We start from the raw sequence: 45,399 nt of genomic DNA on the forward strand, positions 1-45,399 counted from the left end.
TCGTCGGACACCCCGGCGGTGGCGTCGGCGATCTTCTGCACGCGGGCAACATCCAACTCACCGCGGGAGAACGCGTCCCACACGTTCGGCAGGCGCCGGGACAGGGTCACGCCGAGGCTGATCAACGAGGACGCGTGGTACGGGGTGATGACCAACGCAGGTCCGAGTTCGGCTTCGAGCGCGTCCCAGGGGTCGATCGAGCTGTACTCATCGTTGAGTGCGGCGATGTCCTCGAAGCGCGAGAACAGTTCCGAAACATAGGCATGCTTGCGTGCCGAGACGGCGGACTCGAATCGGTGCAGGGTGGCGACGGTGCCAACGAGATGGTCGGTGGATAGGTAGGGGTCGGGCAGGGCTGCAACAAGCTCGCCTATCAAACGGTCGAACATGACTCGATCATATGTTCGACCTCTGACAAGTTACGTCCCTGACCAGCGCCGATGCTTGAAACTGTGCACTTTCTGGCCCGGGAGTGGTGTCATCAAATGATGGCGAAGCTGCAGCCGATTGGCCCGACGTTCTTCGTGAACGCCCCCATTCTCATGACCGAGACCTTCGAGGTTCCGCGTCCCGCTGACGACGTGTGGGCCGAGCTTGTGGTTGAGCATCCGATGGAGTTCTTGGGCATTATCAAGCGGATCGACTGGACCTCACCGCGCCCGTTCGGCGTCGGAACCACGCGCACCGCGCATGCGTATTTGGGTGCGCTCGTGCTCAATGAACGGTTCATCGTCTGGGATGAGGGCCGACGCATGGCCTTCGGTGTCGAATCGTCGAACCTCCCGGTGTTCCGCCGATTCGGCGAGGACTACCGGATCGAACCGACGTCGCCGGAATCGTGCACGCTCACCTGGACGATCGCGAGTGATCCACAGCCGTATTTGAAGCCCTTCAAGCGGCCAGTAATCCGAGTCTCGGAGTGGAGCATGTTCGGGGATGCGCGCATACACTTCGAGTCGACATGAATACAAACGTATTGTAAACAGCACGCACGTATTGCTTCTTGTATATCCGGTTACGATGGACGTCATGGTCAACCCGCGTGCGACGAACAGCGACCTCACGGCAAAGGCGCGAATTCGCAATGCGGCAATGGACCTCTACGCCGAACACGGCGAGGAACGGGTGTCGCTGCGGGCCGTCGCGGCGGAAGCCGGCGTGACTCTGGGGCTCGTTCAGCACCATTTCAAGACGAAGGCCGGCTTGCGGGATGCGGTCGACCAACTCGTCATCGAGTACTTCGCGGCGGCGCTGGCATCGGCGGAACCGAGCGATGATCCACGCCAGAACGCGGCTGCTCGAGATGCCGCCGTTCAGAAGATGCTCGAAGAAACCCCGACGGTGGTGAACTACCTCAGGCGAGCGGTGCTGGATCCGGCGAATGCTCCGACGCATCTCCTCGGTGTGTTCATCGAGTTCACGCGCAGCGAAATCAGATCACTGCGCGATGCCGGACTGGCTTCCACGAAACGATCCGAGGCGCTGCAAGTCATGGCGCTCATGGTTCGACTGGTTGGAGAACTCATGTTGCTGCCGATGGTCGACAGCGTGTGGGAGCTGGTTGCCGAGCCTGCCGACGGGGAAAAGCCGCGACTCGTCATCGAAGTAAAAGGGTAAAACGGACCGATCGGTCTGTTTGGGTGGCGAGCTTCAGCTAACGATCTTAAAGTCGTTCGGCATGGAGGATTTATTGCCCGGCGTCCTGCCGACTAAACCTTCGTCTCGACGCCTCGATGCGTCCGAGGCCTACTACCTACTGCTGGAGCGTCGGTGGGCGGTCAACCCCCTCTGCGCCGTCGAGATTGCCGCGGACGCGGCAACCGTGAGTGCCGCGTGGGCGGCCACTGTCGAGCGTCTGCCGGTGCTGGGCGCGCGATTACGGACCGTCGACGGCAGAGCTGAGGTTGTTTTCGGTGGCCGCGGCGCCGCTGAGGTCTGGAAGACCTTCCCGACCGTCGAGGAGGCGATGGCCGCTCAAGCCTCGACACCATTTGATGCTGAGCAGCCGATTGGGCGGTGCGCTCTCGTGGAAGGCGACGGCGTCACGACGGCAGTGATGGCGGCCCATCATTCCCAGGTCGACGGCCGGGCATTCGCGCAGATTGCGCTGGTTCTCGGCGCATTCGCGGCGGGCGAAGAGCCCGCGGAACAGCCGTTGATGCGCATGACGGTGAGTGTCGAGTCGCTCACCGCAAACGAGGTCGACGGCCGACGCCGGCGTCGCCAGCTGTTGGCCTTGGCCCGCGAGGTCCGGGGTGAAGAGGCCTACGTCGACCACGCCGATCGGCTCAGCTGGCACGACCCGGCGGTGGACAAGCCGCGCGATCTCGCGTGTGCGCTGTTCCGCCTCGACGCCGATTCAACCGCGGGTCTGCTCAAGCAGGCGCGGGCCATTGGCGCGACGGTCTACGGACTGGTCGTTGCCGCTGTACTCGGCAGTTGTGCCGAGCTGTCGCCGGATGCGGAGCGCCTTGCGCTCGCGACGCCGGTGGATCTGCGTGTCGTCAAGGGAACCCCCGGGGACGCGCCGGTCGGTCAGGCCGCGACGCTGATCCTCGGCTCGTACGACGTGACCAAGTCTGACGACGACCTGGCGCGCGCCGTGTCGGCCGGTGTGCACCGCCGGATCGGACGCGGGGAAGCGGAATTGCTGTTCGCGCTCAGTGGCGCTGAGCGAATGCCCGTCGGACCCGAGTCTGATGACGCAGTTCGACACTGGATCGCGGACTCCACTCCCGCGGTGTGCGTCAGTAACGTCGGCATCATTGCCGAGCCGGTCCCGGCGTCGATTCGCGGCATCACGATCGGCCACGCGCCGACTCCCAATCAGAGTCTCTTCTTCGTCGTCACGACGGTGGGCGGCCGTATCAATGCGATCCTGACGTACGACCGCAATCGCGTCTCGATCGATGGTGACAAGCTCGCCCTCATGATCCGGGAACGTTTGGAAGCTTTGAGCGAGACTGCCTAGCTTCGGAGAAAAACGCTGGGCAGACTCAACATTCGACCCCTAAGCGGCGAGTGCTTGCTATTCAATCGTCTATTGAACATTCAATGGAAGATTGAATAAGGAGCGCACCGAATGTCGACTCCCTCTTCGCGGGTCCTAGGCGCTCCAGAAGCCTACTTCCAGCTCGTTGATCGACTGTGGCCGGTCAATTCGGTGTTGGCGGTGGAGATCTCCGCCGATCCGGCGGCAGTGGCCGCGGCCTGGACGGCGACATTCGAGCGGATGCCCGTGCTCGGTGCGCAGATCAGGATTGTTGACCGCAGGCCCGAGGTCGTCTTTGCCGGGACACCCGCGCCGGAGATCTGGCGTTCGTTCGCGACCGTTGAGGAGGCGATGGCCGCCCAGGTGATGGAGCCACTCGACACCGAGCAGTCCATTGCGCGATGCGCAATCGTCGAAGGCGACCGCATCACCACTGCGGTCTTGGCCGCCCATCACTCGCTGGTCGACGGTCGCGCGCTGATCCAGGTCGCGCTGACGCTCGGAGCCCTCGCGAGTGGCGAGGAGCCCGCGGACCAGCCACTGTTCCGTCCTTCGGTCAGCGTGGATGCACTGGTGGCAGACCGGACCGACGCGCGCGGCCGGCGACGCGAACTGTTGGCACTCGCCCGCGAGGTGCGTGACGAGGAGGGTTACGTCGACCGCGCAGATCCGCTGACCTGGCACGACACGGCGATCGATAGGCCGCGCGACATCGAGTACGCGCAATTCCGGTTCGACGTGGATCGTTCAGCGGCATTGCTTGCGCATGCGCGATCGATCGGCGCGACCGTCTACGGAGTCGTTTGTGCAGCCCTGTTGCGCAGCTGCGCAGAGCTGTCGCCCGGTGTCGCTCGAGTGGGCCTGTCGACTCCGGTCGACCTGCGGGCAGCGACCCGGATTCCCGACTCGGCCCCGGTCGGACAAGCGGCAGCGCTGATCTCGGGTTCCTATGACGTCACCGTTTCGGACTCTGAGCTGGCGCGTGCGGTGTCCGCGGGTGTCCGTCGGCAGGTCGATCGTGGCGAGGCGGAACTGTTGTTCGCGCTCACGGGTGCAGCGCGAATGCCCATCGGACCGGAGTCTGACGAGGTCGTTCGGCGATGGCACGCGGACGCTACGCAGACCGTCTGTGTCAGCAACATTGGTGTCATGCCTGGGCCGTTGCCATCGGCAATGAGAGGCGTCACGATGTGCCTCGCGCCCACCCCGAATCAAGGTGTGTTCTTCGTGGTGATGACGGTTGGTGGCCAGCTCCACGTGACCATGGGCTACGACCTGAACCGCATCTCGATCGATGGCGGTCTGCTCGCCAAGACGATCGAGGCGCGGTTGGTCTCCTATATCGACTCGCAGCCTTAACCCAGGCCGAGCTCGGCGGAACTCACTTCCCGCATCTCGGCCTTACGGACTTTGCCGGTGACGGTCATCGGGAATTCCTCGACGATCTTCACGTAGCGCGGGATCTTGTAGTGAGCGAGTTTGCCGGTCGCGAAGGCGCGGATTTCGGCCGCATCGAGCGGTTCGGCGCCGGGTCGAAGCCGAACCCAGGCGCACAATTCCTCCCCGTACTTCTCGTCCGGAACGCCGATGACTTGCACGTCCTCGATACTCGGATGGGTGTAGAGGAATTCCTCGATCTCGCGCGGGTAGACGTTCTCACCGCCGCGGATGACCATGTCCTTGATGCGGCCGACGATGGTGCAGTAACCGTCCTCGCGCATCACCGCGAGATCCCCGGTGTGCATCCAGCCCTCGGTATCAATGGCTTCCGCAGTCTTGACCGGGTCGTTCCAGTAGCCCTGCATCACCGAGTACCCGCGCGTGCAGAATTCGCCCGGCACTTCGCGCGGAAGAGTCTCGCCGGTCACCGGGTCGACGATCTTGATGTCGAGATGCGGCGCTACCCGGCCGATCGTGGTGGTACGCCGGTCGAGATCGTCGTCGACGTGGGTTTGGGTTGACACCGGTGAGGTCTCGGTCATGCCATAAGCGATCGCCACCTCGGCCATATGCATGTCGGAGACGCAGCGCTTCATCACTTCGACCGGGCACGGCGCGCCGGCCATGATTCCGGTTCGCAGACTCGACAGGTCGAACGAGGCGAAGTCCGGGTGGTTGAGCATCGCGATGAACATCGTCGGGACGCCGTAAACCGCCGTGCACTTCTCGTCCTGGACGGTCTGCAGCGTGATACCCGGGTCGAAGCTCGGCGCCGGGATGACCATCGTGGAGCCGTGGGTGATGCAGCCGAGGTTCGCCATCACCATGCCGAAGCAGTGATAGAACGGCACCGGAATGCAGAGGCGGTCCTCGTACGTGAACTTGATCGTCTCGGTGACGAAGAACCCGTTGTTGATGATGTTGCGGTGGGAGAGCGTCGCGCCCTTGGGGAAACCCGTTGTGCCCGAGGTGTACTGGATGTTGATCGGATCGTCGGGGGACAGGTCGGCCATCCGCTCGGAGACCGCGTTCGGCGGCAGCGAGCGCCCTTCGTCCAAGAGCGCGAACCAGTCGGTTTCCAGGTAGACGACCCGCTCCAGGGCCGGACAGTCCCGGTGCGCATCGGTGATCATCGCGCGGTAGTCGCTGGTCTTGAAGCTCTCCGCGCTGACCAGCAGACGCAGCCCTGACAGGTTGACGGCGTAGACGAACTCATGTGTCCGATACGCGGGGTTGATCGTCACCAGGACGGCTCCGACTTTCGCCGTCGCGAACTGCGTGACTGTCCACTCGGCACAGTTCGGCGCCCAGATCCCCACTCGGTCGCCGGGTGCGATGCCGATGGCGATGAGGGCCCGCGCGAGGTCATCGACCGCGGCGTCGAGTTCGGCCCACGTCCAGCGCCGGCCCGTTGCGACCTCGACCAACGCCTCGCGATCGGGGTGCGCCGCAGCGGTCCGTGCGAAGGTCGCACCGATGGTCTCCTCGATCAGGGGAGTGTCGGTTGGTCCAGCGGCGTGGGACAACATCTATGAATCCTCTCGTTGGCCGTGCTGGACGATGTGCTGGGCATGGAGCAGGACCGGAGAGTCGACCATCCGACCCTCGAAGGCGAATACGCCGCGCTCGGTTTCGGCTGCCTGGAGAACTCTTGTCGCCCAGTCGACTTCCTCTTCAGAGGGGGCGAAGGCGGCACGAATCACGGGTACCTGGCTCGGGTGGATCGCAACCTTCGCGTCGAACCCGACTGCCACAGCATCCTCCGACTCAGTGCGCAGGCCGTCAAGGTCCTTGATGTTGAGATAGACCGAGTCGAGAACGAACTTTCCGTGGGCCTTGGCCGCCAGGAGCGTCGTCGAGCGGACATGCCTGGCGACGTCGCGGTAGGTGCCGTCGGAGCGCCGACTCGCTTTGCCACCGAGGCCGGCTATCAGATCCTCGGCACCCCACATTGCGCCGACAGCGTTCTCAACGGACATCGCGTCATCGACCCGGAGAGCGCCGAGAGGCGACTCGATCAGGATGACGACCTGCAGGTATGCGAGGTCCGCGACCTGTTGCCGCGACTCGCACTTGGGCAGCATGACCCGTCGGTAATCGGTCGCCTTGAGCGCCCGCAGGTCAAGCGCGTGATCGTGAGTGCCGGCCGCGTTGATCCGAACGACGGTCCGTTCGGGGTCGAGCGGGTTGTCGATGATCGCCTGTCGGGCAGTCGATTTGTCAGCGGGCGCGACACCGTCTTCGAGGTCGAGGATCACGATGTCGGCGGCCGCAGCAGCCTTCGCGAATCGTTCCGGGCGGTCAGCGGGGCAGAAGAGCCACGCCGAACCGGGGGGAGTCCAGCTCACTGTGCGCCCTCCGGACGCAGTCGGACCATGGTCTTGCGGGTCGCTCGCACAATGACGTCACCATGTTGGTTGCGACCGACGTGTTCCAACGTCACGATGCCCTCGCCCGGACGGCTCTTTGACTGCCGCTTGTCGGTGATCAGCGTTTCCGCGTAGATCGTGTCGCCGTGGAAAACCGGCTTCGGGAAGGCGATTTCGGAGAAGCCGAGGTTGCCGACGATGGTGCCCTGGGTGAGCTGGGCAACCGAGAGCCCGACCACGGTGGACAGAGTGAACATTGAATTCACGAGGCGCTGGTTGAACGGAGGCAGGGCCTCGCTGGCGGCGGCGTCGAGGTGCAGCGCCTGGGTGTTCATCGTCAAGGTCGTGAACAGCACATTGTCGGCCTCGGTGACGGTTCGGCCCGGGCGGTGCTGGTAGAGCACGCCGACCTCGAACTCTTCGAACCAGAGTCCGCGCTGGGTTACGACTTTCACGGTGTCACCTCTCCTGCACGGAGGCTTGTACGAAACGTGAGTTTTGTACAAGCCGATTTGCGAGAGACTTGTCCCCCCGCCGCCCGCACACGCTCACAGCCCCAGCTCTCGCGCGATGAGCATCAGCTGGACTTCGGTCGTTCCCTCGCCGATCTCGAGAATCTTGCTGTCGCGGTAATGGCGAGCGACGGCGTACTCGTTCATGAAGCCGTAGCCGCCGAAGATCTGCGTGGCATCGCGGGCGTTGTCCATGGCGGCCTCGCTTGCGACGATCTTCGCGATCGACGCCTGCTTCTTGAACGGCTTTCCGGCGAGCAATGCCGCAGCCGCGTCGTAGTACGCGGTGCGTGCGGCGTGCGCACGAGCCTCCATGCGCGCGATCTTGAACGCGATCGCCTGGTTGCGGCCGATCGGGCGACCGAATGCCTCGCGCTCCTTGGCGTACTTCACGCTCTCGTCGACACAGCCCTGGGCCGCTCCGGTGGACACTGCCGCAATGGCGATCCGTCCTTCGTCGAGGATCCGGAGGAAGTTGGCGTATCCGCGACCGCGCTCGCCGAGCAGGTTCTCTTCCGGGACGCGCACGTCGTCAAACGATAGCGGGTGGGTGTCCGAGGCGTTCCAGCCGACCTTGTTGTACGCCGGCTCAACCGTGTACCCCGGAGTGCCGGCCGGAACGAGGATGCTCGAGATCTCCTTGTGGCCACCGGCCAAAGTGCCGGTGACCGCCGTGACGGTCACCAGCTTGGAGATGTTGGTGCCCGAGTTTGTGATGAACTGCTTGCTGCCGTTGATGACCCAGTTGCCATCGTCGAGCCGGGCAGTGGTCTTCGTGGCGCCGGCGTCGCTACCGCCGTCCGGTTCGGTCAGACCGAACGCGGCGAGAGCCTTTCCGCTGGTCAGCTGCGGCAGCCACGCCTGCTTCTGAGCGTCGTTGCCGAAGCGGTAGACCGGCATGGCGCCAAGCGAGACTCCCGCCTCCAGCGTCATCGCCACGCTCTGGTCGACTTTTCCGAGTTCTTCGAGCGCGAGGCACAGGGCGAAGTAGTCGCCGCCCATGCCGCCGAATTCCTCGGGGAACGGCAGGCCGAACAGGCCCATGTCCGCCATGCCCGACACGACCTCATACGGGAACGTGTGGTTGGCGTCGTGCTCGGCGGCAACCGGGGCGACGACGTTTTGGGCGAAGTCGCGAACGGCCTTGGCGAGCTGCTGGTACTCGTCCGGAAGCTGCCCGGTGGCGAGGTAGTCAGTCATCAGTTCTCCTTGCGGGACGGTTCGGCGGGCACGATGCGTGCCAAGAGTTGGTCGACCTTGACCTGTTGGCCGGTCGACGCGAGAAGTTCGACGGTTCCGTCGATGGGGGCGTTGAGAGAGTGCTCCATCTTCATCGCTTCGACGACGACGATGGGGGTCCCTTTGGTCACCTCAGCGCCGTTTTCCGCGAGCACTGCGATCACGGAACCTGGCATCGGGCTAGTGATTTCGGCTTCGCCGGCGTGGACATCACCGACGCGCACATTGACCTCCTGAACGCGACGCACGACGTCGGTGCCTGTTGATCCGGCGAGCCAGATGTGCCCGTCGGCCTCGACCGCGAGATAGTCCGCACGCAGGCCGTCGATGGTGACCGACAGTTGATCGCCGGTGAGAGACGCGGTGAGTGACTGCCATTCGCCGTCCTCGATCCGTACCTTCGCCGCGGTCGGGGTGCCGACGATCCGGACGTGGTCGGTGCGAGTACCGGTACTGAGCCGAATCGATGTGGGTGCTGAATCGCCGACGCGCCAGCCGTTGGGAATACTCCAGGGGTCGGTTCCGGCCGAACGCCACTTCTGCAGCCAGTGATGTGCCCCGGCGGCGATGAAGACGTCGTCGGAAGGCTCGCGGGCAACGTAGTCGGCGACCCGGCGGTCCAGCAGTCCGGTGTCCAGGCGGCCGGCGATCACGTCCGGATCGGCGAGCAGAAAGCGCGCGAAGTCGATGTTGGTGACCACGCCGAGTACGGCGGTGCCGGCGAGCGCCCCGTCCAGCTTGCGCAGTGCGGTCGCTCGATCGTCAGCGTGTGTGATGACCTTGGCCAGCATCGGGTCGTAGTCGCTACCGATGACGACGCCGGACCGCAGACCGGAATCGATTCGAACGCCGTTGCCGCTCGGCTCGACCAAGCCGACGACCTGCCCGCCGGTCGGCAAGAAGCCGCGGCCCGGGTCTTCGGCATAGACTCGCGCCTCGATCGCGTGTCCGGTGAGCGTGACGTCGTCCTGTTTCAAGCCGAGCTCTTCGCCGGCAGCGATGCGGACCTGCCACTCAACGAGGTCGACGCCGGTCACCATCTCGGTCACCGGGTGCTCGACCTGCAGCCGCGTGTTCATCTCCATGAAGAAGAACTCGTCGGGTCGATCGGCGGAGACGATGAATTCGACTGTCCCGGCGCCGGTGTAATCGACGCTTCGTGCGGTGTTGCACGCAGCCTCGCCGATCCGCGCGCGGGTGGCTTCATCGAGCAACGGCGACGGCGCCTCTTCGATGACCTTCTGATGGCGACGCTGCAGGCTGCATTCGCGTTCGCCGAGGTGGATGATGTTGCCGTACTCGTCGGCGAGCACCTGGACCTCGATGTGCCGCGGTCGCAGCACGAACCGTTCGAGGAACAGGGTGTCGTCGCCGAAGGCCGAGCCGGCCTCGCGTCGGGCGCTGGCCAGAGCCGCCGGAAGATCGGCGGGGTCCTCGACCAAACGCATGCCCTTGCCGCCGCCACCGGCAGACGGCTTGACCAGCACGGGATACCCGATTTCGGTTGCCGCCTCGATCAATTCGGCATCGGTGAGGCCGGGCCGCGCGATTCCAGGAACCACGGGCACGTCGAACTCGGCCACCGCGTTCTTCGCGGTGATCTTGTCGCCCATCACCTCGATCGCGCGCGCCGACGGTCCCAAGAAGGCGATGCCTTCGGCCTCGAGCGCGGCAGCGAACGCGGAGTTCTCGGACAGGAAGCCGTAGCCCGGGTGCACGCCCTTCGCGCCGGTGCGCTTGGCTGCGGCCACGACCTTGTCGATGTTGAGGTAGCTCTCGCGGGCGGGGGCCGGACCGAGTCGCACGGCGATATCGGCTTCCTGCACGTGGCGGGCGTCGGTGTCGGCGTCGCTGTAGACGGCGACGGACCGAATACCCATTGCGCGCAGGGTGCGAATGACGCGCACCGCGATCTCGCCGCGGTTGGCGACGAGGACTGTGTCTAGTTTGTGCATCATCAGCTCACATTCGGAAGACGCCGTAGGAAACGGGCTCGAGCGGTGCTTGCGCGCAAACGGAGAGCGCAAGGCCGACAACAGTTCTCGTGTCGGCAGGGTCGATCACCCCGTCGTCCCACAAGCGTGCAGTCGAGTAGTACGGGTTGCCCTGGCGTTCGTATTGCGCGCGGATCGGTGCTTTGAACGCCTCTTCCTCTTCGGGCGTCATCTCGGCGCGCACGGTGGCGAGCACCGAGGCCGCCTGCTCACCGCCCATCACCGAGATACGAGCGTTCGGCCACATCCACAGAAAGCGTGGCGAGTAGGCCCGACCGCACATCGAGTAGTTGCCGGCACCATACGAGCCGCCGATCACAACGGTCAGCTTCGGCACGCGGGCACACGCGACGGCGGTGACCATTTTGGCGCCGTGCTTGGCGATGCCGCCGGCCTCGTAGTCACGACCGACCATGAAGCCCGAGATGTTCTGGAGGAACAGGAGCGGCACCTTGCGCTTGTCGCACAGCTCGATGAAGTGCGCGCCCTTCTGTGCCGACTCCCCGAAGAGAATGCCGTTGTTCGCGACGATTCCGACCGGGTGTCCGTGGATATGTGCGAATCCGGTGACGAGCGTCTTGCCGTACTCGGCCTTGAACTCGTGAAACTCGCCCGCGTCGACGAGCCGATTGACCACTTCGTGCACGTCATAAGGTATGCGCGAGTCGATCGGCACCACGTCGTAGAGCTCGTCCTGCGGAGCGAGGGCGTCGCGGGGCAGCAAGACGTCCCACGGGCGCTCGGACTTCGGGGCGAGCGTGGCCACGATCTGCCGCACGATGCGCAGGGCGTCCTGGTCATCTTCGGCGAGGTGGTCGACGACGCCGGACGTCTTGGCGTGCAGGTCGCCGCCACCCAGGTCCTCGGCCGTCACGATCTCGCCGGTCGCCGCCTTCACCAGCGGCGGACCGCCGAGGAAGATCGTGCCCTGGTTGCGGACAATGACGACTTCGTCGCTCATCGCCGGGACGTAGGCGCCACCGGCAGTGCAGGACCCCATGACCGCGGAGATCTGCGGAATGCCCTTCGCGCTCATGTTCGCCTGGTTGTAGAAAATCCGCCCGAAGTGTTCGCGATCGGGGAACACCTCGTCCTGTAGCGGGAGGAATCCTCCGCCCGAGTCCACGAGGTAGATGCAGGGAAGGTTGTTCTGCAGCGCGATTTCCTGCCCACGCAGGTGCTTCTTGACCGTCATCGGGTAGTAGGTCCCGCCCTTGACGGTGGCGTCGTTGGCGACGATGAGGCACTCGCGCCCCGACACCCGTCCGATACCGGCGATGACGCTGGCTCCCGGACATTCGTCGTTGTACATCCCGTTCGCGGCCAGCGGCGCGATCTCCAGGAATGGACTGCCATCGTCGAGCAGGTTGTTCACCCGGTCGCGGGGCAGCAGCTTTCCGCGCGACACGTGCCGCTCCCGCGACCGCTCCGACCCGCCCAGGGCCGAAATAGCAAGTCGCTCACGCAGTTCGGCAACGAGCGCCTCGTGCTGAGCGCGGTTGCTCGTGGTTGTTTGGGTGACCGTCAACGTTTTGTCCTGACGCCTGAGTTAATCGACACTAACCGAGATTTAAGATAATCTTTATTAACTGAGTTGTCCAGGGTCCCGGTCGGGAGGCGCACGTGAGTACGGAAGCCGAGACTCCGACGCGCCGCGAACAGATGAAGGCGGACCGCCGAAACCAGCTTCTTCAAGCGGGTGCGCGTCTCATCGCTGAACGTGGATTTCATGGCGTTCCGCTCGAGGATCTCGGTGCCGCGGCCGGCATCAGCGGTCCGGCGGTGTACCGGCACTTCCCGAACAAAGAGGCGCTTCTCGTCGAACTGCTGGTCGGCGTCAGTCAACGCCTGTTCGATGGTGGAATGGCCGTTGTCGAAAACGCCTCGAGTGCTCCGGAAGCGCTCGCCGGGTTGATCGAGTTCCATCTCGACTTCGCCCTCGGCGAATCGGATCTCATCCGCATCCAGGACCGGGACCTCGAGAACCTCCCGGGACCGGCGAAGAAGCAGGTCCGCAAAGCCCAGCGACAGTACGTTGAGATCTGGGTCAGTGTGCTGCGTCAGTTGCACCCGACGCTGAGCGAAGTCGAAGCGCGGATCGAGGCCCACGCGACGTTCGGACTGATCAACTCGACCCCACATAGTGCTAGCAGACTCTCTCCGGCCGTCGCCCGCAAGGTGTTGCGGCACCTGGCCACGGTGTCCTTGACCAGCCCCTTTGAGCCCTCGACGTAGAACGGAACCCCGAATGGAACCGCAGTGGGTACCGACGCAGCACGACATCGACGACGCCCAGATCACCGCGTTCAGCCGGTTCGTCTCGGACGCGATCGGGTGGCAGTTCGTGGACTATGCCGAACTGTGGCGCTGGTCGGTCGAGGATGTCGAGGCCTTCTGGGGACTGTTCTGGTCCTTCCTCGGCTTTGGTTTCGTCCCGACCAAGGTGCTGTCGAGCGCGGAAATGCCCGGAGCGCAGTGGTTCCCCGGCGCCGAGTTGAACTATGTCGACCGGATCGCACAGCTGGCCGACAATGACGAAGTCGCCATCCGAGCCATCGGGGAAGACGGTAAGAGAACTGAGCTCACCTATCGGGAGTTGGTTGCGGCGACCGCGGCTTTCGCACGCACTTTGACCGAACTCGGTGTCGGTCGCGGCGACCGGGTCGTCGGCTACCTCCCGGACATTCCCGAGGCGGTGATCGCCTTCCTGGCCACGGCCAGCATCGGTGCGATCTGGAGTGGGTGTGGGCAGGACTACTCGGCGAGTGCGGCGCTGGATCGACTCGGTCAGCTCGACCCCGTTGTGCTCGTCGCCGCCGATGGCTACCGGTACGGCGGGAAAGTGCATGACAAGCGTGAGGACATCGCGGCGCTCAGGTCCGGACTCCCGACCCTGCGATCGGCGGTGTTGGTCTCGCGGCTCGGTCGATCCGACGAAAGGTGGCTTTCGTGGGAGGCGGCGACCTCGAAATCCGACCAACTTCGGCCAACACCCGTTCCGTTCAGTCATCCGCTGTGGGTGCTGTTCTCCTCCGGTACGACGGGCAAGCCGAAGGGCATCCTGCACGGGCATGGTGGGGTCGTCCTCGAGCACCTGAAAGCTCTTGTGCTGCAGTCGGATGTCGATGACAGCGACACTTTCTTCTGGTTCACGAGTCCGAGCTGGATGATGTGGAACTACCGGAACAGCGCCCTTCTCATGGGTGCGACGATCGTCTGCTACGACGGAAACCCGGGATTTTCTCGTCCCGACGCATTGTGGAAACTGGCCGCGGAGACGCGCGCGACGGTCCTGGGTACGAGCCCCGCCTACGTGCTGAACTGCATCAAGGCCGGCGCGAAGCCGAGCCGGGACTTCGACCTCACGCAGCTGCGAATGGTCGGCATCACCGGATCGCCACTACCGGCGACCTCGTCGGAATGGCTCGGTGAGAACATCGGCGACCACGTGCAGGTGTCGTCGATCAGTGGCGGCACCGACGTCGTCTCGGCCTTCTTCGGCGGCGTCACGACCGTGCCGGTGTGGCCGGGTGAGCTGTCCGCTGCGTTCCTGGGAACGGCGGTCGAGGCGTGGGATGGCGAGGGCCGGCCGGTGATCGGGGAGATGGGCGAGCTCGTCATCACCAAGCCCATGCCGTCGATGCCAGTCGGGTTTTGGCACGATCCGGACGGAAGTCGTTACCGGGCGGCATATTTCGAGCACTATCCGGGCGTGTGGCGACACGGCGATTGGATCACCATCACCGATCGCGGCAGCATCGTTGTGCACGGTCGCTCGGACGCGACTCTCAATCGCGGAGGAATCCGCATGGGCGTTGCCGACATCTATCAGGTCGTCGAGCAGGTCCCGGAGGTCAGCGATGCGCTGGTGCTCGGCGTCGAGCAGCCGAACGGTGGTTACTGGATGCCGCTATTCGTCGTGCTGACCGACGGGCAGGACATGACCGAAGCGGTGAAGGAGCGCATCGCCGCGGCGATCCGGACGGAACTGTCGCCGCGGCACGTTCCCGACGACATCATCGTGGCCCCGGGGATCCCGCACACGAGAACCGGAAAGCGCCTCGAAGTACCCATCAAACGGATACTTCAAGGCGCTGATCCCGAGAAGGTCGTCGCACCGAGTGCGATCGACAATCCGGAGTTGCTTGCGTGGTACGCCAGCGTCAGTCGATGAAGATGTCGTACTGAACGTTCTCGCCGCCGCCGTACTTCGACAGGTCGGTGACGCCGTGGTCGGCGAGGATCTCGGCGTCGATGTAGACCTTGCCGCTGTTGGTCTTCGCATCTGAGGTGAGGATCAGCATCGCGGCATCCGCAACGATCTCCGGGGTGCGCGACACCGCGATGGCCTCATCGCCGCCGAGCAGGTTCTGAACCGCTGCGGTCGCGATGAGCGTCTCCGGCCACAGGCAGTTTCCGGCGATGCCGTCCTTGCGGTATTCCTCGGCCCAGCCCAGCGTCAGCATCGACATTCCGTACTTCGCCAACGTGTAGGCCGGGTGCGCGCCGAGCCACTTCGGCGAGAGGTTGAGCGGCGGCGACAGCGACAGGATGTGCGCGTTGTCCGACTTCTTGAGGTGCGGCAGGGCGGCGCGGGTCAGCAGGAACGTGCCGCGGATCTGAATGCCCTGCATGAGGTCGAACTTCTTGACCGACAGTGCTTCGGTGCCGGACAGGTCGATCGCCGAGGCGTTGTTGACGACGATGTCGATGCCGCCGAATCGCTCGATCGTCTTGTCGACGGCGTTCTGTACGGACGCTTCGTCGCGAACGTCACCCACGACCGGAAGTGCCTGTCCGCCAGCCTCTTCGATCTCCGCAGCGGCGGTGTAGATGGTGCCCGGAAGCTTCGGGTTCGGCTCGCCGGTCTTGGCGAGGATGGTGATGTTCGCGCCGAGGCGGGCTGCCGCGAGTGCGATGGCCAGACCGATGCCGCGGCTTCCGCCCGACATGATGATGGTCTTGCCTTCGAGGGACTTGGTCATCACAACTCCACTGGGTAGGGGGTTCCGTAGCGAGACATCTCGTCGAGCACGGCGCTGTACATGTACTTCTTGGTGGCGGCCAACAGGGGGCCGCGCTTGGCCGCTTGTTGTTCGCCGAGTTGAAGGGCTGTGGGGAGCAGTTCCTCCGCGGTCAAAGCCAAATCCACGATGCCACCCTTTGCTGCCTCTGCACCGCCGAATCGGCGAGCCGTCACGACCGCGAGGTGGCGCGTTGGTTGAGGCACTCGCGCGGCGAACAGTGCGTCAAATCCGTTGGGGATGGGCATGCCCAGATCCATCTCCGGAAGGCAGAAGAATCCTCGGTCGTTTCGCATGAGCCGGATGTCGTGCGCCACCGCGAGGAAGGCGGCCCCGCCGAACGCGTGACCATTGACGGCCGCAATCGTGGGCAGCTCGGAAGCCACCACGCGAGCAAACACTTGCTGCGCCCGGAGCAGGTAATTGCCGTCCGGGGCGAAGAGTTCCGGCACGAACCCGTTGGAGAAGAACTTCCCCGTCGCAGTCGTCACGAGTGCGGCTGGGCCCTGCGATGCCTCGGCCTCGTCAATGCATGCCTCGATGGCATCGAGTGCATCTGGGCTCAGGCGGTTGTCGGTTTCCGGTTGTCCGGCCTCGCCAAGGTCGAGGACGAAAACCTGGCCCTCGCGACGGAGATGGGGCATCAATTGCCTTTCGTTGGGGCGGTGAGACTGTCCTGGTACCAGCGCATCGCGCCGAGCCACCCGTCGTAGTTCACGCCCTTCTGTTGATACATCTGCAGTACCGACTCGTGGGGAAGGATGAGGAACTTGCGCGCTGACATGCCCTCGATGACCTTCTGCGCCACGTCCTTCGGATCAAGGATCGCGCCCGCGGTCGCAACGGCCTTGTAGGCGATTTCACCCTCTGCATGTGAACCAACCGTGCGAAGTAGGTCCGTGTCAACACCCATCGGGCACAGACAGCTGACCTTGACGCCCCGGTTGCCGTAGGTCACCGAAAGCCATTCGGCGAATCCCACGGCCGCATGCTTGGACACCGAGTAGGTCGCCGAGCCGATCTGGGTGAGGAGACCGGCCGCTGACGCGACGCTCACGAAGTAGCCACCGCCGCGCTCGACCCAGCCCGGTACCAGCAACTTCGCCGCGCGAACATGGCTCAGGACGTTGACGTTGAGGACGGCGTCCCACGATTCGTCGGGAGCGTCGAGCCCGGGGGCACCCATGATCCCGGCGTTCGCCACGAAGATGTCGACGGGACCACTCAGTTCGAAGAGCCGCTCGAGCGTTCCGGTGGAGGAGATGTCACCGCCGAAGGATTTTCCACCGATCTCCGCGGCGACCTTCGCCGCCTGCTCGCCATCGAGGTCGGCCACAGTGACCTGGGCGCCCTCGGCGGCGAGGGCCCGAGCGATGGCTTCACCGATACCGCGCGCTCCGCCCGTGACGACAGCGGTCTTGCCTGCGAATGCGCTCATCCGAGAAGAGCTTTCAGCTCGTCCATCGTCGACAGCGGGACGATGTAACCAGTCTGGTCCTCGATCTGGGCGAGGTTGGCCGCAATGTCTTCGGCCGTGGCCAGGCCCTCCGAGCGCCAACCCGGAGTGATTCCGATGAAGACACGGGCGTAGCGACCGAGGGCGGCCGAGAACACCTCATGCGTGAGTTCGCAGTCGCGGCTCGCGAGGAAGACCACGAGTGGCACGACGCCTTCGGGGGCGGCGAGGTCGGCGAGCGGACCGAGCAGGTCCTCGGTCATGCGGGTCTTCGCTACCGGCATGATCGCGTTGCTCTTGATGTTGAACCGCTCGCCTTCGATCGCGAGCACGTTGGAGAGGCCGACGAGTCCAGCCTTGGCGGCGCCGTAATTCGTCTGCCCGAAGTTGCCGAAGATGCCCGCGTTGGACGACGTGAACACGAACCTGCCGTAGCCCTGCTCCTTCATCGTTGCGAAGGCCGGCTGGGAGACGTTGAAAGCGCCCTTGAGGTGGACGTCGAGAACGGCGTTGAGGTCCTCGGGTTCGAGCTTGAGGAACGACTTGTCGCGCAGGATTCCGGCGTTGTTGACGACGACGTCGACGCGTCCGAACGCCTCGATCGCGGTGTCGACGATCGCCTTGCCGCCCTCGGGGGTGGCGACCGAATCGCGCGAGGCGGCGGCCCGGCCGCCGGCCGCGACGATTTCGTCGACGACGGACTGGGCGGCGTCGGAGCCACCTTCCCCACGGACCGATCCGCCGAGGTCGTTGACGACGACCGCGGCTCCGCGCCGAGCGAACTCGAGTGCGTAAGCCTTGCCGAGACCGTTGCCGGCTCCGGTGACGATGACGACCTGATCGTCGAAGTCGATCACTTGCTGTCCTTTCGCTTGTGGTCCCCGAATGGCTCGTCGCGTTCGCGCACAGCTTCGCGGAATCCGGCTGTTGCGGAGCGCAATTGGAAGGCGTAGCCCTCGCGCGTGTGGCGTGAGATGCCGTCGAAAACTGTGCTGATCATCGTGCTGTTCGCGACGCCCTGGGCCAGAAGTGCCGAATTGAGGGCGAGCTTCGCCATCATCAGCTGGTTGATGGGCATGCGCGCGATCCGCTCGACGAATGCCTCCGTGCGTTCGTCGAGTTCGTCGGCGGGGCACGACTCGACCGCGAGACCCCATTCCTCCGCCTGCTTGCCGCTGATCCGATCGCCGGTGAAGAGAAGGCGCTTGGCGCGCTGATCGCCGAGACGGTGGGCCCACATGCCGGCCGCGGGAATTCCCCAGACCCGGGTGGGCGGGTAACCCATCATCGCGTCGTCGGCGCAGATGATCTGGTCGCAATAGAGCGCGATATCGGTGCCGCCGGCGATGGCGAAGCCGTGGATCTTGGCGACGGTCGGCTTGTTGGCGTGCAGGAGCGAGGCGAAGCCCTTGTTGAAGCGGCTCATCATCGCGTAGTCGAGCATCGGGTCCCAGGTGCCCCACGGATTGTGGTTGATCGCCTGAACGGTGGGATCGATTTCCGTGCCGTTGATGTCGTGCTCGCCGACGCCGAAGGAATCGCTGGCGCTCTCGGCGAACATTCCGAGGTCGTAGCCACCGCAAAAGCCCTTGCCTCGACCCGAAACCAGGATGACGTGCACCCGCGGATCGAGGTCGGCACGTTCCACGGCGTGCGCGATATCGAGCGGGGTGTCTGGCGTGATGGCGTTGCCCTTGTCGGGGCGATTGAACGTGATTCGTGCGATGCGCCCGGTCCGCTCATAGGTGAGAGTGCGGTACTCGCGGCTGTCCTCGGGCTGCGGCCGGTTTTGAAACGGCGAGTCCGGGACTTCGGTCCAGTTCTCGTACCAGGCTGCTTCGCGCATGCCGGAGTGATTGTCGTACTCCACGTGAGAGTCCTTAATGTTCGGAGAAGGTGCCGTGGCGTCCGGCGCCGGAGGCGAATTTCGTTGCGCCGTCGAGGGCGTCGACCAGCGAGATCATGCCGTGCTGCCACTCGTTGGCGATGGCGGCGTCGAGGTCGAGGTTTTCCTGCTCATGGCACGACAACCGGTCCTGCCGCATGCAGGTCTGCGGGAATCCGGCGAGTTGTTCGGCCAGCTCGATCGCTGCCTCGAGGACCTTTCCGGGTTCGGAGATCCGGTTGGCCAGTCCCATCCGGAAGGCTTCGTCAGCACCGACCGGACGACCGGTGAGGATCATGTCCAGAGCGTGCGACTGGCCGATCAGCCGGGGCAGGCGAACGGTTCCGCCGTCGATGAGCGGGACGCCCCACCGTCGGCAGAAGACGCCGAACGTCGCCGCGGGATCGGCCACGCGGAGGTCTGCCCAGACGGCGAGTTCCAGGCCGCCGGCGACTGCGTATCCCTCGACCGCGGCGATGACCGGCTTGCTCAGGAGCAGTCGCGTCGGTCCCATCCCGGCAGGGCCGGGCTCTCCGGGGTTGACGATCCGATAGGCGCCGCGCGAGACGGCCTTGAGGTCGGCACCCGCGCAGAAGTTCCCGCCCGCGCCGTAGAGGATCGCGACGGCGGCATCGGATTCATCGAACTCGGTGAAGGCGTCGGTGAGGGCTTGGGCGTGATCGGGGTCGACGGCATTGCGGACTTCCGGCCGGTCGAGCGTGACGATGAGGACAGCTCCCCGGCGTTCGGTTTTTACGGTCACGATGCGCGCACCGTCCTCAGTCCGCTCCTCGCTGTGTTCCTCGCTCCTCCGTCGCTGCGGTACTCGCTGCGATGCTCCCTCGTCCTCCTTGCGCTGATCATGCCTTGGGCACCGCGCGATCGATGATCGTGCCGACGTCGAGCCCGGTTGGCAGCGTGCCGAATACATCGCCCCAGTTGTCGGACAGGCGGCTGGCGCAGAAGGCATCCGCGACGGCCGAGTGTCCATGCCGGACGAGGAGCGATCCCTGCAGCACCTTCGCCATCGATCCGACCACTGTGCGGGCGCGGTATTGCGCGGTATCGAAGTCGGCGAATTGAGCCTTCAAACCTGCGATGGCCTCGTCGAGGCGGGCGTCGGTACCGGCGGCCTTCTCGACTTCTTCGAAGAAGATGCCGAGCGTCTCCGGCTGCTTCGCCATCGCGCGCAGGGTGTCGAGCGCGGCGACGTTGCCTGAGCCCTCCCACACCGACAGCAGCGGTGCTTCGCGGTACAGGCGCGGCATGCGCGACTCCTCGACGTAGCCGTTGCCGCCGAAGCATTCGAGTGCCTCGGCAGCGTGGACGGGCCCGCGCTTGCACACGTAGTACTTCGAGACGGCGAGGCTGATGCGACGCAGTGCCGACTCCTCGGGCCGGTCCGTCAACGCGGCGAGCCACAGCGCAACCATGTTCGCGGCCTCCGCCTCGACGGCGAGGTCGGCGAGCACGTTCTGCATGGCCGGCTGGTCGACCAGGTAGGCGCCGAACGCCTTGCGGTGCGATGCGTGCCACGCAGCCTGCTGAACGCCGAGACGCATGAGCGTCGCGGTGCCGAGTGTGCAGTCGAGGCGGGTCATGTTGACCATCTCGATGATCGTCGGAACGCCACGGCCTTCGTCGCCCACGCGCCACGCGAAGGCTTCGGCGTACTCGACCTCGCTGGATGCGTTCGAGTGGTTGCCGAGTTTGTTCTTGAGGCGTTGCAGGAAGAAGTTGTTGCGCGTGCCGTCGGGGAGGATGCGCGGCACGGCGAAGCACGTCACGCCCGCTTCAGTTTGAGCGAGCGTCAGGAAGAAGTCGCACATTGGTGCCGAGGTGAACCACTTGTGGCCGGTGAGCCGGTAGGTGCCGTCCGGCTGTGCGATCGCGCGAGTCGTGTTCGCGCGCACGTCGGAACCGCCCTGCTTTTCGGTCATCGACATGCCGGCGGTCAGCGAGGCCTTGTCGGCGAGCGGCGCGAGCTTGGGGTCGTAGGCCTTCGCGGCGAGCTTCGGCTCGCACAGCGCGGAGAGCTCAGGGTTGGCGCGCAGCGCGGGGACCACCGCGTAGGTCATCGAGATGGGGCACTGGTGACCGGCGTCGACCTGACCCCAGACGAGCATCTTCGCTGCTCGTGCCAGGTGCGGGTGGGGCTTGTCGTCGGCCCAGGGGGAGCCGTGCAAGCCCAGCGAGGTCGCGGTCCGCATGAGCTCGTGATAGCTCGGGTCGTAGGTGACCTCGTCGATGCGGAAGCCGTAGCGATCGTGGGTTTTGAGAATTGGCGGGTGCTCCTCGGCGAGGTCGCCGAGTTCCAGCGCATGTTCCGTGCTGGCGAGCGCTCCTGCTTCCTGCACCTCGGGCAGGCGATCGAGTGCGCCTTCGCGGGTCAGTGCTTCGACGATCGCGGGGTAGTCGGCGGGGTTGTAGCCGACCGGCGCGATGGCCTGGTTGAAGACCTCATGAGTGGGCATCAGTTTGCTCCTTGATGGATACGCCAAGTGCGCGGCGGACGAAGGATTCGATTTCTGGAACGACGTCGGGGTCGGCGTGGCCTTTGCCGAGCGGAACGATGAGCACATCGCTGATCGCGCCGACGATCGCGGCACCGCTGACCTGCGGGTTTTGTTTGGGCAGAAGCCCGAGTTCGATGCACTGCGCGATTCCGGTCGCGAAGATGTCGGTGTAGGCGGAGCGGAAGCTCAAGCGTTCGGCTTCCACGAGCGGGTCGACCGGTTCGGCAATCAAGGCGTAGGCGAGCTTCTGCGCCTTGAGCGCACGCTTGCTGAACGTCCGAACGGCGGCGATGAGAGCCTCGGTCGGCTGACCGGCCTCGAGCGTCTTCTGCGCCGAGGCGCTGGCCGCCGCGACCTCCTTGGCGCACGCGGTCCGGAAGACCTCGGCGAACAGTTCGCCCTTGCTGGGGAAGAAGCGGTAGATCGTTCCGGTCGCGATCTCGGCACGTTCGGCGACCGCCGCCATCGAGCAGCCGGCGTAGCCATGATCGTGGATCAGTTCCGTGGCAGACGTGACGATCCGGGCGCGAGTTTCCTCGAGCCGTTGCTTGATCGCGGGGGTCTGGCGGTAGGCCACAGTTGGATTGAACACCGATTCATTTCTTTGGTCAAGGATAGAAATGAACAATGACTCATTTCTTGAGTCCGCACTCTCTCCGCCTGGGCACATATGATCTGCGTCGACACCACGGCAGGAGGATCAGCTCACGTGGAACGGCTGCGAACGGTGTTCAACCACGACACTGCCCACGCCTACCCAGAACTGTCTGAGGCGCGGATCGCGTTCCAATCCGGTAGGGCGCTGATTCGCACTGCTCCGGGCGATGTCATTCAGCTCCACCCTGGGCTTGCACCAGAATTCGACGCAATCGTCGAGCACTACCGCGGCCTCGGCATTGAGTGTGCGAACGAGGTCGTCTGGGACACGTCGCCAGAGGTCATCTCGGAGTTTCCCGGTGCGGAATGGTCCATTTTCATCTTCGCGCGGGCACACCATGGACTCCGTCCCAACAACGTGCGGCTTGCCGCGACGGAGATGTTCGACCGGAAGAACGAGTTTGTCCCGTGGTGCAAGAACTTGGGCTTTCCGGTGCCCCAAACGATCGCGTTCGAGCGCGGCGGAACGCCGGATCTCGACGGACTCGAATACCCCCTGTACGTGAAGGCCAGCTGGGCTACCGGTGGGCTGGGGGTCGTCGAATGCAGCGACCAGGCTGACGTTGTGTCCGCCGTCGCCGCCATGGATTCCGACTATCAACTGCAGCGAACGGTTCCGGCAGACCGATGGGTCAACATCCTTTATGAAGCCGAGCGCGGGACTGCCAAACACCTCGTCACGACGGAGCAGCGGATCGATCGCTCGGTGTGGGTCGGCTCGCGATATCCCTCGGAATATGACCCTCGGCGGGTGACAGATCCGGTCGCCGCGGCAATGGCGCTCAAGGGAATCGAAGGACCCTTCGGTATCGACGTGGGAGTCATCGAACGTGGCGGCGACGTCGAGTTCGTGATCATCGAGGCCAACCCCCGACTCAATGCGAGCACGTACTTCTGGTGGGCGGCGGAGCGAATTGGCGCTGCGCAGTGGATGGGAGCCAAACTCCCGACTCGCCATCGTCGACTGGAGCCGTTACTCGCGGCGATCGAGGACCTCACCTACCTTCCGCAGTCGGGTGAGGGAATCGTGATCGGCCAGTGGAACACGCTGTCTGACGGCAAGGTCGGCGTTCTCTTCGCCGGAAACAAAGATCAGCAGGACGGCTTGTACGCCGAGGTCACTCGACGTCTCGGGTGAAGCGCCGGTCGCGCTTTTGCTGCCATACTCGCGGTCATGCACGTGCCCGCTTCGCGCGTCGCGCTCGTCGGCCGTGAGTCGGACATCGCGGCAGTCTCCCGCCGACTGATGGAGCCAGGGCGACTCGTCACGATCACCGGCTGCGGTGGCATGGGAAAAACGACTGTCGCGCTCGAGGTGGCACGGCGCCTGGAATCAACATTCCCCGACGGCATATGGCTCGCCGACCTGTCCGGGGTCCGGGCGATGGATGCATTGGCCCCGGTCATCGGGCGGGCGATCGGGATGCGGGACAGCGTCGACAAGGTCGCTGACCAGGCGCTCGAGGAGTTCCTACGCGATCGGAATCTGCTGCTCGTCCTCGACAACTGCGAACACGTCCTCGACGACTGTGCGGACCTTGCGGACATCCTGTTGGATGCGGCTCCCGGGCTACATGTGATCGCGACGAGCCGGGAGCCGCTGCGGATCACGGGCGAGGAAGTGCACGCCCTCAGTCCGCTCTCGACCGATGCCGCCGCCGATCTGTTCCTCAGCCGCGTCCGCCGTATTCGGCCGAGCCTCCCGCCGGCCGATGAGAACGTCTTCGTCGCAAAGGACATCTGCCGCCAACTCGACGGCATCCCGCTCGCGATCGAGTTGGCTGCCACCGCAGCGAGGTCGATGTCGCTCACCGATATCGCCGTACGGGTCGAGGCCGGTTTCGACGCGGTGCTCCCCAAGGGGCGGTCTCGTCCGGAACGTCACCAGACCATGCGGGCGACGCTGGAGTGGAGCCACAGCCTGCTGTCGCCCGCGGAGCAGGTGGTGTTCCGGCGGCTGAGCGTACTGGTCGATTCGTGGACGATGGACGCCGCGCAATATGTGTGCGACGAGCCCGATATCGAGCAGTTGATCGCCGGTTTGGTCGAGAAGTCGCTGCTGGTGGTCGACGGCGAATTGATGTACCGGATGCTCGTTCCGGTGCGCGAATTTGCGTACGCGCAGCTCGCGGCTTCCGGTGGAGTCGACCGGTCTCGCGTTCGGCACTGCGAGTTCTTCGTCCGCCAAGCCGAACTCGCGGAACCCGCGCTGCATGGTCCGGACCAGCACATGTGGATGCAGCAACTCGAGCGGAACCTCGCCAACTTCGGCGCCGCGGTGCGCACCGCCAACAGCCACGGCGACTTGGCCAGCACCCTACGGCTCGTCGGCGGGCTCTGGTGGTACCTCTGGCTCCGCGGCGACTTCCGTGCCGGGTTGCTCTGGCTCGAACCGGCGCTCGTCGTCCGTGACGTGCCACCCGATGCTCGGCTGGCCGGGCTGCGAGCTGCGGCGATGCTGCGCGGCGGGCTCGGCCACAGCGAAGAGGCCCGGAACTACGCGAATGAGATGCGGGAGATCGCTGCACAGTCCGGTAACGACGCCGAGCTGTCGCGGGCGGAGATGTTGCTCGGAATCGAGGCGTTGCGGAGCGGCAGCGCGGCGCGGCCGCTTTTCGAAGCGGCTCTCGAAGCTGCCCGTCGCGCCGGTAACCCGATGATGATCGGGCACGCGATGGTCAACCTCGGCCGCGTCGAGGTCCCGGAGTCCAAGCAGGCTCTGTTCGAGGAAGCGCTCGCGCACTTCGAGGCAAACGGGGATGCGTGGGGCACGGCCTACGCGGCCAACCATCTCGCGAATGCATTGGAAGACAACGAATCCGCGTTGGCGTTGGCGGTCCGTGCGGTCCACCTGTTCGCCGATCTTGGGGACCGCTTCCACCTGGTCTTCGTGGTCGAGGATCTCGCGCGAATTCTGCTTCGAATGAAGCGAGGGCTGCCGGCGACCCACCTGTTCGGCTGGGCGGGGAAGTTGCGCCGCGATACCGGTGCCCTGCTCTCCCCAGACGGTCGCGCGGACTGCGCACAGACGGCCGCCGAATTGCGGTCGGAGCTGGGCGATTCCGCCTACGACCGGGCTTGTTCCGCGGGCGCATCGACGTCGATCGAGCGTCTGCTGGCCGAGGCCCAGTCCATCCCGGTAGCACCGTCCGGTCTCGTGTGATTGGGTCGGTGCATGACCACAATTCGCAAGGTTGTTTTGCTTGTCCTGGGCGCGGCAATTGTCGCTGCCGGGGTGCTGATCATCGGTGTGCGCACCAAATCGAAGGCAGTGTTGGTGCCCTTCACGCGTTTGCAGCGGGATCGCCTGAATGCGCCCGCGTTGCGGACCGCCGGTGAGTCCGGCGACCGGAACGGCGTCATCTACCACCGGGGACGCACGAGCGGACGCGAGCTTCAGACTCCCGTCACCCCGATCGCATCCGATGACGGCTTCATCATCGGATTGCCGTACGGGCGCGAGACCCAGTGGCTCAAGAATGTGCTTGCTGCCGGTGAGGCGACGGTGCGCTACCAGGGCGAAATGGTGCGAGTGACCGATCCGCGGATCGTGGAGGCGTCGGAGTTGCAGCATCAGTTCGCCACGGCCGAGCGGGTCATGCAGGCCGTGTTCGGGGTCAATGAGTATCTGGTGCTGACCCGCGTCTGAGTTTGCGTGCGGGCTATCTCATGGCGATCCGGTAAACGGCACGTTTCGCGGTGTGAATACTGATGCATGACCTGCAGGTTTAATGCGTCTGTGACGCGTGTCACGTTTGCGATGGGCTAATAGGTGGCAGTCGGCGTCCGAATCCATGGGAAACGGAAGTGCTCGACGCGAGGTGTTTTGAAATGGCAATTCGTGAGCTCGGTGTCCGAACTGCCAATTGGCCGCGCGTCAGCGCGGGCATGCGATCGGAAGTTCGTATCACCCGCCCAGTTCGCATCGGTATGGTGCTCGTCGCGGCTCTCGCTGAGTCCGGCATCGTGTTTGCGGCGGTGCAGGCCTTGGCACCGGCATCGACGTCGGCGATCATGGCGGTCAGCCTGTTCGTGATGCTCGTCGCGACGCGGCGAAGCCGGGATCGTTTGAACCTCTTCGTGCTCGATGACCTGCCGAGCTTGGTCGCGATGTCCTCGGCGGCGGCGTTCATTGCATGGTTGGTCGGCAACGACTTCGGCAGCGCACCTGCGGCGGTCGTCGGTGTCGCAATCGCGACGAGCTTCGCGGTGCGGTCTTTCTCATACGTCGTTCGTCGACGGTTGCAAGCTTCGCGCCGACTGCTGCGCAACACGGTGATCGTCGGGGGTGGTCTCGTGGCGGCCGAACTCGCAGCGTCGATGGAGGCGAACCCGAGCCTGGGTCTGCGTCCGGTCGCGATGCTGGACGACTTTCCGAGAGCGAAGGCGCGCTCGTCCGATGTCCCGGTCCGGCCGATGGAGGAGTTCGAACCGGGATACATCCAACGCAACGGGATCGACGTCGTCGTCGTCGCGTTCTCCGGTCTGCGTGAGCCGGACATGCTGTGCATGCTCCGACAGTTCGATCACGCCCAGTGCGATATCTACATCGTGCCGCGCCTGTTCGAGTACGCCAGCATCAGCGGCGATATGGACCACATTCGCGGCATCCCGTTGGCGCGGGTGCGTCGTCTCGCGCACCGCACTCTGACGTGGAAACTCAAGCGGGCGTCCTCATTCTTGTTATCCGCCCTCACCCTGACGTTGTTGTCGCCGGTGCTTGCGGTGGTGGCTCTGGCGGTGTGGTTGGAGGATCGCTCGGCTCCCGTGCTGTTCCGCCAGGTGCGGATCACGGAGAACGCGTCCGAGTTCACGATTCTGAAGTTCCGTTCCATGAAGCCCGCGAATGAGAATGAATCGGCGACCAAGTGGAATATCGCCAACGACGCCCGGCTCGGGCGGCTCGGAAAGTTCCTGCGGAAGACCTCGCTCGATGAATTGCCGCAGCTCTTCAACGTGCTCAAGGGCGACATGGACCTGGTCGGTCCACGTCCGGAGCGTCCGCACTTCGTCCAGCGGTTCTCGCAGGACATTCCGGGTTATGGTGCCCGCCATCGAATTCCGGCTGGATTGACCGGGTGGGCGGCGATTCACGGACTGCGCGGCGACACGTCGCTGTTCGAGCGCGCGGTCTACGACAACTACTACATCGAGAACTGGAGTCTCTGGCTCGACTTCAAGATCATGATTCGAACGGTGCTCGTGGTCTTCAAACGCACAGGTGGCTGAGTTTCGCGGGGATCTGATCTCGGCGTGTCCCGATCTCGTCGTAACGATAAGATCAAATAGAGTACAGAAATCAAATACCGACGGGTCGGTATTCTGATACTCCTCCCATGTCGACATTCGTTCAGGGGACAACGCGGCGGCCCATCGGCGCCTTCAAAATTCTGATGTTGTCCGTCGTGATGATGCTTGCGTGGCCGCAGGCATCAATCGCAGCCACGGCGGCCAATCCCTTCGCACCAACGAGTCCATGGAACTACTGGGTACCCGGCGACCGGGTCGTCGTTTCGAACAGCGCTGCCATGATCGCGTACGCGACGCGGAACAAGATGGTGTCGTCCCTCCTGTACGCCTACTCGCAACCGATTTACATCGTGAACTCGACAACGCCGCGATATACCGTCACCTGCACGATCACGTCGTGGGGCCCCTGCCCCTTCGCCGGCAAGCAGGTCCCGATCCCGCTCGGGGCGTTGCCGGGGACCGGAAGTGACGGGGCGTTGACCATGATCGATGTGGCGGCGGGAAAGACCTACGAGCTCTGGCAGGCCAAGTACTCGAGCGGCAAGTGGACCGCGAGTTTCGGTGCAGTGAATGATCTGAACGGCTCTGGTTGGCAGGGTGCGGTGACCGGCGCGGGTGCGTCGCGACTCGGCGGTGCCGTTCGCGTCGCCGACATTCAGAACGGATACATCCCGCACGCCCTGCAGTTGGTGACCGACAACGCCTGCCGGGACACGTATCAGTGGCCGGCGACCAAGACGGACGGGCCTTCGACGCGATGGGACTGCCTTCCCGAGGGCGCGCTCGTTCAGCTCGATCCGAGTGTCGACCTGACGAAGTACTCCATGCCGGCTGGCGTTCGGCTGATCGCCCAAGCGTTTCAGCAGTACGGCGGATACGTCGTCGACAAGAGCGGTACGCCGCTCGGTGTGGTGTTCGAGCGAGCTTCCGACGCGACCTCGAATTACCCGGGATCGGTGTACTACAACGCCGGATTCCAATGGGACTACTTCGGTATGACCGGGTTCCCGCTGGACAAGCTGCGGGTGCTGAAGTGAGCGGAAAACGGACGCAGTGATCAGAGTCATAAGTGCGAAATCCGAACATGGCCGTCGCGCGAATGTGTAATTCGATGAGATGAAGAATCGGCGGTCCACCGCGGCATGTGTCCTGTGAACGACAGACATTTTGCTTGGTTGAAGATGCGCGGCCGCGCATCGAAGAACCTGGTCATCGAGGGTTTGTGAGCCTTCTATGTCGCTGCTCGCCGACTGGCCCAATATCCTGGGATGAACATCCGGCAATCGTGACACCGGCGTCGGGAAACGCCTCCTTGTCCGGAATGGTGAACCACCGGAAATAGGAGCGTGGCGGCGTGGTGCCGGGCACTGAGGAAGTCGTAGGAAACGCGGGCCGACAAGGGCCTTCGACCTTCTCCACCTGGATTATCGACGGTGGGTTGCCTCTCCTGGCGCACGTGCATGTCCCGGCATCAGGACGGGCACGCGGCGTGGTCGTCCTGTGTCCTCCCGTCGGCAGGGCTCACGTCAACACCTACCGCGGGGTCGCCCTCGTTGGCCAGATGCTTTCGGAGCGCGGCGTGGTGGCCGTTCGATTCGACTATCCCGGCGTTGGCGATTCCGCCGGAGACCAGAGATCCCCGACGATCGTTTCGGACTGGATCGCCAGTGTGCGGCGCGCAATCGAATACGCCCGGGCGTTCGGCCTGGGTGCGCCGGCGGTCGCCGGGCTTGGCGTGGGCGGGCTGCTGGCCTCTGCCGCGGTGGCCGAATGCGGCGGAACAGCGGATGTCCGCGGCCTCGCACTCTGGGACCCCGTCCTGTCCGGCAAGCAATTCGTTCGGCAGCAGCAGCTGCAATATCGAATCGGCACCAAGACCGAGCCCGCAGACCCAGATGTCGTGCACCTTCCCGGTCTCGACATGGCAGTCAATGCGAGAGACGCCCTTGCACAGCTGTCGCTGACCACCACGATTCCGGAGGTCCGGAAGCTGAATGCCGTGCTGTTGGCCGTTCGCGCCGAGAGTATGCGTCTGCCTCCCGTCCTCGAGCTCGCCCGCCAGCTCGACACCGAGCCGATGCCGCTGCACGGTCAGGACGACTTCGTCAATCCGTTCGGGTATGTCGGGGTTCTTGCCGAGGAGAACGTCGTCGGACTCGTCGAGTGGCTGGCTGGGTGTTTCGAAGCGGGGGATTCTCCGGTTCGCGTGCAGGTGACTCTGTGCGCCGAGATCGATGGTGTTCAAGAGTCGATCGAACGCATCGGCAAGACGGGTCTGTTCAGTATTCGCACTGCGCCCCTTGAGCTTTCGCCGGACAGCCGCCTTGTTCTCATGCACGCGACGTCGAACGAACATCGCATCGGTCCGGCGCGTCTGTGGGTCGAGGTCGCGCGGGCTGCGGCCCGAGAAGGGCACCTGGCGTTGAGGTTCGACCGTCGCGGGACGGGGGAGTCCGGGGTCGTGGTGAGCAACGAGCGAACCGAGATCTACGACGCGCTTTCGCGGCACGACGCAAACGCTGTGACGCGGGCGTCGGGAGTTCCGTCGAGTCGAATCGTGACGACCGGGGTCTGTTCCGGGGCGTGGCTGGCGGGGTATTCGGCTGCTAACGCCAAGGCCGGTGGCGCCGTTGTCGTGAACAACATGGTGTGGACGATGCGGCCACGAAAAATGGACCAGGCGCGGATCGCCGCGCTCAGCCGCCGCGACCCGTCCCGCGACCGGGGTGAGTCTGCCGGGATCCGAGCTCGGTCGATCGTCCGCCGCTCGTTGCCGTACGTCTTGTGGCTGTGGCTGGGCAGGCGGGGCAGCGCGCAGGTCCCGGAAGTGATGCTCAAGCGCCTGCACCGCCGGGGAGTCGCGCCGCGAGTTGTTCTGTCCCCAGCGGACACCGACTTCTTCTATAAGCAGCGGGGCGGGGAGAGCCTCGAGCGACTCGGCCGACGTGGTTGGCGACAACGCATGGTGTTTGCGCCGCAAGGTGATCACGCTGCCCAGGAAGCGGTTATTCGTGGCATCGTGCGGCGGGAAGTTCTGGCAGCGTTGAGTCCGGATCGCACAGTGGCTGGCAGCGGAGGTGAACCGCAGGGTGAATGATCTGGAGCAGGCGCGGCGAACCTTCCGCGATGAGTTGATCGAGTCCGGTTTGCTTGTCGGTTTGGGCGGCAACGGCCTCTACGCGCAGTCGGCCGACTTCGCGTTGATCGTCGCTGGCATCACCCGGCTCGTCGAGACCACCGGCGCCGACGGTGGATCGAGCGGGCTCTCGCCGCGGCGTCTGAGATTTCCCCCGGTTTTCCCTCGTCAGGCGTTTGAGAAGACCGACTATCTGGCGTCGTTTCCGCACCTCACTGGCGCCGTGTCGACGTTCACCGGCGACAACGAAGAGCACGCACGAATGCTCGCCGGACGCGAGGCCGGGCAGTCCTGGGACAGTTGGCTCACGCCGGCGGAGACGATGCTCGTCCCAGCGGCCTGTCACCCGGTGTATGCCACTTTGGCCGGAGTTCTCCCTCCCGGCGGCGAGCTCATCGAGGTCGCGGGCCACTGCTTCCGCCATGAGCCGGCCGTGGACCCCGCACGGATGCAGGCCTTCCAGATGCACGAGTTCGTTCGAGTGGGATCACCGGTTCAGGCACAGGATCATCGAACCGAATGGATCGACCGCGCGGAAGCGCTGCTCACGTCGCTCGGTCTGGACGCGGAGGCGGTCGGTGCGAACGATCCGTTCTTTGGTCGCGCGGGCCGCCTGTTGGCCTCGAATCAGCGGCGACAGAACCTGAAGACCGAGCTCGTCGTCAGGCTCTACGGCGAGCTTGACGATGGCACAGCGGTGGCTTCGTGCAATTACCACCAGGACCACTTCGGGACCGCGTTCGGGATCACACTGACCGACGGCGACGTGGCGCACAGTGCCTGCGTCGGCTTCGGTCTCGAGCGGATCGCCCTCGCGCTGCTTCGGACGCACGGCCTGGATGCATCCGCGTGGCCCACGTCTGTCCGGGCGCTCCTGAGCCTCTAGATCATCCGCCCAGCTGGGTGAGTGCGGCGTCGATGGTTGCGATGGACTCGAAGGTTTCACCGTTGAGGAGACGGTCGGGAAACTCGACTCCGAACACATCTTCGAGGCCCAGCATCACCGACACGGTCGCGTGTGAGGTCATCCCCAGGTCGTAGAGGTTTGCATCCCGTGCGATTGACTCGATGGAGACCTCGATCTTGCTATGCAGGCCGAGTACTTCCCGAATCATGTCGTCGCGCATGACTTTTCCTTTTCCGAAACTCGGCTTACGCCGGTCGAGCGAGTGAATGCATGACCTCGTACGCGCGGACGATCGCGGCGTGATCGGCTGCCACCCCGTAAAGCATGAGGAGGTAGCCGTACGAACCCGCGGCCTGCTGAACGTGGGCTTCCCGGGTGCGGACCGAGACGCGTCGAACGGTGTCGAGAGCGCGCAGCGTGGGGACAGTTTCGTCGTCGAGGACGGTGGCGACGTCGAGAGGCGGCTGGAGAGCGAACTGGTACGCGACCACTTCCGGCCGTTTCGGACCAAGCTCCGGCAGCGGCAGGCCGAGGGCGGCACGGGAGGCGAGTTCGAACATCGAATGGCCGGTGACGTCCGCGACCAGATCAGCGATGCCACCGCCGGCCACGCGTCCATTGACCTCGATGATCCGGGGGCCGTCGGGGGTGAGCTTGATCTCGATATGCAGGCATCCGGTGGTCACGCCGATCGCGGCGGCTGCGGCCACCGCCATCGCCTCGACGGCCTGCTCATCGTCATCGGGCAGTGCGCTGGGTATGAAAGCGCCGGTCTCGCGGAAGGGCGTGCTGAGGGGCATTCGCCCCGTAACCGTCACGACCTGCACCTCACCTGCGCTCGCGACGCACTCGACGGACACGTAGTCGCCATACGGAAACCGCGGCCGCCCGATGAGTTCGCGCTCCAGAATGAGGTCGCCGGCATGCCCGCTGGAGCGGATCGAGCGGACCGCCTTGCGGAGGCTCGATTGGTCCTCGACCCGGTGGACGTGACGTCCGCCGTTGCCGGTTGCCGGTTTGACGACGGCCGGGAACCCGACGTGGTGGCCGGAGTCGATGATGTCCCCATCGGACGCGCTCGCCGGGATGCCCCGGAACCGGGGAATCGGCACATTCGACGCCTCGAGCGCTCGGCGTTGCTCGAGCTTGTTCACGAGTCGAGTCGCGGCTTCGGGGGGATTCCCGGGAAGGTTCAGTGCCGCGGCGAGGGTCGCTGTCTCGACGATTGCGTCGTCGGAGAACGTCACAATTCCATCGAATGCAGCGTCCTGAAGTGCTGCCGAACGTCCTTTTTCCGCATCAAAAGATGAGATTTCAATCACTTCGCCGAGCCGTCGGAGCAGCGGCAAACTGTCTGCTAATTGAGGGATAGACGAATCGACAATCCAGCAAATGTCGCAGATTTCGGACGTTGCAGCCCGAAAAGGGAGCAGCGGAACCGACTCTGGCGCAAACATCACGGCCAGTCGAGGGCGCTTTCTCATCCTGCCACCTCTTCAGTCCGCACCTACTATTGATGCTCAGAGACTAGCAAAAATGGCGGAGAAACGATGGACCGAGACCTTCCGAAGCTGGTCAGGCTGCACGGGCAAGACTCCGTCGAGCTTGACCCGGACTTCCTTGTGGTGCGCGACTGGGTCGAGTCCTACCTCTCCCAGCCCAGTCCGTTGGTTGGTAGATCTGGGCCGGTGTGTCCCTTCACGACGCCGTCGATCGAGCGCCGACTTCTTTGGGTAGGTCGCGTCGATGATCGTCATCCAGATGTCGAGCAAATTTCCGGCGTATTACGAAATCTGGTCAAGCAGTTCGCGGACATTGAACCGACTTCCGGGCGGGATTCTCTGCTCAAGGCGATCATCCTGACGTTTCCGAATGTCACCGACTACTCGGTGATCGACGACATTCAGCGGACGCTCAAACCGCATTTCATCAAAGACGGACTGATGATCGGCCAGTTCTACCCGGGGTGCGCCGAGCCCGGGTTGTGGAATCCGCATTTCCGGCCGCTGTCGTCACCGCTGCCGCTCATTGCCGTTCGGCAGATGGTCAGCAGCGACTTCCCCTTTCTACGGTCGACTCCGGAATGGATCGAGATCTACCTCCGCCAGTTCGCGCCCGGAGTACCGGGCCATGTCCGTAGTTCGCTCGCGCGCCACTACGAGGCGAGCTGACACGTTCGAGCAGTCGACACCCGACCGCCCACGCGACGCTCTCGCGTGGGCGATTCCTGCGGTTGGCCGTCAGGCGTCGATGGCTCGCTTCTCGCTGGTGCCGTTGATGCTGATCTTCCGGGGTTTGGCCCGTTCAGCGACCGGGATGCGCAGGGTGAGGACTCCGTTGTCGTAGCTGGCCTCGATGTGCGCGGTGTCCAGATTCTCGCCTAGGACCAGTTGCCGGCTGAAGACGCCGCGGGGGCGTTCGGCGGCGAGCATCTCGGTGTTCTCGTCGCGCGGCCGGCGCTCGGCCTTGACGGTGACGACGTTGCGTTCGACGTCGAGATCGATCGCGTCTCTCTCGATCCCGGGGAGATCGAATTCGACGATGAAGGTCTCACCGTCGCGCCAGGCGTCCAGTGGCATCGCAGACGGGCGGGCCATGGTGCCGTCTGGGCCGAAAAACTGTTGGGTCAGGCGGTCGAGTTCGCGGAACGGGTCAGTGCGCATCAGCATCGCTACCACCTCCAAGTACTCCTTCTCAGTCAGTTGTGTTGTTGTCCCCGGTGGTATCGGTCGGCACGATCTATATCACCGGGTATAGATTTTTTATAGCACTCGACATATACTCAGGCAAGAGTTGAAGTCGAAAAAGTGTAGGAGACCTGATGGCTGGCACCGACCCAAGCCCGGACCAGGGCGTATATGGGATCTCGGTGGCTGCCGAGTTGGTCGGAATGGGGGTGCAGAATCTGCGTCTGTATGAGACGCGGGGTCTGCTCACCCCGGATCGCAGCGAAGGTGGCACCCGCCGCTATAGCGCCAATGATCTGGATCGCTTGCGGCGCATCGCGGAGCTGCTCATGCAGGGTCTGAACCTGGCTGGAATCGCCATGGTCTTGGATCTCGAACTCCGCAACACTCAACTACTGGAAGAAAGGGAGCGGGAGCAATGGTGACTCGTCTAGGGCTTGCCACGCAGCACCTTATCGACTCGACACCACCACCACCGCGGGCCTAGGCCTTTCGAGTGGAAGTGCATCGTCATGGACACGAATCCGAACGCCAGTGACGTACCGAGCCCAGACGCGCTGGACGAGATCGAGGTCGGCAAGTTTCTGTTGCCGCACGCGGGCCTCGGGGTATTGACTGCCCGTGGTGTCATCAATCTGAAGACACTCGACGCTTTCGAACAGGCGCTTTTCACGGCTGTGGCCGGGTTGCAACGCCTCGTTGTTGACCTGACTCACGTGTGCTTGGTCAGCGCCGCCGGGATTGAGCTTCTTATCGATTCAAATCAACGCCTCGGAAGTCCTGCTCGCCTGGTGGTGGTTGCACCGGAGGGTTCCATCGCTGATCGGGTGCTGTCGCTGGCCTGCATGTCGGATGGCCCAACGGTTTATCGATGCCTGCAGGACGCAGTCTTCGACGCCATGACCCAAAGTTCGCAGCGTCCGGGAGACTCCCAGTCTTAGCGGTAGGTCAGCAGCTGCTGATCGCGCCGAGCCGTACCGCCTGGGCCGTTTCCGACGTGGAGCCCGACCGCTTTGCGATCGCTGATTCCAAGGCTTGGTAGCAGCGCTGGGAGTTGTTGTCGTCGGAGAACTCCAGGTACTTGCGTGCGTGCATCTCCCGATGTGTGGCGGTGGCTGCTGGGTCGAGGTGATGGCGGCGCAGGTGATGGGCGAGCTCGGATGGGGAGCGGCAGATGCGCCCGATTTCCGCGACTTCGGACTCGGAGAAGGTCTGATCACAAACGTCGTCGGACGCTGGTGGGGTTCGTGGCCAGAAGAAGAACACGGGTCGCTCGAGCTGCAGCATCTCGAAGGCGACCGACGAGTGATCGGTGATGAGAACGCTCGATCTCAACAGGACCTCGGCAACGCCTTCGTTCATCCCGACGACCTCGACACGCTCGGGGATGATCGCGGCGATGGTGTCTCGGTGCGACAGGTATTCATGGTGCAGCAGTACGGTGACCGACGCTCCCTGCCGGCGCATCTCGTCGCAAAAATCAGAGTTTTGCAGGATCGCCGAGAGATCGGCAGCGACGTTCGAGGTGAGGAAGTCCGCTTCGCTCGCGTGCCATAGTCGCGACCGGAAGGTCAGGCAGATGACCCAGTTCTCCTTCCACGCCCGGTGCTTGTTGCGGGCGAGGTAGTCGTGCCGAGGTAGTCCAGTGACCACGATCGGGATATCGGCGACCATATTTGCGAGGATGTCGCGACTTCGTGCACTCGCTTCGGTCAACAGGTTCGGCGCCAAGGGCGCGGACTGACGATTAATCCGCTTGAAGTACTCGCCGTCGTCCTTCTTGAGTCCGGTACTGCCATGCCCGAGGTTGTACTTGATCCGGTTACGCCACAACCCGACCAGAATGTAGGGGTAGTAGCTGCTCAAGCAGTCCCGCATATCGCAGCTGTACACCGCCGCCTCGGCCACGAGCAGCAACGCGATGTGTTCGAGGGAACCGAACGAGACCACAAAGTCCTTGTTGGCAAGCGTGTTGCGAACCGCACGCGTGGTCACGAAATAAACGTGATCGGTCTTTCCGATGTCGCGGCAGTAGAGAAAGAATTCGTAGGCGTTATCGGCCGCGGTCAGACCGTTGCGTTCGCCGACAATCCACGGGCGGCGCATCCCCTTGCCGAACGCAAGGATCGTCGGCTTGGCCACGTGGGCTCCTTCGCTAACCGGATATATCGCCCACGACGATAACGCGGTGGTCCAGCAGCGAGGATTTGCCCTTTGCTACGTTCGGACTAATTTTCGCCTCAGCGATAGGTGAGCAGCTGCCGGTGCCGCTCGAGGTGCGTGTGCTCGTTCATTGACACCACGGTCAGGCCCCGTTTGCCGGACACGATCTTCGTAACCGCGGTGTTGACGGCGGTGTCGTTGAATCGGCGCCAGGTGTCCGGACCGGCGCCGAGGAGTTTCGTAGCGGCCCAGCTGATCGGACCGGCACTCGTGACGACGAGGATGTTCTTGTTCGGCAGCGCCGCGGTCGTCTCGAGGGCGGTGTTGACCCGGCCCTGGAACTCGGCGAAGTTCTCCTCGTAGCCACCGTCGGTTGCGACCCAGCGGTCGATCGCCGTGGCGAACATGTCGGAAAACGCCTTGGTCGGCTGCCCCGATCGGATCATGTCAGCGGCCAGGATCACGGGGTTGCGGTACTGCGGCCGGTAGCCGCGAATGATGTTCTGGTGGTCGTATTCGTTCCAGCCGGGGTTGACGAACGTCGGGCACGTGTATTCCGCGCCGCCGATGAGTTCGGTCGCGGTCTGTCGATGCCGTTTCATGGCGCCCGTGATGACGACGTCCGGCTGGAATCCACGTGCTTTGAGCGTTGCGCCGAGGAGCCTGGCCTGCTGCATGCCGAGCGGGGACAGAGCGTCGTAGTTCACTTTGCCCCACGACGCTTGTCCGTGGCGGACCAGCAGAATCACGCTCATGGACCGGAGTCTACGGAGCGGCCAGACGACACTGTGCGGATGATGCGATGGCAGCGCCAGTCCAAAGCGAGCACTGCGTACTGCATCTGACGGAACGCCGGGTTGCGCGTCTGCTTGTGGTGGTAGCGGTAGAAGATCTGCTGCGCGATGACCGCGACCCGGAACAGTCCGAACACCTCATAGAACGCCCATTCGCGTGGGGTGACGTTGAGGCCGGTGCGTTCGCAGTAGTACTGCACGACTTCTTCCCGCGTGAGCATGCCCGGCAGGTGAGTGGGTTGCCGCCGGAACTGGCGGAATATCCAGTTGTCGTCCGCCTGAACCCAATAGGCCAGCGCGCCACCGAGGTCCATGAGCGGATCGCCGAGAGTCGCCATCTCCCAGTCGAGAATGCCGACGACCCGGTGTGGGTCCTGCTTGTCGAGAACGACGTTGTCGAAGCGGAAATCGTTGTGGATGACGCACGTGCGCACATCCGGCGGTTGGTTCGCGTCGAGCCAGCGCATCACGCCTTCGAACGAGCCGACATTCCACGTCTTCGCCTTGCGGTAGCGATCCGACCAGCCTTTGACCTGCCGGCCGACGTAGCCATTGCCCTTGCCGATGTCGAGAAGTCCCGCCTCGGCCGGATCGATCTCATGGAGGTTGATGAGCTTGTCGATGACATTCGTGCAGAGTGTGCGGGTGTCGTCGGGGCTGAGATCGAACCCGGCCGGCGGGTTCTTGCGCAGAATTGTGCCGTCGAGGCGCTCCATCACGTAGAAGTCCGACCCGATGACCGATTCGTCGTCGCAGAACGCGATCATTTCTGGAACCGCGCCGAACACCGGCTTGAGCTGGCTCTGGATGTGGAACTCGCGGCGCATGTCGTGCGCGCTCTTGGCCTTCTGACCGGCGGGCGGCCGGCGCAGAATGAGGTCGCGATCGGGGTATCGCAGCAGATAGGTGAGGTTCGAGGCGCCGCCGGAGAACTGCTGGACCTCGGGCTCACCGACGATGCCCGCGGTCGTACCGAGCCACTCGGACACCGCTGCGATGTCGAATGCGTCCTCGCCGCGAACCGTCTTTGCGCCTTCAACGCTGGTCACCGGGCGGCTCCGTACTTCGCGAGTTCGATGCGCGCTATGACTCCGCGGTGGACCTCGTCGGGACCGTCGGCGAGGCGGATCGCACGTGCCTGCAGCCAAGCGCCGGCCAGCGGGAAGTCGTCGGACAGCCCACCGCCGCCGTGCAGTTGGATCGCCATGTCGATGACCTTCTGTGCCATGTTCGGCACGGCAACCTTGATCTCGCTGACGGCCGACAACGCGGCCATCGGCCCATCGGAGTCGAGCAGCCAAGCCGCGTGCAATACGAGTAGTCGGGCCTGGTTGATGGCGATTCGAGCTTCGGCGATGCGCTCGCGGTTGCCGCCGAGGTTGATGATGGGCTTGCCGAATGCGGTGCGGGAAAGTCCGCGGGTGCAGGCGAGTTCGAGGGCAGCTTCAGCGAGTCCGATGAGCCGCATGCAGTGATGGACACGTCCTGGTCCGAGGCGGCCCTGTGCGATAGCGAAGGCCTGGCCCGGCCCGCCGATGACGTTCGACAACGGAACCCGCACATTCGTTAGCGACACCTCGCCGTGGCCGTGCGGTTCGTCGTAGTAACCCATCGCCGGCAGCATGCGCTCGACTGTGACGCCCGGGGTGTTCCGTGGGACCAGAACCATCGAGTGGCGCGCGTACTTGTGGGCGTTCGGGTCGGTGAGGCCCATGACAATGAAGATCTCGCAGTCGGGATGGCCGACACCGGTTGACCACCACTTGCGGCCATTGATGACGACCTCATCGCCCTCGACGACGACGGTCGTGGCCATGTTGGTGGCGTCCGACGAGGCGACATCCGGTTCGGTCATGAGGAAGGCACTGCGGATCTTGGCTTCGAGGAGGGGTTCGAGCCACGCCTGCTTCTGCTCGGCACTTCCGTACTTGAGCAGCACTTCCATGTTGCCGGTGTCCGGTGCGTTGCAGTTGAAGATGTGCGGCGCAAGGAACGACCGGCCAGTGGCCTCGGCGATCGCGGCGTAGTCGACGTTCGACAGGCCGGCACCACCGAGGGTGCCGAACTTTGCCGCATATCCATCGTCGTGCGCGGGGAGGAAGAGATTCCACAAGCCAGCTTCGCGCGCCTTCTGCTGGAGTTCGGCGATGAGCGGCAGCGGCTCCCATTCGGTGCCTTCGCGACGCGCCTTGGTGAGATCAGCGAAGTAATCCTGTTCGCGCGGAGTGATTTCGGTGCGAATGAACTCCGTCGCGCGCGCGGCGATATCGGCGCCGTGCGGACTGGGTGAAAGCTGCATCGCGTTCCCTTCGAATCGAGCATTGCTCAATAGGCTAAATCACTACTGAGCAATGCTCAATAGCTAGGATGCTTGCCATGGCGGTTTCCGGAGGTACACGCAAGACCGCCGACGACCGTCGGCGCGAGTTGATCAACATCGGCTTGCGCCTGCTCGTCGAACGTCCGATCCATGAACTCGCCATCGATGAAGTAGCCAAACAGGCGGGCATCTCTCGCGGCCTGCTTTTCCATTACTTCCCCACGAAAGGCGACTATTACGCCGCCGTCGTTGAGGCCGCCACGCGCCGGATCCTGAACCAGACGAAGCTGCCGACGGACGGCGACGAGCGCACGAAATTGACCGCCGTCGTCGGGGGACTCGTGCGCTTCATCCGGCGTCGGCGAGCGAACTATGTCGCGTTGGTGCGCGGAGCCGCGGGTGGGGACGTCCGCAACGTCGAACTGTTCGATGCCCTGCGTGACGAGTTGACCGAACGTGTGCTCGTTGCGGCGGGGGTTGTTGAGCCGGATCTGCGAACAAAGCTGCTCGCTCGCGGCTGGCTGGCGATGGCGGAGGAGATGGCGATCTCGTCGGTCGAATCGCAAATCCGCGCGGATGAACTGATCGAGCTGCTGGTCGACTCGTTCGACCGCATCGTTCGCGCAGTGTGATCGGGATCCGGTCGGCGTGAACAGGAACCGGGGTCTAGTGTGAAAAATCGTGAGTGCGCACTTTGACGTCGTGATTCTTGGAGCCGGTCCCGGAGGCTACGTAGCTGCAGTTCGCTCAGCGCAGCTCGGGCTCAAAACCGCCATCATCGAGGAGAAGTACTGGGGCGGTGTGTGCCTCAACGTGGGCTGCATTCCGTCCAAGGCGCTTCTGCGCAACGCGGAGCTCGCGCACATCTTCACCAAAGAGGCGAAGCTCTTCGGCATCAGTGGCGAGGCCACGTTCGACTTCGGCGCCGCCTTCGACCGCAGTCGCGTGGTCGCGGACGGCCGCGTCAAGGGCATCCACTTCCTCATGAAGAAGAACAAGGTCACGCAGTTCTTCGGCAAGGGCACGTTCACGGGTCCGAAAGCCATCGACGTCGCATTGACCGACGGCGGCACCGAGACCGTCACGTTCGACAACGTGATCATCGCGACGGGTACCGAGACCAAGCTGCTCCCGGGCACGAAGCTGTCGAAGAACGTCGTCACGTACGAAGAGCAGATCATGACCCGCGACCTGCCGGGTTCGATCCTCATTGTCGGCGCGGGCGCGATCGGCATGGAGTTCGGGTATGTCCTGAAGAACTACGGCGTCGACGTCACGATCGTCGAGTTCCTCGACCGTGCCCTCCCGAACGAAGACGCCGAGGTCAGCAAGGAAATCGAGCGCTCGTACAAGAAGCTCGGCGTCACCATCAAGACCGGCGCTGCCGTCCAGTCGATCGATGACGACGGCTCGAAGGTCACCGTCAAGATCAAGAACAACAAGTCTGGCGACGTCGAGACGATGGTCGTCGACAAGGTCCTCCAGGCAGTCGGCTTCGCACCGCGCCTCGAGGGCTACGGCCTCGAGAAGACCGGCGTCAAGCTCACTGAGCGCCCGGCCGCCATCGAGATCGACGACCACATGCGCACGTCGGTTCCGGGCATCTACGCCATCGGTGACGTCACCGCCAAGCTGCAGCTCGCGCACGTTGCCGAGGCTCAGGGCGTGGTCGCCGCCGAGACCATCGGTGGAGCTGACACGGTCACGCTCGGCGACTACCGGATGATGCCGCGCGCGACGTTCTGCCAGCCGCAGGTTGCTTCCTTCGGACTTACCGAGGAGCAGGCCAAGGCCGAGGGATACGACGTCAACGTCGCCAAGTTCCCGTTCATGGCGAACGGCAAGGCGCACGGCCTCGGCGACCCGACGGGCTTCGTCAAGCTCATCTCGGACAAGAAGTACGGCGAGCTGCTCGGCGGACACCTGATCGGGCCGGACGTATCCGAGCTGCTTCCGGAGCTCACGCTCGCCCAGAAGTGGGACCTGACGGTCAATGAGCTCGCGCGCAACGTGCACACGCACCCGACGCTCAGCGAAGCCCTGCAGGAGGCCTTCCACGGTCTCGCGGGGCACATGATCAACTTCTGATCTGCACGAAAAAGCCGGGCCCAATGTGTTTGGGACCCGGCATTTTTGCGCGGAGGATCAGCCGAAGACGGCCTCGGCGAGCAGGTTGACCTGGTCCGGGTCGGCGACCGTCGGGTTGAGGTAGAACTCGTCGACGCCAGCGGCTTCGAACCCCGCGATCGCGCCGCGGATCGCGTCGGCAGACCGAGCCGCGCTTCCCGCGATCATGTTCGCGACCTCGTCACCCATCGGCTTGTAGTAGTCGACGATGTTGGCGTGCGACTGCTGCTCGGTGTCGCCGAGGCCGAAGTACATCAGCGCCGCGATGCGTGGTGAGCCTTCACGTCCAGCGGCCGTCCAGGCGTCGCGAACCTTGCCGGCGAACTCCGCGACCGCGTCCGGCGGCATTCCGCCGGCAGTCCAGCCGATGCCGTGGTCGACCACGCGTTTGATCGCGGCCTTGGTCGTACCACCGATCATGATCGGAACCCCAGAGCTGACCGTCGGAGGTGAGGCGGGACGAGCGCCTTCGTGCAGTGCTTCGCCCTTCCAGGAACGGTCAAGCCCGGACAAGACCTCGTCGAATGCCGCACCACGCTTGGCAAAGTCTCGACCCGTCAGCAGGAAATCACCCTCGCGCCACCCAGCACCCAAGCCGAGCGTGAGGCGACCGTTCGTGAGCTGGTCGACTGTCGCGGCCTGCTTGGCCAGTTCGGCTGCACTGCGAGCGGGAGTGATCAGCACATTGCTGAAGAACCGGATTCGTTCGGTGACAGCGCCGGCTGCGGCGAAAACCGTGAGCTCCTCGTAGCCGGGGTAGGACACTGCGCCGATCGAGCTGAGCCCATAGAAACCGGCCGCGTCGGCTCGACGGGCCCATTCGAGCAGTCCGCTGCCTGTTGCTCCGGGCACTGTGTTCGGAATTCCGATACCAATCTGCATGCTGCACTCTCCCCGTCTTGGTCAAACTATTGACATGCCTACCACTGCAAGCTCTGGTTTGCCCGAGGGTTGGCCACGCGTTCAACTCGGTGCTGCGTCTGTTGCCCGACTTGCTACGGTTCGGCCCGACGGAGCCCCACACCTAGTGCCCATAACCTTCGCGATCGCCAATGAAACGTTGGTGACCGCAATCGACTTCAAGCCCAAGAAGACACCGAAACTCCAGCGGCTGGAGAACCTGCGAGCCAATCCATCGGTGAGCGTTCTGATCGACGAGTACACGGACGACTGGTCGGCGCTGTGGTGGGTGCGGATCGACGGAACTGCCGAGATCGTGGGGGATGGACCTGGGTTCAACGACGCCATCGACGCGCTGGTCGCGAAGTATCCGCAGTATCGCGACAACGTGCCGTGTGGGCCCGTGATCCGCGTGCAGCCGTCGGGCTGGCGGGCCTGGCGGGCGTCGGTTCACCCGTCCTGAACCGGGTACGCGATGGGTATCTGACTAGGAGGACCCATGGCCACTACGTTGCGACGATTCCAGACCCGTTCGCTGGCGCCCGTTCAGCGGGTCTCGTCGACGGTTGGAGCACTGTTCGTGATGGTCGGATTCGCCGGATTCATTCCGGGCGTGACGACGGGGTACGGCTCACTGACGTGGATGGGGATGGACTCGCAGGCCCGTCTGCTCGGCCTGTTCCAGGTCTCGATACTCCACAATCTCGTGCACATTGCATTCGGTGTCGTTGGAATCCTGCTCGCCCGTCGGGCACGCACAGCGCGGTTGTACCTGCTGGTCGGTGGAGCTATCTACCTGCTGCTGTTCCTCTATGGAGTGCTGATCGACCCACTTACCGACGCGAATTTCGTCCCGGTCAATTCGGCCGACAACTGGCTGCACGCGGTGCTCGGTGTCGCGATGGTCGCTCTCGGTTTGATGCTGCCCGCACGGCTACGGGAGCGGATAGGCGGATAGCCGGAGCCGAGTGTCCCTGGAGACGACCACTGGGGTACGTTGTGCGAATGATTCTTCAGTGATTAATGAGGAACATGTCTGTTCTTGTGAACGGTGATGTGGTTGAATTCTGATCATCCCGCTCGGCAACAGATTCGTCTCGATCCTGTATCGAACTGATCTCGAGCGAAGAGGTTGTTATCGGGCGAAAGGGCGACGAATGCGTCGGCATCGGGGGTTCTGGCCTTGCCGATGACCCGCTGGAAAGTTGCGTCGCTGACCAAGTCTCCAACCGCCGCGCCCTTGGCAGGCCGCCTTCTTGTCGCACCCGCGATCGCCACGAGTTTGATGCTGGCTGCCGGAGCGATTTCGTCTGCTGTCCCTGCCACCACTGTTAGCGGCACAGCGACTGCCACCGGCACCGCCGTGGGTTCGGCCACCACAGGCTTGGGATCAGTCGGTGGCGGAATTGGTGCAACGACCGCTACGGGCGGCACCACCACCGCAAACCTGGTGACCGCAACGGGCTCTGGAATCTCTACGGGAGTTGGCTCCGGTACCGCCACGTCGTCGACGTCGGGAATCACGACCGGCATCACCACCGGAATCACAACTGGAGCAACGACTGGGTTTGCCACCGGATTCTCGACGGGCGGCGTGACGGGTACTGGCCTGGCGACCACCTCGGGTACTGGGACTGGTTCGGCGGCCGGCGGTGTGACGGCTGGTGGCGTTACTGGTGGTTCGGTTACCGGTGGTTCAGTGGCTGGTGGTGGCGTCACTACGGGCGGCGTGACCGGGGGCATTGGTTCTGGTCTGGCGACGGGCGGCGCGACCGGTGGTGCGACGGGTGCTGCGGGTGCGACGGGCGGCGTTACCGCTGGTGGAGTCACCGGTGGCGGTGTAACTGCTGGTGGCGTGACTGCCGGTGGTGTTACTGCTGCTGGGGCAACCTCGGGTCTTGCTTCGGGTACGGGCTCTGGTCTGGCGAGTGGTTCAGGTTCGGCAACCGGTTCGGGGTTGGCAACCGGCGGCGGTTTGCCGACCGGTGGCATCACCACCGGGGGTGTCGGAACCGGCATCACGACAGGCTCGGGATCTGGACTCGTTACCGGCCTTGCCACGGGCGGGGCTGCTGGTCTGACTTCGGGTCTGACGAGCGGCTCGGGCCTCGCGACCGGCGGCGGTACAGGTACCGGCATTGTCACGACCGGCGTCATCTCCTTCCCAGGTCTCGCGACGGGAACGGGATTGACGACCGGAATTGGGACGGGAATCGGGACCGGGTCGGCGACGGGTACCGGAATCACGACGGGCCTGGTTACCGGAACGGCGACCGGCACTGGTCTTGCGACGGGCACTGGGTCTGCGACCGGCACCGGGTTAGCGACGGGTCTTGCTGCTGGTGGTGCGACGGGAACTGGTCTCGCGACGGGTGGCGCGACCGGGACCGGTCTGGCGACGGGCGGCGCGACCGGCACCGGCCTCGCGACCGGTGGCGCGACCGGAACCGGTCTGGCCACGGGTCTTGCTGCTGGCGGTGTGACCGGAACTGGTCTCGCAACAGGTGGCGCGACCGGGACCGGGACCGGTCTTGCGACGGGCACGGGTCTCGCGACCGGTGGTCTGGCGACGGGAACTCTTGCTGCTGGTGGTGCGACGGGAACTGGTCTGGCGACGGGCCTTGCTGCTGGTGGTGCGACGGGCACTGGGCTGGCGACCGGTGGCGCGACCGGGACCGGACTCACGACGGGCACTGGTCTGGCGACGGGAACCGGGCTTGCGACGGGCCTCGCGACCGGTGGTCTTGCGACGGGCACTGGGCTGGCGACAGGTGGCGCGACGGGAACCGGACTTGTAACCGGGACCGGTCTGGCGACGGGCACTGGTTTGGCGACAGGTGGTGCGACCGGCACCGGCCTCGCGACGGGAACCGGTCTGGCCACGGGCCTTGCTGCTGGTGGTGCGACCGGAACCGGTCTGGCGACGGGCACTGGTTTGGCGACAGGTGGCGCGACCGGCACTGGCCTCGCGACGGGCACTGGTCTGGCGACGGGCACTGGTCTGGCCACGGGTCTTGCTGCTGGTGGTGCC

At 64.3% G+C, this 45,399-nt stretch carries 44 protein-coding genes; 21 read left to right on the top strand and 23 right to left on the bottom strand.

Features of this window, described 5'->3' with window-relative positions:
- A partial coding sequence (locus F600_RS26235) for a DUF222 domain-containing protein (protein ID WP_040629874.1) occupies nucleotides 1–389 on the bottom strand: 389 nt, incomplete at its 3' end.
- 96 nt (nucleotides 390–485) lie between these two features.
- Between F600_RS26235 and F600_RS26240 the strand changes: the two genes are divergently transcribed.
- The 4 genes from F600_RS26240 to F600_RS0100370 all read left to right on the top strand — a co-directional run bounded on the left by F600_RS26240 (nucleotide 486) and on the right by F600_RS0100370 (nucleotide 4,351).
- On the top strand, nucleotides 486–965 hold the full coding sequence (locus tag F600_RS26240; RefSeq protein ID WP_156024331.1) for an SRPBCC family protein: 480 nt from the start codon (nucleotides 486–488) through the stop codon (nucleotides 963–965).
- Nucleotides 966–1,029: 64 nt separating this feature from the next.
- Nucleotides 1,030–1,617, top strand: a complete 588-nt coding sequence (locus F600_RS0100360) for a TetR/AcrR family transcriptional regulator (protein WP_026306006.1) — start codon at nucleotides 1,030–1,032, stop codon at nucleotides 1,615–1,617.
- A gap of 61 nt (nucleotides 1,618–1,678) precedes the next feature.
- Nucleotides 1,679–2,971, top strand: coding sequence for a phthiocerol/phthiodiolone dimycocerosyl transferase family protein (locus tag F600_RS0100365; RefSeq protein ID WP_018158585.1), 1,293 nt, complete (start codon nucleotides 1,679–1,681; stop codon nucleotides 2,969–2,971).
- Nucleotides 2,972–3,082: 111 nt separating this feature from the next.
- Nucleotides 3,083–4,351, top strand: a complete 1,269-nt coding sequence (locus F600_RS0100370; protein WP_018158586.1) for a phthiocerol/phthiodiolone dimycocerosyl transferase family protein — start codon at nucleotides 3,083–3,085, stop codon at nucleotides 4,349–4,351.
- Here the strand turns inward: F600_RS0100370 and F600_RS0100375 are convergent.
- The 6 genes from F600_RS0100375 to F600_RS0100400 all read right to left on the bottom strand — a co-directional run bounded on the left by F600_RS0100375 (nucleotide 4,348) and on the right by F600_RS0100400 (nucleotide 12,074).
- Nucleotides 4,348–5,961 (bottom strand): AMP-binding protein, encoded by a 1,614-nt coding sequence (locus tag F600_RS0100375; RefSeq protein WP_018158587.1) that lies wholly within the window; start codon nucleotides 5,959–5,961, stop codon nucleotides 4,348–4,350. The genes F600_RS0100370 and F600_RS0100375 overlap by 4 nt on opposite strands.
- A complete protein-coding gene (locus F600_RS0100380) occupies nucleotides 5,962–6,780 on the bottom strand; it encodes an HpcH/HpaI aldolase/citrate lyase family protein (protein WP_018158588.1) in 819 nt (272 codons plus the stop codon).
- Nucleotides 6,777–7,256: a MaoC family dehydratase gene (locus F600_RS0100385; protein ID WP_018158589.1), complete on the bottom strand. Its 480-nt coding sequence runs from the start codon at nucleotides 7,254–7,256 to the stop codon at nucleotides 6,777–6,779. The genes F600_RS0100380 and F600_RS0100385 overlap by 4 nt, the downstream gene beginning before the upstream one ends.
- Before the next feature lie 93 nt (nucleotides 7,257–7,349).
- Nucleotides 7,350–8,513, bottom strand: coding sequence for an acyl-CoA dehydrogenase family protein (locus tag F600_RS0100390; RefSeq protein WP_018158590.1), 1,164 nt, complete (start codon nucleotides 8,511–8,513; stop codon nucleotides 7,350–7,352).
- Complete coding sequence (locus F600_RS0100395; protein ID WP_026306007.1) at nucleotides 8,513–10,507, bottom strand: acetyl/propionyl/methylcrotonyl-CoA carboxylase subunit alpha; 1,995 nt, start codon at nucleotides 10,505–10,507, stop codon at nucleotides 8,513–8,515. Before F600_RS0100395 ends, F600_RS0100390 begins: the two co-directional genes overlap by 1 nt.
- Before the next feature lie 7 nt (nucleotides 10,508–10,514).
- Entirely contained in the window at nucleotides 10,515–12,074 is a 1,560-nt protein-coding gene (locus tag F600_RS0100400; RefSeq protein WP_018158592.1) for a carboxyl transferase domain-containing protein, read from the bottom strand.
- A gap of 134 nt (nucleotides 12,075–12,208) precedes the next feature.
- On the opposite strand from F600_RS0100400, the gene F600_RS0100405 reads away from it, so the two are divergent.
- Entirely contained in the window at nucleotides 12,209–12,781 is a 573-nt protein-coding gene (locus F600_RS0100405) for an SACE_7040 family transcriptional regulator (RefSeq protein WP_081628648.1), read from the top strand.
- Between the two features lie 13 nt (nucleotides 12,782–12,794).
- Nucleotides 12,795–14,720: an acetoacetate--CoA ligase gene (locus F600_RS0100410; protein ID WP_018158594.1), complete on the top strand. Its 1,926-nt coding sequence runs from the start codon at nucleotides 12,795–12,797 to the stop codon at nucleotides 14,718–14,720.
- On the opposite strand, the gene F600_RS0100415 is transcribed toward F600_RS0100410, so the two are convergent.
- The 8 genes from F600_RS0100415 to F600_RS0100450 form a co-directional block, all read right to left on the bottom strand.
- Nucleotides 14,710–15,531 (bottom strand): SDR family oxidoreductase, encoded by an 822-nt coding sequence (locus tag F600_RS0100415; protein ID WP_018158595.1) that lies wholly within the window; start codon nucleotides 15,529–15,531, stop codon nucleotides 14,710–14,712. The two genes, F600_RS0100410 and F600_RS0100415, sit on opposite strands and share 11 nt — an antisense overlap.
- Nucleotides 15,531–16,214: an enoyl-CoA hydratase-related protein gene (locus tag F600_RS0100420; protein WP_018158596.1), complete on the bottom strand. Its 684-nt coding sequence runs from the start codon at nucleotides 16,212–16,214 to the stop codon at nucleotides 15,531–15,533. Before F600_RS0100420 ends, F600_RS0100415 begins: the two co-directional genes overlap by 1 nt.
- On the bottom strand, nucleotides 16,214–17,008 hold the full coding sequence (locus F600_RS0100425; RefSeq protein ID WP_018158597.1) for an SDR family NAD(P)-dependent oxidoreductase: 795 nt from the start codon (nucleotides 17,006–17,008) through the stop codon (nucleotides 16,214–16,216). Before F600_RS0100425 ends, F600_RS0100420 begins: the two co-directional genes overlap by 1 nt.
- Entirely contained in the window at nucleotides 17,005–17,883 is an 879-nt protein-coding gene (locus tag F600_RS0100430; protein ID WP_018158598.1) for an SDR family NAD(P)-dependent oxidoreductase, read from the bottom strand. The genes F600_RS0100425 and F600_RS0100430 overlap by 4 nt, the downstream gene beginning before the upstream one ends.
- Nucleotides 17,880–18,872 (bottom strand): crotonase/enoyl-CoA hydratase family protein, encoded by a 993-nt coding sequence (locus F600_RS0100435; protein WP_040629882.1) that lies wholly within the window; start codon nucleotides 18,870–18,872, stop codon nucleotides 17,880–17,882. Before F600_RS0100435 ends, F600_RS0100430 begins: the two co-directional genes overlap by 4 nt.
- A gap of 34 nt (nucleotides 18,873–18,906) precedes the next feature.
- Nucleotides 18,907–19,674, bottom strand: a complete 768-nt coding sequence (locus F600_RS0100440) for a crotonase/enoyl-CoA hydratase family protein (protein ID WP_018158600.1) — start codon at nucleotides 19,672–19,674, stop codon at nucleotides 18,907–18,909.
- Nucleotides 19,675–19,771: 97 nt separating this feature from the next.
- Nucleotides 19,772–21,388: an acyl-CoA dehydrogenase family protein gene (locus F600_RS0100445; RefSeq protein WP_026306009.1), complete on the bottom strand. Its 1,617-nt coding sequence runs from the start codon at nucleotides 21,386–21,388 to the stop codon at nucleotides 19,772–19,774.
- Nucleotides 21,372–22,019, bottom strand: a complete 648-nt coding sequence (locus F600_RS0100450; RefSeq protein ID WP_245541444.1) for a TetR/AcrR family transcriptional regulator — start codon at nucleotides 22,017–22,019, stop codon at nucleotides 21,372–21,374. The genes F600_RS0100445 and F600_RS0100450 overlap by 17 nt, the downstream gene beginning before the upstream one ends.
- Nucleotides 22,020–22,136: 117 nt before the next feature.
- On the opposite strand from F600_RS0100450, the gene F600_RS0100455 reads away from it, so the two are divergent.
- From F600_RS0100455 to F600_RS0100485, 7 genes are all read left to right on the top strand, one after another.
- Nucleotides 22,137–23,222, top strand: coding sequence for an ATP-grasp domain-containing protein (locus tag F600_RS0100455; protein ID WP_018158603.1), 1,086 nt, complete (start codon nucleotides 22,137–22,139; stop codon nucleotides 23,220–23,222).
- A 36-nt stretch (nucleotides 23,223–23,258) separates the two neighbouring features.
- Nucleotides 23,259–25,247 (top strand): ATP-binding protein, encoded by a 1,989-nt coding sequence (locus F600_RS0100460; protein WP_018158604.1) that lies wholly within the window; start codon nucleotides 23,259–23,261, stop codon nucleotides 25,245–25,247.
- Nucleotides 25,248–25,259: 12 nt separating this feature from the next.
- Nucleotides 25,260–25,733, top strand: coding sequence for a nitroreductase family deazaflavin-dependent oxidoreductase (locus tag F600_RS29940; protein ID WP_018158605.1), 474 nt, complete (start codon nucleotides 25,260–25,262; stop codon nucleotides 25,731–25,733).
- A 182-nt stretch (nucleotides 25,734–25,915) separates the two neighbouring features.
- Nucleotides 25,916–27,313 carry a sugar transferase gene (locus F600_RS26250; protein ID WP_018158606.1) on the top strand — a complete coding sequence of 466 codons (1,398 nt, stop codon included), beginning with the start codon at nucleotides 25,916–25,918 and terminating at the stop codon, nucleotides 27,311–27,313.
- A gap of 107 nt (nucleotides 27,314–27,420) precedes the next feature.
- On the top strand, nucleotides 27,421–28,371 hold the full coding sequence (locus F600_RS0100475; RefSeq protein ID WP_018158607.1) for a hypothetical protein: 951 nt from the start codon (nucleotides 27,421–27,423) through the stop codon (nucleotides 28,369–28,371).
- Nucleotides 28,372–28,688: 317 nt separating this feature from the next.
- Nucleotides 28,689–30,431, top strand: a complete 1,743-nt coding sequence (locus F600_RS0100480) for an alpha/beta hydrolase family protein (RefSeq protein ID WP_156024332.1) — start codon at nucleotides 28,689–28,691, stop codon at nucleotides 30,429–30,431.
- Nucleotides 30,424–31,356 (top strand): amino acid--[acyl-carrier-protein] ligase, encoded by a 933-nt coding sequence (locus tag F600_RS0100485; RefSeq protein WP_018158609.1) that lies wholly within the window; start codon nucleotides 30,424–30,426, stop codon nucleotides 31,354–31,356. The genes F600_RS0100480 and F600_RS0100485 overlap by 8 nt, the downstream gene beginning before the upstream one ends.
- A gap of 1 nt (nucleotide 31,357) precedes the next feature.
- Here the strand turns inward: F600_RS0100485 and F600_RS0100490 are convergent, their stop codons facing one another.
- Nucleotides 31,358–31,597, bottom strand: a complete 240-nt coding sequence (locus F600_RS0100490) for an acyl carrier protein (RefSeq protein ID WP_018158610.1) — start codon at nucleotides 31,595–31,597, stop codon at nucleotides 31,358–31,360.
- 25 nt (nucleotides 31,598–31,622) lie between these two features.
- Nucleotides 31,623–32,624 carry an ATP-grasp domain-containing protein gene (locus tag F600_RS26255; protein ID WP_162141374.1) on the bottom strand — a complete coding sequence of 334 codons (1,002 nt, stop codon included), beginning with the start codon at nucleotides 32,622–32,624 and terminating at the stop codon, nucleotides 31,623–31,625.
- 303 nt (nucleotides 32,625–32,927) lie between these two features.
- Here F600_RS26255 and F600_RS0100500 point away from each other — a divergent pair, with 303 nt between their 5' ends.
- Nucleotides 32,928–33,548, top strand: a complete 621-nt coding sequence (locus F600_RS0100500) for a DUF6875 domain-containing protein (protein ID WP_018158612.1) — start codon at nucleotides 32,928–32,930, stop codon at nucleotides 33,546–33,548.
- A gap of 69 nt (nucleotides 33,549–33,617) precedes the next feature.
- Here F600_RS0100500 and F600_RS0100505 read toward each other — a convergent pair whose 3' ends face one another.
- Nucleotides 33,618–34,046 carry an Hsp20/alpha crystallin family protein gene (locus F600_RS0100505; RefSeq protein WP_018158613.1) on the bottom strand — a complete coding sequence of 143 codons (429 nt, stop codon included), beginning with the start codon at nucleotides 34,044–34,046 and terminating at the stop codon, nucleotides 33,618–33,620.
- Between the two features lie 152 nt (nucleotides 34,047–34,198).
- Here F600_RS0100505 and F600_RS26260 point away from each other — a divergent pair, with 152 nt between their 5' ends.
- Both F600_RS26260 and F600_RS0100515 read left to right on the top strand, forming a co-directional pair.
- The gene (locus F600_RS26260) at nucleotides 34,199–34,489 is read left to right on the top strand and encodes a MerR family transcriptional regulator (protein ID WP_018158614.1); all 291 of its coding nucleotides are present in this window, start codon (nucleotides 34,199–34,201) and stop codon (nucleotides 34,487–34,489) included.
- Between the two features lie 87 nt (nucleotides 34,490–34,576).
- On the top strand, nucleotides 34,577–35,005 hold the full coding sequence (locus tag F600_RS0100515; RefSeq protein ID WP_018158615.1) for an STAS domain-containing protein: 429 nt from the start codon (nucleotides 34,577–34,579) through the stop codon (nucleotides 35,003–35,005).
- Between the two features lie 7 nt (nucleotides 35,006–35,012).
- Here F600_RS0100515 and F600_RS0100520 read toward each other — a convergent pair whose 3' ends face one another.
- From F600_RS0100520 to F600_RS0100535, 4 genes are all read right to left on the bottom strand, one after another.
- Nucleotides 35,013–36,206, bottom strand: coding sequence for a CDP-glycerol glycerophosphotransferase family protein (locus tag F600_RS0100520; RefSeq protein ID WP_018158616.1), 1,194 nt, complete (start codon nucleotides 36,204–36,206; stop codon nucleotides 35,013–35,015).
- Nucleotides 36,207–36,304: 98 nt separating this feature from the next.
- Entirely contained in the window at nucleotides 36,305–36,982 is a 678-nt protein-coding gene (locus F600_RS0100525) for a histidine phosphatase family protein (RefSeq protein ID WP_018158617.1), read from the bottom strand.
- Nucleotides 36,979–38,070 (bottom strand): phosphotransferase family protein, encoded by a 1,092-nt coding sequence (locus F600_RS0100530; RefSeq protein WP_018158618.1) that lies wholly within the window; start codon nucleotides 38,068–38,070, stop codon nucleotides 36,979–36,981. The genes F600_RS0100525 and F600_RS0100530 overlap by 4 nt, the downstream gene beginning before the upstream one ends.
- Complete coding sequence (locus tag F600_RS0100535; protein ID WP_018158619.1) at nucleotides 38,067–39,320, bottom strand: acyl-CoA dehydrogenase family protein; 1,254 nt, start codon at nucleotides 39,318–39,320, stop codon at nucleotides 38,067–38,069. The genes F600_RS0100530 and F600_RS0100535 overlap by 4 nt, the downstream gene beginning before the upstream one ends.
- A 77-nt stretch (nucleotides 39,321–39,397) precedes the next feature.
- Here F600_RS0100535 and F600_RS0100540 point away from each other — a divergent pair, with 77 nt between their 5' ends.
- Nucleotides 39,398–39,973 (top strand): TetR/AcrR family transcriptional regulator, encoded by a 576-nt coding sequence (locus F600_RS0100540; protein ID WP_018158620.1) that lies wholly within the window; start codon nucleotides 39,398–39,400, stop codon nucleotides 39,971–39,973.
- A gap of 49 nt (nucleotides 39,974–40,022) precedes the next feature.
- Nucleotides 40,023–41,429: a dihydrolipoyl dehydrogenase gene (gene lpdA, locus F600_RS0100545; RefSeq protein ID WP_026306011.1), complete on the top strand. Its 1,407-nt coding sequence runs from the start codon at nucleotides 40,023–40,025 to the stop codon at nucleotides 41,427–41,429.
- A gap of 57 nt (nucleotides 41,430–41,486) precedes the next feature.
- Here lpdA and F600_RS0100550 read toward each other — a convergent pair whose 3' ends face one another.
- The gene (locus F600_RS0100550) at nucleotides 41,487–42,350 is read right to left on the bottom strand and encodes an LLM class flavin-dependent oxidoreductase (protein WP_018158622.1); all 864 of its coding nucleotides are present in this window, start codon (nucleotides 42,348–42,350) and stop codon (nucleotides 41,487–41,489) included.
- Between the two features lie 34 nt (nucleotides 42,351–42,384).
- On the opposite strand from F600_RS0100550, the gene F600_RS26265 reads away from it, so the two are divergent.
- The 3 genes from F600_RS26265 to F600_RS31420 form a co-directional block, all read left to right on the top strand.
- On the top strand, nucleotides 42,385–42,831 hold the full coding sequence (locus F600_RS26265) for a TIGR03668 family PPOX class F420-dependent oxidoreductase (RefSeq protein ID WP_051090692.1): 447 nt from the start codon (nucleotides 42,385–42,387) through the stop codon (nucleotides 42,829–42,831).
- Nucleotides 42,832–42,867: 36 nt separating this feature from the next.
- Nucleotides 42,868–43,326, top strand: a complete 459-nt coding sequence (locus tag F600_RS0100560; protein WP_018158624.1) for a DUF4383 domain-containing protein — start codon at nucleotides 42,868–42,870, stop codon at nucleotides 43,324–43,326.
- A gap of 231 nt (nucleotides 43,327–43,557) precedes the next feature.
- Nucleotides 43,558–45,399 (top strand): hypothetical protein (locus F600_RS31420; protein ID WP_018158625.1); only part of this gene is annotated, 1,842 nt, incomplete at its 3' end.

Origin of the sequence: Smaragdicoccus niigatensis DSM 44881 = NBRC 103563 (assembly GCF_000380645.1) — a bacterium.
GTDB lineage: Bacteria > Actinomycetota > Actinomycetes > Mycobacteriales > Mycobacteriaceae > Smaragdicoccus > Smaragdicoccus niigatensis.

Excerpts from the sequence above, each read along its gene's own strand:
- F600_RS26240 (WP_156024331.1), top strand. The coding sequence starts at position 486 with ATGATGGCGAAGCTGCAGCCGATTGGCCCGACGTTCTTCGTGAACGCC.
- F600_RS0100360 (WP_026306006.1), top strand. The coding sequence starts at position 1,030 with ATGGTCAACCCGCGTGCGACGAACAGCGACCTCACGGCAAAGGCGCGA.
- F600_RS0100365 (WP_018158585.1), top strand. The coding sequence starts at position 1,679 with ATGGAGGATTTATTGCCCGGCGTCCTGCCGACTAAACCTTCGTCTCGA.
- F600_RS0100370 (WP_018158586.1), top strand. The coding sequence starts at position 3,083 with ATGTCGACTCCCTCTTCGCGGGTCCTAGGCGCTCCAGAAGCCTACTTC.
- F600_RS0100375 (WP_018158587.1), bottom strand. The coding sequence starts at position 5,961 with ATGTTGTCCCACGCCGCTGGACCAACCGACACTCCCCTGATCGAGGAG.
- F600_RS0100390 (WP_018158590.1), bottom strand. The coding sequence starts at position 8,513 with ATGACTGACTACCTCGCCACCGGGCAGCTTCCGGACGAGTACCAGCAG.
- F600_RS0100395 (WP_026306007.1), bottom strand. The coding sequence starts at position 10,507 with ATGCACAAACTAGACACAGTCCTCGTCGCCAACCGCGGCGAGATCGCG.
- F600_RS0100405 (WP_081628648.1), top strand. The coding sequence starts at position 12,209 with ATGAAGGCGGACCGCCGAAACCAGCTTCTTCAAGCGGGTGCGCGTCTC.
- F600_RS0100410 (WP_018158594.1), top strand. The coding sequence starts at position 12,795 with ATGGAACCGCAGTGGGTACCGACGCAGCACGACATCGACGACGCCCAG.
- F600_RS0100415 (WP_018158595.1), bottom strand. The coding sequence starts at position 15,531 with ATGACCAAGTCCCTCGAAGGCAAGACCATCATCATGTCGGGCGGAAGC.
- F600_RS0100420 (WP_018158596.1), bottom strand. The coding sequence starts at position 16,214 with ATGCCCCATCTCCGTCGCGAGGGCCAGGTTTTCGTCCTCGACCTTGGC.
- F600_RS0100425 (WP_018158597.1), bottom strand. The coding sequence starts at position 17,008 with ATGAGCGCATTCGCAGGCAAGACCGCTGTCGTCACGGGCGGAGCGCGC.
- F600_RS0100435 (WP_040629882.1), bottom strand. The coding sequence starts at position 18,872 with ATGCGCGAAGCAGCCTGGTACGAGAACTGGACCGAAGTCCCGGACTCG.
- F600_RS0100460 (WP_018158604.1), top strand. The coding sequence starts at position 23,259 with ATGCACGTGCCCGCTTCGCGCGTCGCGCTCGTCGGCCGTGAGTCGGAC.
- F600_RS29940 (WP_018158605.1), top strand. The coding sequence starts at position 25,260 with ATGACCACAATTCGCAAGGTTGTTTTGCTTGTCCTGGGCGCGGCAATT.
- F600_RS26250 (WP_018158606.1), top strand. The coding sequence starts at position 25,916 with ATGGCAATTCGTGAGCTCGGTGTCCGAACTGCCAATTGGCCGCGCGTC.
- F600_RS0100475 (WP_018158607.1), top strand. The coding sequence starts at position 27,421 with ATGTCGACATTCGTTCAGGGGACAACGCGGCGGCCCATCGGCGCCTTC.
- F600_RS0100490 (WP_018158610.1), bottom strand. The coding sequence starts at position 31,597 with ATGCGCGACGACATGATTCGGGAAGTACTCGGCCTGCATAGCAAGATC.
- F600_RS0100500 (WP_018158612.1), top strand. The coding sequence starts at position 32,928 with ATGGACCGAGACCTTCCGAAGCTGGTCAGGCTGCACGGGCAAGACTCC.
- F600_RS0100505 (WP_018158613.1), bottom strand. The coding sequence starts at position 34,046 with ATGCTGATGCGCACTGACCCGTTCCGCGAACTCGACCGCCTGACCCAA.
- F600_RS26260 (WP_018158614.1), top strand. The coding sequence starts at position 34,199 with ATGGCTGGCACCGACCCAAGCCCGGACCAGGGCGTATATGGGATCTCG.
- F600_RS0100515 (WP_018158615.1), top strand. The coding sequence starts at position 34,577 with ATGGACACGAATCCGAACGCCAGTGACGTACCGAGCCCAGACGCGCTG.
- F600_RS0100525 (WP_018158617.1), bottom strand. The coding sequence starts at position 36,982 with ATGAGCGTGATTCTGCTGGTCCGCCACGGACAAGCGTCGTGGGGCAAA.
- F600_RS0100535 (WP_018158619.1), bottom strand. The coding sequence starts at position 39,320 with ATGCAGCTTTCACCCAGTCCGCACGGCGCCGATATCGCCGCGCGCGCG.
- F600_RS0100540 (WP_018158620.1), top strand. The coding sequence starts at position 39,398 with ATGGCGGTTTCCGGAGGTACACGCAAGACCGCCGACGACCGTCGGCGC.
- F600_RS0100550 (WP_018158622.1), bottom strand. The coding sequence starts at position 42,350 with ATGCAGATTGGTATCGGAATTCCGAACACAGTGCCCGGAGCAACAGGC.
- F600_RS26265 (WP_051090692.1), top strand. The coding sequence starts at position 42,385 with ATGCCTACCACTGCAAGCTCTGGTTTGCCCGAGGGTTGGCCACGCGTT.
- F600_RS0100560 (WP_018158624.1), top strand. The coding sequence starts at position 42,868 with ATGGCCACTACGTTGCGACGATTCCAGACCCGTTCGCTGGCGCCCGTT.